Below are 57,671 nucleotides of genomic sequence, written 5' to 3'. Positions count from 1 at the left end.
TTAACAACCACCAAGCTCAATACCGGTAACCTAGAAGATGCCCAGCGTTATCTTTTATACATGAGTGAAAAACTCAAAGTAGCCACCCCCACTGAACATGAATACATTGATGTGTACTATGTTGAGCACCTATTTTGGCAAGGAACTCAGCAAGGAATAGCAAACGGTTGGCCGTTATTACCAGAAAACCTGAAGGCACTATATTTAGATTTCCATGGTAAACCGCCCAACGCGAAGAGTTAATACCTTAGTAGCACGCTGAGTCGTTCCCGAGATTTTCTTCTATTTAACGGTTTTGCAAACGTCGGATGGCGTGGCTTCGCCACTTATCCGACCTACCAACGCGGTAGGTCGGCATAAGCGAAGCGCCATCCGACGTGTAAACCGTTTTATGTTGTGGGTACTGATTTGGGGATTTTTGCGTAATAAAGCTTTGAGCGTTAAGCGGATTTTGGTATCGCTTTTTAGACGTTGGCACATGTGCATCTATTAGCAGCCCATTAATCACAGCCTACAAATCAGGCTAAGGCATAATTCCGGCTGTACGTTGACTTGTATGTGCGTTGTTGGTAATTGGCGTCGGATGGCGTGGCTTCGCCACTTATCCAACCTACCAGTTTACGGTTAACTGAGCATAAAAAACGCGAGGGGAGGTGATCCACTCGCGTTTAGAATTTATTGTTAAATTTCTTTAATAATTAGTTTGTTATCGCATTGTACATATTTACTCTGTACATCTGTCCACTTCCCTTAACATGAGACATGTTTAATTAGAGTTTTCTGTAATACCACAAACAGGAGACAACAATGAAAAAGTCACGTTTTACAGAATCTCAGATCATAGCTGTGCTCAAAGAAACCGATGCGGGTATGAAGGTTGAAGAAGTGTGCCGCAAGCATGGGATCAGCAGTGCTACGTATTACAACTGGAAAGCTAAATATGGCGGTATGGAAGCGTCAGATGTTAAGCGCCTGAAAGAGCTTGAAGAAGAGAATGCCAAGCTTAAAAAAATGTATGCAGATGTCAGCCTAGAAAACCATGCGATTAAGGAGTTATCGCAAAAAAGGGTTGGTGACAGCGCAGAAGCGAAGTTGCGCCAGCATACTGGTTCAAGCGGGTATAAGTATTCTAAAAGCGTGCAAGTTTGTCGGTATTGATCGCGCTACCTACTACCGCCCAGAGCGAGACTGGCGAAAGGCTGACGCAGCTGTCATTGATGCCATCAATGCAGAATTAAAAAAGTCTCCCAGAGCAGGGTTCTGGAAATGCTATGGCCGTCTTCGTTTTAAAGGTTATCCGTTTAACCATAAGCGCGTATATCGGGTGTATTGCCAAATGGGTTTGAACTTAAAGCGCAGAGTGAAACGCGTGTTGCCTAAAAGAGTTGCGCAGCCATTGGAAGTTGTCGCTCAAGCTAATCATCAGTGGGCCTTAGATTTTATGCATGATTCTTTATACTGCGAAAAACGATTTAGAACGCTCAATATTGTTGATGAAGGCACTCGGGAGTGTTTGGCTATTGAAGTAGATACTTCGCTGCCAGCGGAACGGGTTGTTAGAACACTTGAACAACTCAAAGCAGAGCGCGGTTTACCGAAACAAATTCGAGTAGATAACGGGCCTGAATTAATCTCAGCGCATTTAACCGATTGGTGTGAAGCACATAACATCGAATTAGTTTATATCCAGCCAGGGAAGCCACAGCAAAACGGGTTTGTTGAGCGGTTTAATGGCTCATTTAGGCGAGAATTTCTAGATGCTTACTTATTTGAAACACTCAATCAAGTCAAAGAAATGGTGTGGTTCTGGCGGTTGGATTACAACGAAGAACGAACACATGAAAGTCTTGGTGATCTGCCACCCGCAGCTTACCGAGCAAAGTTGGAAAACTCTAGTTTACAGGTGTTTCACTAACGGGGGAGTGGACAATCTGCCGCCCTCAGCTTACCGAGCAAAATTAGAAAACTCTAGTTTACAGGTGTCTCACTAACGGGGGACTGGACACATCCAAATCTGGAAATACTCTGGAAAGCAATGCCTCATCTAGTCTAGAAGACTTTTTCAGAAAAAGTGAAAAAACGCAAAGAAATTTGGGATTTTTTGAGGTCTGGAAAAAGGTTTTCCAGACAAAGAAGTTGTATTTTTCTGGGCTAATGAGCTTTCAGCTCTAATGGTCAGGCTCATTGAAATAATAGGCTAACTTCTGATTTATATAACTGATATCTAAGAAGTTACATGCTGAAAAGTCAATGAATTGGTGAAAAAGAAATTGCATATAATTGTCATTTTGCGGTGATAGGCTTAGAGTCTTTGTAATCAGGTCTACCATCAAATCTTCAGTGAAGGCCTCTGGAGCTTTACTGGAGCATGCGCAACTTAATGCTGTATATATCAGTGTTGAGCCAATATTAATATCAATTATATTTTTGGAAAAGTACTTAAACTTTGCTCCAGCAGAAATGACGAATGCCAAAAACCTTAAGAATATTTCCATATCATCTAAACAAGGCTTCCAAGAACGTATTATTTTGGATATGAGTTGCAGTGCATCAGGGTTATTTGTTAACGCTAACCTCATAAGCGTTTGATACTTGACTGGCACCGTGAGATTTATCGAAAATAGTAAATTTAAATTAAGCTGCTGCTCCTTTAAGGTCAGTTGCTCTGAAAGATTTAAATAATATGCTTGGGCGTTGTGGCATTGTAGGTTTGTGTCTTTTAACAGCATAACGAAGTTATGGTCAAAGGACAGATAATCGTAACCATAGGAAGAGCTGGCACATAGACTGGAAAAGGTAGATCTATCCAAGTACTGTTCAAGTTTTACAATACTTAAAGGAGTGTCTTTGAGTTTTGATTGAATGATCGATGAAATACTAAGTATAAATTCTATTCCTGATATTAATCTCTGATTTAAGAAGTGCGTCTCGTCAGCAATAATAAGATCTCTATTGCTGCCTAAGCTCACTCTCATATGTTCTTTTTGTGAACGCTCTAGCCACGCTTCAAGTAGAAACAGGGTCTCTTCAGTAATGTAGTAACTTTTTTCTTTAAAAAGTTGCGTCTTATGGAGACTTGTAATAGAGATAAATATTGAACTATATAGATCAAGTACTAAATGATTTGAGTCATTGTCTGTTGAGGGGATTAGGTTTTTTACACAGTTGTGATCGAGCATCGTCTGTATAACTCCATCAACAAGCGCCGCTGAGTTTGACCAGAAACCTTTTATTTGTATCGGCAAGTCTGGGTGGGCTTGTAGTATACTCGGTTCTTCGCTGGGTTCTAATTTAGATATGATAGCCTTCATGGATTCAATGAAATCTTCCTCTTTTTCAGATGGCAGCTCTATTAATTGAAAGGCATCTGAACCATCATTTTGAACAGTTCTCAGCTTAGGAGCTATTCTCCATGCTGCACCTAGAAATGGAGGTACGATTTCTTGAATAATGAGATCTTCAATACCATGTTCGACATTATCTCCCACTTTGCTAAGCAGGAGCTTTTGGGCCAATGGAGAGTTTGAATCTATTATATTGCTGTGTTTTCCGTTGTATCCGTCAACTACGAGTTTTATGTGGAGTTTTCCATGAGCTGATTTTAAAACATAACACTCACATATATTATTCACTTTATGAGAAAAGTTATAGTCAATATTAGCAATCGTGCCTTCAAGAGCAAAGTTTGTAATTGGAACACTCATAGCATCAGGTGCATCTACAAACCACCTTAAAATTATAGGCTCTACGTAATTAAACAAACCACACCGCATAAATGAAAATAAAATATACCATGAAGCATCGCATGGGTTTTGAAAGAGCTCTGTTGGAATTTCATTTGTTAAGTCAATAATCTTTTGTTTTTCCCCTGCTCGTTCATAAGCAGATATTAAGCTACGCCATACAGACATATTATCTCTGTACTTTTTTGCCATTAGCTTAATAGTGTCAACTTCTTCAGAAATACTGCCGTCTACTTGATGTATGTTTACTGTGATGGCCCAGCAATTGAATGTCCAGCAGGATTGTGGAATAGACTCTAGAATATCTGTTAACTTTTTGTATTGTTTTATCTGTAACAGGAACTCTAAATAAAATTCATATAATGGCGAAAGCCATGTACCTTTTTCTACATGGAGCTCTATTAGTTGAAGTGCTAGTTCGATAAGTTTAACTTTCTCTAGACCTTGGATAATATGCAGTAAGGTTGGGGGGTGGATCTTTTTATTTTGCTCTTCACTAGCCTTAATTAACCTTTTTGCTAAAAAGGCTATATTTTTTCTATTATTATATTCATCACTTGCTAGTATGTAGAGGTCTAATTTATAAACATCCTTTGTGAAATCATCTTTAAAATCAATATCAAGACCTAAACCTAGTAGCTCTTTTAGCTCATCTTTACTCAGAATATTATGAATGTTAAAATATTGAGCTACGTTGATTTTTAATTCTTTTCGTATTCGTTTTATTAGTGAAGCTTTTAGTTCTGCATCTTTATTAGCATTAAGTGCCTCTGAAAAATCTTTATCGTTAAATACGTTAGGGTCTTTATGCTTAGAGAATAAAAGTTGCGCTTGTACGTCACTGTGAAGCTTATTCAAGACTTTCTCATTAGATAGACATAAATTTATTAAATGTTTATTTTCAAAACCAGTGTTTAATAAACAGGCGCTGATCGCATTTGCAACTGAGTTATCAACGTCTTGAGCTTGGATAAGCTCTATTGATTGCAAAATAACATCATCAACATGCGCCTTATCTTCAATGCTGATAGTCCAATAATGTTTTCTGCTGAAAATGTCATTTAGCCTTATAGCTTTACATAAAAAGAATTGTTTTCTAACGTGAGGTAAATGTATTTGATTTTTTATCAAGTCTAATACTTGATTTGCATGGTTGACAAAGTTAAGTCTAAGGTATCCATACGAGATAGAAATTCGAGAGCTTGTTGTTAAATCAAGTTTATTATTCTCGTAGTAATGGCTAAGTTCATTGTAGTCAGCAAGAAATTTGAAGTAAAAGTTGTTTGTTAGGGTTCCAGGAGTTGAAACGCTTTTGTATCGTTCTCGAGCTGCGTCAGCGAACCCATTACTAATGTCATTTTTTATTAGAGCAGCAACAACAATATCTAAAACAAAACCTGTAGTACAAGATTGCTTATTTTGGATGAGGCATTCAATTATGCGTGAATCGATATGTTCCTGTGCAGAGAGGGCTTTTAAAGCTAACAATGCAGTAGTAGCTTCGTGATCTAATGCATTAGTCAACTCTAGAGTTGAAATTATCAAGTCTGCTTCTTTTTGCTTCCCTTGAAAGATCATAGTAATAGCTTCAGACACGGGCTTTTGGATATTGTGCGGAGCGAGTTCAATTACGTGTTTTGATATTTGATGTAACTCCAAGTTTTCAATTTTGCTTTCTGTGATGTTAACTTTGTTGGCGCCATTACCTAGGTGCAGTTGAGTAGCAGTAAAACTCTGATTATCCACTTGATAAAACCTTAGAACTTTATATTTGCTTCATTGTTGCCTGTTCCAGAGTGATGTTGGTTTAAAGTGACACTTTGGTTAGCTTGTGTTCTAGACATAATGTCTAGCAGTTCAGGCTGTGTGTTGAAGTATTTTTCAATCCTTTTCTCTGACCAATCTTCATCTATCTGCCCATTTTTTATGGAGGCTGCGATCTGGTCTAATTCGGTATCTGAAAGTAACCATTTTTGCAGAGCCCCTTTCAAGGACATATTAGTTATTTCCGCTCCTTTTAAAATCAGGCTATATGTTGCAGATGCTAATAAAGAGGTAGTGAAACCATCCATTCGTATATCCTTTTTTAATTGGCTATTGAATAAAAATTATGATTCATAGTTACAAATATTGACAGGTTTTTCTAGAAAATTACTCATTTCATTATTTCTATGATGCGCTTTATTTAATGGTTTTGCTTATATGATAAGATAGCGCCTTCTTCTAACCACTCTAGCTCAAAGTATATTTCTGCATTAACTTGTACTTTATCCTCATTTTTATCCTCATTTTTATCCTCAAGAGAAATGAACAGAGGCGAGCTGGTGTTAGAGCAGAGGTTTTTGGTGATTGATAGCTTGGTTTTAGTGCAATCGACTAGTACCTGGGTACGATCAAAACAAAGGGCTAGCACATTTCTATAGCTTGAGCTTTTCCAGTACATTAAGCCTGAGCGCTTAAACCCGAGTTTCTGCAAGGTTTTTAAAGGGGCGAAATATAATGCGTGGTCTTGTTCTTGAAGTTCAAATGCGCGCTGTTCAGCGGTATCAATACATTTATTATAAAGTTGGTCGAAGAAGCTTTGCTCTATTTGTCTATTCATACTAGAAACATAAAAATGATCGTCTTTGTCCGTAATGAGTTCAGATCTTGGGACTTTATATTTCAATGCTTTACACCTATTTCTTTCAACGGCATTGACATACCTAACGTCCATAATCTTTTCTAATTCAAACGTTGTAGCCCAGCTATGTTCCAGAAAATCTTGTGTGGATTGCCAATTTGCATCGTTTATTTTTTGCGTTTTAGTTAGCCTCGCTTTTCGAACATTTAAAGCTTCTATAGAGTTTCTGAGGTTTTCGCATACCTCGGTGGTAGCCTTATCCCACAGCCTTACGTTGCTAATGTACTCTTCCTGCTCTAATAGTGATTCGATGATACTGATTTGAATTGGAATATCGTCAAAACTACCAGAGTTATACATAAGACTAGGCTTCTCATCTTGCTCAGCGAAAAAGTACAGTTGAAACAAAAATGCTCTGAAGGCATAAACCTTTATTGCATGTCTACCATAAAACGGCCAATGGCTTTCAATGTGTTGATATTCATGGAAAATAAGGTCAGCTAATTCAGTTGCACTATGGACCAGAAGCGTTTCACCTAAGTGGAGCGCATTGGCCTCTTTTGGTTGCTTCCAATACAGACAATCGTAAAATTCGTTCCACCTTTCATAATACGCTAGTCTGGCCGAAATATTCCAACCCATCCTTTTAACTAATTTCAAATGAATGTGTTCTAAAATTTCATCGAGCCTAATTACCGATAAAGCGCTTTCTAGAGATTGCTTATTGAGTGGTTTTGATGTGAGGCTATTTTTATATTGTTTGAATGCTTCGCCATTTGACAAAGAGTCAATCTTTTCAACTAACTCATTGATGCTTTCTGCACAGAACGTTATGTTATTGAAGTCTTGCCAATAATTTAATAACCACTTATTTCCTTCGTCTGTTGGGTAGTAGGCGTAATACTGTTGCTCTTGTCCATGACTCACGGCGCGAGAGATGTTCTTTACAAATTTAATAGCAGTGTTTGGTTTAGAACTTACAATGATGTCAAATATGTCTATCGCTAATTTATGAAGTTTATATATACCTTCAACACATTTTTTTAGATCTATATTGTCTGGTGAATAAAACATATTACTAAACCATTCGCACTCTAATATTAGGTCAATACCTTCACTGGTTTGGTAATTTTGCCATCGAGCTAGCTCATAAATATCTTGTGCCCAATTTATTTTTGAGCTGTTTTCTGAAAAATGTCCATCTGGTGTAATTAAATCTCGTCTAGGGTGATAAATGATTCTACGTAATACAGCTGAAATTAAACGTTGAGTGTGAAAAGACATTGGTATGTCTTCGTTTTTTCTTGCATGTTTTATTAATCTGGAAAGCGTATGCCAGTAAGTTTTTATAACAAATAAATCTGTTTCAGACAGCTCAATTTTGTGTTTTAGTTCGTAGCCGTAACCGAAGTAGCAAGAGTAAATAGTGGCATCAAATTGGTTTAAGAGTGCTTCAAACTCAAGGTTCCAGCTTCGTTTTTCAATGTTATATATCAGTAATTCTAACCCAGCATTAATGCTGTCTATATCAGCTGAAGCTTGTTTTTGAATCGGCGCTTCTGTTATGAGGCTTTCGAGGTATTTGGTTAACCAAGGGAAACGTCGGTTTAAATGCGCTAACTGAGATTTGAGCAACTTTACAAAAAGATTAGTCTTAGATTTTTGCTTAACGTCTAACTGTAAGTAGCTTTGAATTTGAAGACTCGACTTGACAGTGATTTTTTTAAAAAGTCGCCAATAGAAATAAAACGTAAAGCAAATGAGTACGGTGAAGAGCGCCGGTAAGCTGAATTTTAGAATATCTAGATGCGTGCTGCTGATTGATAAAAAGGAGTACTTGCTAGATGCGAAAGTTAAGTAATATAAGCTTAAAGCCATGTATAGAAAAGATAGACTCAATATGGATTTTGGATTTACATATTTCCCTCTAGTCAATCGAGTGGATAGTAAAGCATTATCGTGTTTATCCGAATATTGGGCTGAAAACTGAATTGAAAGTGGGATACCAATAGCTACAAAGCCTGCAATTATTGTATAGGTATGGCCAATGATAGAATGAAATTCAGATACAAACTGTACTAGGTACGACAAGCTAAAGCCTTACTCAAAATATTCCTTTGACTATTTATGTTATCAAATTCGAAGTTATTGCATCTAGGTTTATTTCTTCATCAATTGTAGCTCACATTCTAAATCATTTATTTTTTTAGAAACTGATGATTCGATAGTGCTAATGCGTTGTGAGTAGCTGCCATTAGCAACATCTGTTCTTTAAGGCTAGTTACTTCATCGCGGTATTTTTCTTTTAACCGTTTTTCATTGGCAAGCTTCTCACGTAGCTTAGTGACATCAGAGTTTTGCTGTGCTTGTTTTTTTGTGATGGCTTTTGACTTGAGTTGCTTTATTTTCTCGATTACGTCTTTGTAGTAGTAAGCAGATCCATTACCGAGATTAGCTTCTGTTGGGCTATTTTACAAATGTTGGATGGCGTGGCTTCGCCACTTATCCAAGCTACCAGTTCACGGTTAACTGAGCATAAAAAACGCGAGGGGTGGTGATCCACTCGCGTTTAGAATTTTCTATTAAATTTCTTTAATAATTAGTTTGTTATCGCATGGTAACAAACTCTTCAGAGCCCGTTGGATGTATGGCGACCACTGAGTCAAAGTCTGCTTTTGTAGCGCCCATTTTCATGGCGACGCCAAAGCCTTGGATCATTTCATCGACCGCAAAGCCGATGCCGTGTAGGCCGACGACGGTTTCTTCTTCACCTGCACATACCAGCTTCATTTTGCATGGCTGACGGTGTTGCGTTACTGCGGTGTACATGGCGGCGAAGGTTGAGGTGTACACTTTTACGTTGTCTTCACCGTATTTTTCAATCGCTTGTGGTTCTGTTAAGCCGATGGTGCCAATAGGTGGGTGGCTAAATACCACGGTCGGGACTAGGTTGTAGTCCATCTTGGCATCGGGTAGTTCTGGGTTGAATAGGCGCTCTGCCAGCATACGCCCAGCTTTGACGGCAACAGGGGTCAGTTCAATACCGCCTTCCATAATATCGCCCAGTGCATAAATGCCTTTGACTGAGGTGTTTTGATATTCATCCACCTTAATAAAGCCGCGTTCGTTGGTTTGTACGTCGGTTGCCTGCAGGTTGATAAGATCGGTGACAGGCTCACGGCCGATAGCCCAAATCACTTGATCAAAGGTGTGTGATTGGCCGTTTTCAAGCTGTAATGTAACTGAGCCATCAGCTTCTTTGGTTAGTGCTTTTGGTGTGGCGTGGGTGTGTAGCGTTGGGCCTTCTTTTTCCATCACTTCGCTGAGGGTTTCAACAATGATAGGGTCAAAGCTACGCAGTGGGGCGTGTTTGCGTACAAATAAATGGGTTTCTGTGCCTAAGCTGTTTAATACCCCAGCCAGTTCAACGGCGATGTAACCTGCGCCAATGACGGCTACGCGGCGAGGTTGTTGGTTAAGCTCAAAGAAACCATTTGAATCTATGCCATGCTCGGCGCCGGGAATATCTGGAATCGAAGGGCGGCCGCCTACGGCAATGCTGATATGATCGGCCGTATAATGTTCACCGTTCACCTCAACGGTATGATTATCAACAAATTTAGCAAAGCCGTTGATCACGGTAACGCCGTTTTTGGCAAGGTAGCCTTCATACCCTTTATGGATGCGGCCGATATATTCTTCGCGGCTTTTTACCAATTGCGCCCAATCAAAGTTTTTTAGCTCAACATCAAAACCATAATCAGGTGCATACAGCTTAATGGCTTCGGCGATTTGTGCACCGTGCCACATAACCTTTTTAGGTACGCAGCCTACGTTCACACAGGTGCCACCCATATGTTTTGCTTCAATGAGTGCCACTTTAGCGCCGCGCATTGCTGCACGGTTAGCTGATGCAATACCACCACTACCGCCACCAATGGCAATATAATCAAAATGTTGAGCCATAGCTTACCCTTAATTCCTAAAAAATTGTTCTACGCTTAGAGTATCAAGACCTCGAAACGCCAGAAAAAATAACAGTCTAACTTGTAATTGCGGCATTTGCCCCAATTTCAACCCAATAACGCTTAAATAACGATAGAGAAAAGATTATGAGCAACCCATTGATTGGGCTAGAAGGCCTGCCACCATTTTCGAAGATAAAACCTCAGCACATAGTTCCCGCTCTAAAAGAGGCCATTGCACACTGTCGTGAAACGATTGATAACGTTCTAAAAAATGAGTCATTTACCTGGCAAAATTTAGTGCAGCCACTGGAAGTGTCGGATGACAGACTGTCTCGCGTGTGGTCGCCGGTGTCACATCTGCACTCGGTGGTAAATAGTGAAGAGTTGCGCCAAGCCTACGATGAGTGTTTGCCATTAATTTCTGAGTATTCAACTTATGTTGGGCAACATCAGGGGTTGTATCAAGCGTACAAATCGCTAAAAGAGTCAGCTGAGTTTGCGCAGTTAACTGTGGCGCAGCAAACCACGATAGACAACCAACTACGTGATTTCGAGTTGTCGGGTATTGGCTTAAGTGAAGATAAGCAAAAGCGATTTGGAGAAATTAGAGCCAGATTGTCTGAGTTATCCGCTAAGTTTGGCAATAACGTTATGGATGCCACTCAGGCTTGGCATAAACATATTACAGACGAGGCGCAGTTAAGCGGCTTACCTGAGTCCGCATTGGCGTTGGCTCAGCACACCGCTGAAGCTAAAGGTCTTGAGGGCTGGGTATTTACACTAGATATTCCTTCTTATTTACCCGTCATGACGTATGCCGATAACCGTGAACTACGAGAAGAGGCTTATCGCGCGTTTGTTACTCGTGCGTCAGACCAAGGACCCAATGCCAATGAGTTTGATAACTCAGAGATCATGGCAGAAGAGTTGGCGCTGCGTCATGAGCTTGCACAACTGTTAGGTTTTGAAAGTTACGCCCATGAATCACTGGCGACCAAAATGGCCGAATCACCAGAGCAAGTGTTTGCCTTTTTAAATGACTTGGCTGACAAATCAAGACCACAGGCGCAGGCAGAGTTGGCTGAACTGGTTGAGTTTGCAAAACAGCAACACGGAATTGAGCAGCTTCAAGCGTGGGATTACGGCTATTACGGTGAAAAGCTTAAACAGGCCAAGTACGCGATTTCAGACGAACTATTACGTCCGTACTTCCCAGCCAACAAGGTACTAAGTGGTTTGTTTACCACCGTAAATCGTTTGTTTGGGATCACGGTTACTGAGGTGAAAGAGTTTGATACCTATCACCCAGATGTACGATTCTTTGCGATTCATGACAAAGACGGTGAGCTTAGAGGCCATTTCTACCTCGATTTATATGCCCGCGAGCACAAACGCGGTGGGGCATGGATGGGGGATTGTATTTGTCGTATGCGCCATGTTGATGGCAAGGTGCAAACTCCAGTGGCCTTTTTAGTGTGTAACTTTAACAAAGCGGTCGGTGATAAACCTGCGCTGTTCACCCACAATGAAGTCACCACCTTATTCCATGAGTTTGGTCACGGAATTCACCATATGTTGACACAGGTTGATGCCACAGCGGTGTCTGGTATCAATGGAGTTGCGTGGGATGCGGTTGAATTACCAAGTCAGTTTTTAGAGAATTGGTGCTTTGAAGAAGAAGCCCTGAACTTTATCTCTGGTCACTATGAAACGGACGAACCGCTACCTAAAGCGCTATTAGACAAGCTATTGGCTGCGAAGAATTATCAATCGGCGATGCAGATGTTGCGTCAAATCGAGTTCAGTTTGTTTGATTTTCATATTCATGCCGATTATAAAGCGGACCAAGAGTTTCAAATTCAGGCGATTTTGAATGCCGTAAGAGAAAAGACTGCGGTTATAAAAGCGCCAGAATTTAACCGTTTTCAACACAGCTTTAGTCACATTTTTGCGGGGGGCTATAGTGCGGGTTATTACTCGTATAAATGGGCTGAAGTACTTTCGGCGGATGCGTTTTCTAAATTTGAAGAAGACGGTATTTTCAATGCTCAGACCGGTCGCTCGTTTATGGAAAACATCTTAGAAAAGGGTGGTTCTGAAGCGCCCATGGTGCTTTTCACGCGCTTTAGAGGTAGAGAGCCGCAAGTAGATGCTTTGTTAAGACACAGTGGTATTAACAGCGCCGCTTAAGCTAACAGCTGAACAGTAACTCACTAAATAAGGCACCTTCGGGTGCCTTTGTTTTTTTGTCGTTCGCAAAATTGCTATCTAGGTCTATGCTTTTTAAAGAATAGAGCTAATTAGGGTAGCAAAATGAGCAAACTAGTATTAGCGATTGACGATGATAAGTTAGCGCATTGCATCATTGAAGACGCGCTCGCTTCATCTTGTCAGTTACTACATGCTAAAAATGGTGAAGAAGGAATTCGCCTAGCGCAAAAATACCAACCGGATATTATCTTGTTAGATGTTGAAATGCCCGGTATGAATGGCTTTGAAACCTGTGAAAAGCTTAAGCAATGTGAACAAACCGCAGACACCCCAGTGATGTTTTTATCGTCCAAGGGAGATATATCTGAGCGTATGCGTGGTTACAATTCCGGTGCCGCAGACTACATCGTCAAGCCCTTTGCATCCCCTGAGTTATTGGCTAGGATCCAAGTGCTTGATACCTATCGCCAACAATCACAACAACTTAAACAAGATATACAGCGTGCACAAGTCACCGCTGAAATAGCCATGACGGACTCCGGTGATATGGGGCGGATCATGCGGTATGTTGGACAGTCATATCATGCCCATGACTTAACCTCGCTCAGTGAGTATTTTTTTGAGTTTTTTATACCGCTCAAACTCGATGTGGCGGTGGTATTTTGGTATCACGGCAGTGAAGTTTTCTTTTCTCACAATGGAACGATGCAGCCCATTGAGCAAGAATTGTTAGAAAAGCATCGAGACAGTGACCGTTTTGTTGATTTTGGCTGTCGTACCATTATTAATTACCCCAAAGTGTCATTGTTGGTAAAAAACATGCCCATTGAAGATGCTGCAATGTATGGCCGTTATAAAGATCTATTGCCGCATATCCTAGAGGCAACCAATGCCAAAATAAAAGATATGGAGATAAGCGAAGACGCGTTGAACAAGGTAGAGCGAATCGGGCTGATGTTTGAGGAGTTGAGTGAGCAACTATATGGCATGGATGAGCTTCACAGCCTAAAAGTTGCCGAATTTTTTGAGCTGGCAAAGAAAATAAAAGCGCAACTGCCAAGCGAACAGGCTGACACGCTAGAGAAAATGCACGAGCATTTTGCGTTTTTGGATGATGAACTGACAGTGATCAAATCTAAGCTCAATGAAGTGGGTCAAGTGCGCTATCAGTTGATCGAAAGCCTTAATAAAATTGCCAAACCTTGGGGCGAAGAAGACGTGGCATCTCAGGTAGACATTGAGCTGTTCTAGGTTAATCGACTTTTATCTTTAACTACGCAATTTAGCGGTGTCGTGGTAATTAGGCTTTAGGTATACTTAGTACTTCTGAACACAGGAGTTTGTAGTGCTTATTCATACCCCATTCGTTGAAAACCGCCCTTATTTAACTGACCTAGAACAGCGCTTTGCGTTAGAACAATGGGCAGAGCGGGCTAACAGCTTAGGCCAAGGCAATTTTAAACTGCTGTATGATGAACAAGGTTTGCAATTGCTCAAAGCGGATGAGCCTAAACTTGGGGCTGTGTTAGTTGATTTTGTGACAGGCGCAGCGGCGCATCGTCGCAAGTTCGGTGGCGGTAAAGGGCAGGCGATTGCTAAAGCCGTAGGTTTAAACAAAGGTGCCACACCACATGTACTCGATGCAACCGCTGGTTTGGGGCGCGATGCGTTCGTATTGGCTGCCTTAGGTTGTAAAGTAACCCTGCATGAACGTCACCCTGTGGTGGCTGCGCTGTTGTATGATGGTTTGCAGCGCGCTTATCAAGACATAGAAATAGGCAGTTGGATGCAGCAAAATATGCAAATGGAATTTGGCTCAAGTCATGATTTACTTGCAAGCACGCAGTTACAACCCGATGTTGTTTATCTTGACCCGATGTTTCCGCACCGTGAAAAGTCTGCATTGGTGAAAAAAGAGATGAGAGTTTTTCAAGATCTCGTCGGTGCCGACGATGATGCCGACAATTTATTAGAATTTGCCTACCAATTAGCGACTAAAAGAGTGGTTGTTAAACGCCCTGATTATGCACCTTTCTTAAATGATAAAACCCCTAGTATGCAAATAAAAACTAAGAAAAACAGATTTGATGTTTATGTAAAAGCAGCAATGAAATAGCCGTATAGATGTCTGTTGTTGATAAAATATACGCTAAAAGTATGGTTTTTATATTGGTTGTTTAATTTTTGGGTAATTTACATCAAATTGTCATAAAAGGGTAATACTGTACACGCGCTTAAATATTGAAGGGTTGTGGTTATGCGTGTTTCGTCGTTTACTCGGTTATTGGCAATTTTGTTGGCATCAGCCAGTGTGTTTTTAGCTGCCGTATTAGTGTGGGCTTCTCAAGTGCTCAGTTCACTCGATAGCCAAAACATGGCATATACCCAACTCAAAAATACCATTTTGATAGATTTAGAAGGAAGCATTGAAGATTATCTGGGCTCAGGTGATGGCCAATATCTAAATCACGCTTCTGAGTTAATAGAGAGGATCAAACAACAGCAACTCGGCGCACTGCCTGATACCCTCAATGAGCGGATGGAAAATCAATTAGCGCAGCTTGATAAAGACATTAACGGTAAGTATCGCGCGTTAGGTAAGTTATCAGGTAATGAAATGGCGCTGCTTGATAATGCCTTACGACAAATGGCAGGCTCAGCATCATCACTTATCAATTACACCCTCAAAGCTTCAGAGCATCCGTTGGCTCCTCAGTATCACGCCTTGGCATCAGATTACTATTCACAGGTGAGCAACCTGAGTATTTATACCTATCAATTGGTGATGAGTTTTGATTTAGCCACCGAGAAGAATCTGCAACAGAGTGTATATCGACTGCAACAATTATCCGATGAGATCGCTCGATTAGACAATCTAGGGGTGATGTCTGAGGTTGATGAAGACGAGCTATTTTTAGGTGCAGAGCCGGAGGATTTAGCAGAAGAAATCAAAGCAGAGCTAAACAGTTGGCCAAATCGCTTTGAAAGAGATTTGCGAGCGACTCTCACACAAGCCAAAAAGCGCCAATCGGGTATACGTGGTCTGCGTGATGATATGAAAAAAGTTTCTAATGTGATGCTTGGCGCAGAGCAGCAGCTTAAACAGCAGCAAGATATTTTATCGCAGCGTGTGTTGCTCATTTTCGGTATTGCCATTGGCTTGCTGGTGGTGTTGGCGTTGGGAGTCTATTTGGTACAACGGAATCAAGTATTACAACCACTGCGTTATCTTCGTGATGGCTTCGCTGATTTAATCGAAAGTAATGAATTAAAGACCATTAAAAGTAAGAGTAAGAATACTGAGCTGGGGGAAATTGCGACCTACTTCAACCAGTTGATAGAACGTCAACGTGGTGAGGCGCAAGAGCGCGAAGAGATGCTCAGTGTGATTAATGAGTTTATGCAGCAAATGAGTGAGCATTTAGCAAAAATAAGCGCTCAGTCAGATACCACTTACACGCGAGTTGAACAAACGCAGAGCATGCTAGATCAAGTCAAAACATTGGGTAGCGAAGCCAGCGACATCAACTCTCAGGTATCAGACAATGCCAACCAAACCTTCAATGCAATGAGGCAAAGTGTTAATTTTGCAGATGCAATGCTCAATGCCAGTTCTAAAAACCAGCAGCGAGTAGAAGAAGGGTTGGCGAGTTTGAACGAGTTACTCAACGGTGTAGCAGATGTTGGTAAAGTGATTGAGATTATTCGTAATATTGCCGATCAAACCAACCTACTGGCGCTGAATGCCGCGATTGAATCGGCACGTGCAGGTGAACATGGTCGAGGTTTTGCGGTGGTGGCCGATGAGGTACGTAAACTGGCTCAGCAAACTCAAGACTCCCTAACTGATATCAATTCACAACTGGATATACTAGGCGATAACTCAAGCAGAGTGTCAACGCAGATCTCGGCACTGGCCGAAGACGCTGAGTTACAAACCCATCACGCACAAGAGTTGAAGAAAAATTCAGAAGGCGTAGCGCAAAGTGCACAAACAGCTAATCAGGTGGCCACACACGCCATGGAAATTGCTCAGCAGCAAAGTGGCTTATTGGATAATTTCAGTGATGAAATGGATCAAATGAAGGCCCAAGTGAACAGTTCAAGTCAGCAGGTGTGTGACATTCAAGCGCGTTTACAAGAACAAATGCAGCAGATCAGACAAAGTTTGGGGCTTGCTGCACACTAACTAATTAAACTAAATCAAAGCCACAGATACCGACATGATAAGTGGCAAAAACACGAAGCAAAATAAGGATGTACTTTGCTTTGTGTATCGCTTAGCGCTAGATTAACGATTAATGGATATACATTAAGGAATCAGTCGTGAAACTAGCGCTCAGTTGTGACGCCCACTATTACTCGCAATTTATGTCTCGCCAGCAGTCTCAAGCCATATTTGATTGGATTGCATCGAGCTTCGATCTAAGCGATCCAGAAAAAGTCACCTTGCCTCACGGTGAAGAAGTCAGTATCTGGCCATGGAAAATGATATTTATTGAGCCACAGCTTGCCGACACTGACGCGTTTCCTCAGTGCCATGGTCGACGTGTTCCCTGGCCACCTCTATTGGCACAATTACAGCAGCAAATTGCCCAGTGTACGGGTGTTGAGTTTAGTGTTGGGGTGTGTCTGTACTACCCCGATGGAGAAGAGTACATGGGGTTTCATACCGACTTACCCGCCTTTGGTCCAACTGATGTAATAGCCTCTATAAGCTTGGGAGCTGAACGCGAGTTTTTAATTCGCGAGCAAAATAACCCTGATATACAACATAACTTGACACTCGAAGATGGCTCGTTGTTGGTTATGGGCAAAGGCTTTCAAGAGCAGTATGAACATGCAGTCGCTAAAGGAACAAAACAGACTGGGCCGAGATTTAATATCTCTTTTAGAAAGTTTAAGTGGGCAGAATCAATAACAAACACCTAGAATTGATAACTTGCTGTAAGCGGGTGTAATGAAATTATTGGCTTGATTGTTTTTTAAACGCTTACAAAGGTGCAGAATATAAAATCAAGTGTAGAAAATACCAAAAGGGATTGGCATGTACTCACATCAGCAGCAGGCGAAGAGTCGACAGGTTCATACTGCTCAACAGCGCTCTAAATCAAGCAAAGCAGTGCTTGAAGACAATCGTGTGCATCCCTCTACAGCGACGCAGCTCCAAGCGCATTCGGCGCAAACATCACATAATGACGCAGAAGTAACTAACCATAATACGGGCCTACCTCATCAGCTTAAATCGGGTATTGAGCAGTTATCAGGTTATGCTATGGACGATGTAAAAGTACATTTCAACTCGCCTAAGCCTGCTCAGTTAAATGCTCATGCGTATGCTCAGGGCAGCGATATTCATGTGGCATCAGGACAAGAAAGGCATCTACCGCATGAGGCGTGGCACGTTGTACAACAAAAACAAGGGCGTGTTAGCGCGACCATACAAGCCAAGGTGAATATTAATGATGATATTGGATTGGAGCGTGAAGCTGATGTGATGGGAGCGAAAGCTGCGTCTGTGGGTCACTCGCTCACTCAGCACATGCCCATACAGGCAAAAGCAAGTGCTAACCATTGGCGTGCAGATGTGGCTCAGTTGGCACTGCTTACCGTAAATCCGCAAAATGGGCCTGGCAAACTGGAAGCTGAAAAATTTAATGGACCAGACTTGTATATGTGGAACCCAACCCAACGTGCTGGCGAGGAACCTTCAGATCTAGTGGGGCCGACTAACTTATTTTCTGGCTGGGGTGGCGCTGAACTCAATGCGGCCAATTTTCACCGAGCTCATGGCTACGGTAAACAGTTTGGCGGTGCGGGTGGCCCCGATAACGTTGCTTGGTGGTCAGATGTAAATGAAGACGAATGGACACCTGAAGAGGATAAGATCAGAGGCGATAACAATGCGGGCCATGCCGCAAATTGGCAACCGGGAGAAGGTGAGAAGGGGGATTATCTTGTTACCCGTACTTTATTGCCTAATCAGGCCATCAGAGACAAGTTCAAGGACCGATTGGTGGCCGCCTGCCAATGGGGACTAAGTGCGGATCGCAATCCTTTCAAATTGTTGTTGCCTACTCTTGCCAGTGATGAGCAAAGAGCAGAAGCTGAAACTGCTAGGCAGGCTGCGTTGGCGCAGGTCGACAACGCAATAAAACGACTGCTGGATAACATCAACATTGATGCCGCTGCAAGTTTGATAATCAAAGACATGAATATTTCGTACACCATTACAAATGCTGGCGTAAACCCAGGAGCGGCGCGTAAGAATATCAATAAAAAAGTAGACAGCTCGCTGACGCTTGGTGACTTTGGTTTAGTCAATGATAACCAGAAAATATGGAATGCTTTGGCGGCCTATTCGGGGGTATTTGCCAGAGCTAAACAAGATCTTACCAATCTGCTAGGTAAAAGTTTAGCCGCTCCCCAATTAACGCCTGTGATATTGGATGGCCTGAAACAGGAGGCTATCAACGAACTCAAAAAAGGCAAAGATCCCAGCTATGCACCACCAGATAAAGATATTGCTCCTCTACGAGGACAAAAAATAGCGAACTGGCGAAAAGCACACCCTGCGATTAAGTTAGGCCCAGTAAAAGATGGATGGGCAAAAGTATAAATTCCATTTTTTGTTAAGCGCATCAGTAAGCAGAGGCATCATATGAATGAATCAGTCACCATGGTCAAGCCTAAGAAATTGACTACACAACGCGCGGTGAGTCAAGCCAAGCAAGCAGCGGTACTTGAAGACAATCGCTGCTCCTTTATTCCTGCGCAATTGCAAGCGCAGGGGAGGGGTAACCCCATTCAGCTCGGTAAAAAGGAAAGAGGGAAAAAAATGTCACTGAGTGAATTGAATGCGTTATTCTCTTCTGAACCCTCAGGGGCTTCGGCTTCTGGAGCCTCAGGAAATTCAGCGCCAGCACCATCGTTTGCGCAAGTGGCTTTGGCCCCAAAACCGAAAGCACCCGCTGCGAGTGCTGCTCCCCAGCAAGCTAAGGTCGAAAAAAATGATGCTACAGCGACCAACCCGCTGGTAGTAGCCCTAATTGGCTCAATGCATGGATATGCTGTAGAAGGTATTCAGTACAATCGGTCGGGGCCGGATACAGTCTATTATGATGTTAGTATTCTTGGCCCCAAAGAGAGCGTAGAAGGCGCGCTTAATCTTCAACAAAACCGCTATATACTGTCTTTACATTGCCACCCGCGACCCGATACTCAAAACTGGCTTCACCTTAAAGTTAAAGATGGCGGGAGTGCCGGAAATGTTATTGCGCCGGATAACGCTATACTGAGTGGCTATCGCCACGAGCTTAATGCCGGGATAGCAAATTGGGAACAAGAAACAAACAAAAAGGCGACCAAGAGTTTTTAGTGCGTCATATGAATGGGAGAGCGCGAGGGGAGCGCATAGGTGAGCGCGCTACCCTGTTGATGTAATAGAACGTTAGAAGTTATCTACGCTAAGCTTTCGACGTTGCTGCTGTTCACTGATATGCCAAACTTCCACCGCGCGAGTGGTTCCACCTGTGCTTTTACAAATTATTTCATTAACCAATACGCTGCTTCGAGCATCGTATTTGGCCGCTCCTTGAGCACTCAATACGTCACTATAAAAACCCATGTTATGGCGTTGATTGAGTAAGTTAGGGGTTTGTCCAACGAGCGTGTTGGCATGGCAAAATCCATCTGGTTCACCATTGTCGATATTCAGCAATGCCTGATAGTTAACATCTTGAAAGTATCCAGGTCCAAAGCCGCTGGAGTCAGTCCAATTTGCAACTTTAAGCTGACTGTTAAAGCTTACCTGTGGCGCTGGGGCTAGCTTATGTCGTAATGTTTGGCTTTTTCCTTGCTCGTCAGTACATTGTGCTTCAACATATTTGACGCGAGTTTCATAACCCTTGGCAATGGTGCCCGATAAGGTTTTATTGTTAACGCTCAAGGTAGTAATAAGTTCATCATTGAGTTGGTCATAGACCGCTGCAAATTGGCAGGGGGTAGGATTGGTCATATGTGGGGTATATATTCTTAAATTGTAAGCCGAACTTGAATGCGTGACCATGGCGTCAATGGGGGCGTTTTGGTAATACGTAACGCGGCCTGCGCCGCCATCAGTATCATAGATAACTTGGTCTGCATGTGCCCCCACACTTATCAAACCTACTGTGAGTAATAGAGCTGTTTTATTCATTACTTTTTCCTTGTTAAAGAATAGTTTGAGCTTGATGCTCGACAGCCACCTTAGAGTCTAAAAGGTGTTTTTTAAAGTGAATTTTTCTATATCAGGGTCAGAGGGAATGTGAACATATGAGCAAAAAATAAAAAAATCGGCCACAACTTACATCGTGGCCGATTGGGTGTTTACAACAGTATTAACTACTGTAGTTATGACTTGCTGGGGGGAACTCTCAGCTTATGGCTTGTACTGTGCGTCCAGTGTTAGGCCAGAGAATGTGCTGTAAGCGTAAAGGCTGATGTTCCAAGTACCTTCTGCAGGGCTTGAGAAAGTACAGATTTCAGAGTTACCATTGTTCCAAGAACGACAGTCATAGCTTGATGCGCTAGGCTGACCACCTTGTTTAACATATAAATCTGCATCACCAGAACCGCCGCTTGTAGTAATTGTGAAGCTGTTCATGCCCGCAGGTACATTGATTGTGTAGTGTTTCCACTGACCACGAGTACCAGATAGGTTGCTTTCAGTTGCACCGCCGCCTACAGGGCCTGTACCGCTGCCAGTGATATCAGCTTGTAAATTAACTTGTGAGTAAGAAGAGTAGCCGTTAAGCATTACCCAGTACTTACCTTGAGTTGGGTTGTCGATAGTACAAGTTTCACTGTTACCACCTTTATAAGGACGACATTCCCAGCTGCTTAGAGTTGGTTTAGAACCCGCTTTAACATATAGGTCAGCATCACCCGTACCACCGCTCATTGCTACAGTTAGCTTGCTTGCGCCAGCCGGTACGTCAACATAGTAGAATGCTTGGCTGTCTTTAGCACCGCTAAGACCTGTTTTAGCAACGCCGTCTTCTAACTGATCGTCGCCAGTAGGTGGGTCAATGATATCGCCTTTTGCTTTAGCAACTGCAGCTGCTGCGTCAACAATACCTGTACCACAGCTTGTACATGTTGCAGGGAAGCTACGAGTAGTTGTCTTCAAGATACTTTCAACTTCATCTGGCGTTGCACTTGGCTTAGCTTGCTTAATAAGCGCTGCTACACCCGCTACGTGTGGTGCCGCCATTGAAGTACCTTGCGAGTAGTGGTAGCTGTCTGACTGAGGACCATTGCTGCCTGAGTTGTGTGTAGATAGTACACCTTCAGAGTCATTAGCAAAACTTTGTGCGCCACCAGGAGCCGCTACGTCGATAGATGTACCGTAGTTAGAGTAGTAAGCACGACCACCGTTACGGCCAACAGATGCAACGTTTACTACGCCGCTACAGTTACCTGGGTTGAAGTTGTTAGCGTTGTCGTTGTCGTTACCAGCTGCGATAACGATTACAGTGCCGTTTGCTCGCGCTTGGTTAATCGCGTTTTGTGTTGTAGAGCTACACGCACCGCTGCCACCTAAACTCATGTTGATTACGTCAGCTGGGTTAGCGTTTGCAGGAATACCTGATACAGAACCACCAGAAGCCCAAATGATGCCGTCAGCGATATCAGAAGTTAAACCACCACACTTACCAAGTACACGTACCGGAACAACTTTCGCGTCGTAAGCAACACCTGCAACACCTTCACCGTTGTTGGTTACTGCAGCAACTGTACCTGCAACGTGTGTACCGTGCCAGCTTGAGTTACGCGCACCGTGTGTGTATCCACACTCGTTTGCAGTTACTGCATCGCCTGGGTCACGTGCATCGTTATCACGTGCGCCGCCGTCGTTAGCAACATCTAGGTCTGAGATCATGTCATAGCCAGGGAGAATGTTGGCATTTAGATCAACGTGTGGACGGTAACCTGTATCAAGTACCGCAACTGTTACGCCTGCACCTGTTGCACTGTCCCAAGCTGTTGGTAGGTTCAAGCCACCGTTTGCTTCAAAGTAGTGCCACTGATCGCTGTAACGAGGGTCATTAGGCGTTGCGAATGGTTGTAACATTTGGTCGATTTCAATGTATTCAACGTTACCTGATGCAGCAACTTCTTGCATGAATGAGTTCGCTTCAGCTGCAGATAGCTTCTTATCAACACGCATTACGTGATGGTTGCTAAGTGCCATAGGGCGAACATATTGCGCTTTAACGCTTGATTTTTTGCTCTGAAAACCTTGCACGAAGCTTTCAGCTTGCTTTCTCATAGCAGCAGGTGACACATCGGCACCTGCAGTCATCATCATTTGGTCGTTGTTCTTGTATTTGATGATGAACTGAGTACCAAAGTTACCTTGATGTTGTAGCTTTGCAGAAGTTTGCGCAAAGTTAACGTTCTGAACTGTGAATTCTGGATTAGCAAAAGCAGTATTTGCTGTGAACAGTGTGGTCATTGCAAGTGACAATGCACCTAATTTGAACTGAGTTGTTGTCATAAGATCCCCTGACATGTTGTATTTTTTCATGTTGTAATTATGTTTAAGTCGGTGCACATAAGTGCAACCTAGACGTTACAGAACGTAAAGTTACGGTTAACTTTTTAAAAGAACTGTTTTGTTATTTACATTGATAAATTTGTTATAAGTGGATGGCTATATGACATTTGGGTTACATTAACTACTTGTTTTAAAAGCTTTTGCTCTACATTGTTACAAGGGAATGAAATGTGGTTTTGTTATGTAAATGAATGTAAATGTAGCTGTGTTTTTACTCAATTGGTAAAAAAATGTTCAATCACCTGTTATTTATTAACTATTTTATGTGTTCGTTTTTTGCGCATATTAATGCCAAATTATTTGGTTTTACGGTACTTATTCTGATCTAGCTGGGAATGCAGGTATAATGCTGTCATATGATGGTTGGTTGAGAGAAACATGTCACAGTTTGATGTTGTAATTATTGGAGCGGGAGCTGCTGGGTTGATGTGCGCAGCGCAAGCAGGCTACCGTGGGCGCTCGGTTGCAGTGCTTGATATGGGCAAAAAACCAGGTCGGAAAATTCTTATAAGTGGCGGTGGCCGCTGCAATTTTACCAATGAAGGCGCATCACCCAGCAATTACTTGTGTGGTAATCCGCACTTTGTAAAATCGTGTTTGAGCCGTTACACCCAACATGACTTTATTGAACTGGTAGACCGACACGGTTTGGCCTATCACCACAAAACCCTAGGCCAGCTATTTTGCGACAATAGTGCTCAAGATATTGTTGATATACTTACAACGGAGTGTGATTGGGCGGGTGTACAAATATTTTTACGCAGTGAAGTGCTCAGTGTACAAGCTAAAGAACAGGGTGGTTATATTGTCACCACGGGTGAGCAAACCTTTGAATGTAAATCTTTAGTGATAGCTTCTGGCGGACTCACCATGCCTAAATTAGGCGCAACCCCCATTGGCTATAAAATCGCCGAACAATTTGGCTTAAAAGTTTTACCTACTGTGGCCGCATTAGTGCCTTTTACTTTGCATGAGCACGACAAGGTCAGATTTGATGGTTTATCAGGGGTGAGCATTCCTTGTGAAGTGAGCAGTCAATGCGGCACCACATTTAAAGAAAACATTCTGTTTACACATAGAGGGCTCTCTGGACCTGCGATATTGCAAATATCATCATTCTGGAGAGCAGGGCAAGCCGTAACGATTAACCTGTTACCAGAGCTAAACCTGAACGAGACCATTCACCAGTGGCGCAGTGAAAGTGGCAGTAAATCACTAAAAAACGCCTTAGGCGCAATTCTGCCTAAACGCTTTGTTGAGGTGTTAATCGCAGAGCAAGCGATTCCAGACAAAGCCCTCAACCAGCTTACCCACAGTGAAATTGATGCCATCGCCGAATATTTACACCGTTGGCAAATTAAACCTAACGGCACTGAAGGCTACCGCACCGCCGAAGTGACCCTAGGAGGCGTAGACACCGACGAGCTGAGCTCAAAAACCTTCGAAGCCAAAAAGCAAAAAGGCTTGTACTTTATTGGTGAAGTCACCGATGTGACCGGTTGGCTCGGGGGGTATAATTTCCAGTACGCGTGGAGCTGCGGATTTGCCGCGGGGCAGGCGGTTTAGTGATTTCTGATAATTAAAACGAAGACAATCGTCTTAATAAACTTTCACAAAAAAGAGTTAACTTATTGATAGTTAATAATTGTTAGTTAACTCTTAAGTGTTGTCTTTGTTTTATACTAAATCCATAGTTCTTATAAAACTCTGCCTGAAGAGTTTTAGCTGTTTTGTTGTCGTCCCCCAAAATATCTGAACAGAGCCAGCTAAAACGCCCTTATATTGAAGATACAATAAGTGTATTGGCTTTAGCGTATTTAATGGGTCTGTTGCCGATATGAAACTTCAATAGGACCTAATATATTTGAGCATTAGATTTTTTACATTTTATTTTTACTACCCAATATACAGCCGTGCAGATAACCAGTGCGACAGGTGTTAGTAGAAACTCAGCGCGTTGAAGCACCTCAGGTAAATGCCTTGATTGACCAAGAAAAAAAGCGGCTGTTGACATAAAAAGAGGAAAGTACATACGCCAAAGGTGTCTTGTGAGTCTATTGTTTGCGCCAAGCCCTCCTCGCTTAATGTATCTAAAGTCGGCAATCGTGCTCAAAGCCATTACACTTCCAAATACTAAGAAAGCCGCGATACCAAAACCTGCTAACTGGCCGTCAGGTGCTTGTGTTGTTTGATATGCATACCAGGCAAAACCTAGCGTCAAAAGAAACGCAAAAGCCATCAAAATCTTGTCAAAAAAGTTCACTCGATTAGCAGGCTGCCACATTATATTAAGTGCAGATAGTACGAAATAACACAGAACTAACCCATTCAATATCGATATTGGAACATTCCGAATAACAGCGATATAGGTACCTGTCAAACCAAGGATTATCATAGAAGTCACATACACTCGTCCCAAGTACTTATGAACAGTCCTTCCCTTTTTACAAAGAATAATGGCGTAGCCAGCAAGCAGAGCAAGTGCACCGGATACAATATGAAACATAAGCGCTGATAAAATCATGATAAATGCTCCTAATGCTTAAATGTCAGACTCAGGTTGTTCAGTCGTTAAGGGGTTAGCTTGCTTAAACCCTAAAACTAATAAATAAGCCGGTACTGTCAACTGACTTATTAGCAGTGGTAATTGCAGGATGTTTGGTATAGATGTTTGAAAAAACGTGTGTCCAACAGCGATAAGCTGCAATAAAGTGGCAACGAAAGCAAAATATGACAGCCACTTGTGCATTAACTCTGCTCGTATCAATAGAAAGTAAAAAAGAGCTAAGCTGCAACTTGACACAAATATAGAAAGATAATGCGCTTCATTTCTACCTGATGCTAATGTTTCTCTTAATAATTGTGAGGTTGCTTCAGTTGTACTTTGAGAAGCTAGGAATGATACATATTTTGCAAGTTGGGCGTACTCGTAGGCGCATAGCGTTAATCCCGCACCAGCAAATACTATTAAAAATACAAATGTTCTCCAATATTCTTTAGTTTTTTCTTGGGGTAACAATAAGCCAAATGCAATGTTGATAGCGCTAATGATAAGCGCGACGATAGTTGCGCACCCCAAGATAAATGTAATTTCTTCAACTGAGGTCGAGCCATCGTAGCGCAGTATAGGTTTCAAAAAGTAGAAATTAAGTAATAACCCCAAAGCCATTTGTACTAGCATTAACCCAGCTAGCGCCTTAGCGCTTATGTGATTGTTTTGATATTGCGTAGTGGTCATCATTTCACTCCGAAAGTTTAATTTAAGATGATTCTACAACTATATTCATGGGGGCTGGGTAACATAGTGTAACAATTGGAGATACACGTTTGTCTTAACAAATTAATAAGTAAATAATGCATTTAATGAGTAAGAGAGTTGTTTATTATGGCTAAAATATTAATGATTGATGATGATGAAATGTTGACCGAAAGTTTGTCGGCTTTTTTTCAGCAACATCAGTTTGAGTTTTCGTACACGAATGACCCAACACTAGCTATAGAACTTATTGAATCAGATGCACCACAACTGCTACTGCTGGATATAACGATGCCAAAAATTGACGGATTTACCTTGTGTAAACAGATCCGAGAGTCCTATTCATTACCAATAATCATGCTTACCGCAAGAGGTCGATTAGAAGACAAAGTTCATGGTTTTGAAATTGGCGTTGATGACTATTTGCCCAAACCATTTGAACCACTAGAACTGCTTGTACGGGTGCAAGCTTTACTGCGAAGAAGTCTAACCTCGCAACCATCTAAACCTGAGAGTCATCAACTGATGCGCTTTTCTGGTTTGGAAATTTATCCATCACAGCAGAGGGTTATCCTCGACAACGAGGAAATTAAATTATCTGGAATGGAGTTTCATTTACTTCACACTTTGGCTAGTAATCCAGGCAAGGTATATAACCGAGAGCAAATCACAGGGGCATTAAAAGGCGTAGAAGTCGATTTATTTGGGCGTGCAGTCGATATTTTATTGAGCCGGCTAAGGCAAAAGCTTAACGATTCAGCTTCATCGCCAAGGTTTATTAAAACCATCAGAGGGATTGGTTACACTTTTATAGCGGCCCAAGATGAAATTGCCTAACCTAAATCTATATACACGATTCTTTTTGCTTTTCACTATCACTACTCTTTTATTGGTGATACTTGTGTTTCTGGGTAGCTTCTCTATGTCAGAAGAAGACGCTAAAAAAGTAGTCTTTGACCGACATGAAGCACTGCATGACATGATGGTGAAGCTGGTAGATGGCCCTATTGATCTTGATAAACTTAAAGCAGAAGCCAAAAAAAATCGTGTAGCTATTCAGATAAATCGAGGGGCACAAGTGTGGCGTACTGGAGACTCTTTACCTGAGCCTGACGGGCTTGAAAAGAATGCAACGCCACTAGGTCAACTGTATTTTTCAAAAGTAGGGACTAAATATTATGTCTTTACAACATCAAAAGGCACCACAATTGCGGTCACGTCGCAAATCGCAAATTTAATAATTTATCCTAGTTGGCTGGTCTATTGGCCTTGGGCAGCATTATTCATAGTCTTGTTTGTCAGCTATAAAATTCTCAATAGGCAATTAAAGCCGATAAGTCTGGCGATTGATAGCGTAACGCAAATAAGTCACGGAAATTTAGCATACCGAATTGTTGATCACCCAAAGAATGATTTAGGTAAGTTAACTTTGGGTATTAACGAAATGGCAGAAAGTTTGGAACAACTATTTGCTTCCAAAAATGAACTTTTGTTGTCGGTTAGCCATGAGTTGAGGTCACCAATGGCAAGGATGAAAGTACTGCTTGCCTTGCTTGCTAATAATGAGACGGTGGCAAAATTAAACACTGAAATAAACAAAATGGATGAAATTGTCGAGCAACTTTTAGAAAGTGAGCGTTTAAAAGATGCACATCAATTACTCAACCTAGAAACATATTTTTTTCCTAACGTATTAAGAGATATTTTAAACAGCTTTGAGAGTAACGACAGAATTCAATTAGAGGGCTCTGTTGCTGAGATAGCCATCGATATTGACTTAGGGCGCTTTAAGTTTTTAATACGTAACTTGATAGAAAACGCGTTAAAGCACTCAGGTAGTGAAAGTCCAGTGCTAGTAAGTACGCGAACTGAAAATAGTGAGCTTTTCATTAGCGTAAGAGATTTTGGTACAGGCATTGAGCAAAGCTTTATATCTGAAATTTTCGAACCTTTTTCGCAAGCTGCTGACTCTAGTCACAGAAGTAATAACGGTGTAGGTTTAGGCTTGTTTCTATGCAAAAGAATAGCAATAGCCCATGGCGGTGCGCTTACTGTGGAAAGTGAACTAGGGAGAGGTAGTGAGTTTACATTTAGGTTACCTATTGTTGTTTAACTTAAATTTAGATGTGTGATCTTCTTTGAGTCATTCGACAAATTTATACATGAAGTTGCTTATGCAACGTTAACCTGAATCGACTTTGTCACCCTGAACTTGTTTCAGGATCTATGTCATCCTGCACTCGCATCAGGGTCTAAGGAACTCAGGCTCTTAAAACCCAAAGATCCTGACCTTCGTCAGGATGACGGCGGTGGTAGGCGCGGCTTTGTATGTGCTGACATCCGTCACCCTGAACCGACTTTGTCACCCAGCACCAACATCCGTCACCCTGAACCGATATCTGTCACCCTGAACCGATATCTGTCACCCTGAACTTGTTTCAGGATCTATGTCACCCTGAACCGACTTTGTCGTCCTGAACTTGTTTCAGGATCTATGTCACTCAGCACCAACATCCGTCACCCTGAACTTGTTTCAGGGTCTAAGTCATCTTGGGTCTAATGAGCTCAGGCTCTTAAAACCGAAAGATCCTGACCTTCGTCAGGATGACGGCGGTGGTAGGCGCGGCTTTGTATGTGCTGACATCCGTCACTCAATACTGACATTTGTCCCCCTGAACCGATATCTGTCACCCTGAACTTGTTTCAGGGTCTATGTCATCTTGGGTCTAATGAGCTCAGGCTCTTAAAACCGAAAGATCCTGACCTTCGTCAGGATGACGGCGGTGGTAGGCGCGGCTTTGTATGTGCTGACATCCGTCACTCAATACTGACATTTGTCACCCTGAACCGATATCTGTCACCCTGAACCAACATGTGTCGTCCTGAACTTGTTTCAGGATCTATGTCACTCAGCACCAACATCCGTCACCCTGAACCGACTTTGTCGTCCTGAACTTGTTTCAGGATCTATGTTACCCAGCACCAATATCTGTCCCCCTGAACTTGTTTCAGGGTCTAATGAGCTCAGGCTCTTAAAACCGAAAGATCCTGACCTTCGTCAGGATGACGGCGGTGGTAGGCGCGGCTTTGTATGTGCTGACATCCGTCACCCTGAACTTGTTTCAGGGTCTATGTCACCCTGAACCGACATTCGTCACCCTTAACTTGTTTCAGGATCTATGTCACCCTGAACCAACATGTGTCGTCCTGAACTTGTTTCAGGATCTATGTCACCCAGCACCAACATCCGTCACCCTGAACTTGTTTCAGGGTCTAAGTCATCTTGGGTCTAATGAGCTCAGGCTCTTAAAACCAAAAGATCTGACCTTCGTCAGGATGACGGCGGTGCTAGACACTGCTCCATATTTGTTCTGGTTGTTTAGAATTAGTACAAGGCTAAGAAACTTAAGAGTTGTAGTGCGTAATAACGCTTATTGTTTACTCTATAGAGGTACTTATGACGTGAATATCGCTGCTGTGTTAATCTTTGATTTTAAGTATATAAGTTACCCAATCCCAGGGCTTTGATTAGTTAATGAATTTTATTTCTTCTCCCATCACCCTTGAAGCGGTGAGTATGTTGCAAGTGGTGTTTGCCTTTATGACCGCTTTTGGTGCTGTATTGGTGTTTCATGTGGCAAAGTTTAGGCTGTTAGCGCTATTTTTAGGGTTTCAAAGTGTGTTGTGTGTGCTGAATATTGCCGAGAATAATGCTCTGCTGGGGGAGGTGTTGATTACCCCAGCATTTACACTGCTGTTTGGGCCTTTGCTGTATTTGTTGGTGAGCTCATTGACGGGGTGCGAGCCAAAGGTAACGGTTAAAACAGCCGCGCACTTTTTACCTGCATTAATGGCATTGCCGTTTACCTCGCAGGTGCAAGCGGTGGTGTTGGTGGGTTCCGTAAGTCAATTGCTTTATATCTCGCTGTGCTTTATCAAGCTGAGTCAATATCATACCTTGCTTAAATCGGTGAGTTCGCAGGCAGATGGCTATTCGTTAAAGTGGTTATCAATGGCACTTGGGGTATTTTGTACTTTGTTGGTGCTGGATTTAGTACGTATGAACACGCAAACCATCACGCCGCTTTTAATCAAAAAGGGGTTGTATTTTGCCAGTGAGCTGGTGTTTTTTAGCCTGTCTTGTTATTTGATTTTTAAAGTGGTGCGCAGCCCCGAGGTATTTGGTGATATTAAGCGTTACCAAAACTTGCTGAATGCGCCCCAAAACACGGTGCAAGATGATGCTGTGGCACAGACAATTTTTGCTGAAATTGAGCGAGTCGTTTGGCATGAAAAGCTTTATCAACAACCCAAACTGACCATTGTTGAATTGGCCGACCATACCGGTTTAAAGGTGCGAGATATTTCCTGGGCGGTAAATACCGTCGCTCAACGTAACTTTAGTGATTACATTAATAGCCTGCGTGCAAGGGCAGTAAAAGCGGCTATTGAAACCGCGCCGCACTCCACTATGCCACTAATAAATATCGCATTAGATCAGGGGTTTAATTCAAAATCGACGTTTTATAATAGTTTTAAAAAGGAGTTTGAACTTACGCCAATGCAGTTTAAAAAGCAGTTAATTAGTCGCGGATCAGGATCTTAAACCTGATTTTTGACGGGCTTTGTTATGCTGGCGGTAAGTAAATCGCGATAGCGGTATTAATCGCAAAGGAGACGTTGAATGTTGTATATGAGTGGGCGAGTGTTGTTAAGTACTTTGCTGTTAGCAGTTATGAGCTTAAATGCGGGGGCTGTGCAAAACAAAGCCACCGAGATGGTAAACCAAGCCGACAATGTGTATCTTGCCAGCCAAGTTAAAAACCCCATCGACTATCTAAGCGATAAACAACAAGCTGTGCAGTTGGCCAAGCAAGGTCAGTGGCAACAAGCCAAACCTTTATTAGAAAAATTAACCAAGCAATATCAAAACGATGGTGCCACATGGTATTTGTTGGGGCTGGCGTATTTTAATCACAAGCAATGGCTAGAAGCGGTCAGTGCGTTTGAGCAAGCGCTTTCGCTAGGCTACCGTTTAACAGGCATTCCCAATGGCGCCAGTACACCAAACGATTTGATGGTTAAAATTGCACAGGCGTACGGGTTTGCTGGTCAACAAAGTAAAACTATTGAGTGGTTGAACAAAGCCCTAGCGGCGCGCTGGGATGATAAACCTAAACTGGCTGGCCGTAGTTTGTTTAGCCGTGACACCATGGCCGCATTTAAGGGCATGGAAAATAGCGATGAATTTAAGCGTGTTGCAGGTGTGATTGATACACAAGATATAAGCCGAGATGCAGGCTGGCGAAGTGACTTAGCCTATCTATATGCTGAAATTCAGCGCTTACACGTTAATCCGTTTCATTCTATCAGCCAAGCTGACTTTAAAGCGAGAGTAGATGCGCTACATAAGCGCATTCCAAAATTGAGCGACCAGCAAATTGTGTTTGGCTTTATGCAGCTCATTGGTCTTTTAAATAATGGTCACAATATTTTAATTCCAGCATGGGGCGAGCATGGTAACTTTGCCCAGTTACCCGTGCAGTTTTATTTATTTAACGACGGCTTGTACATCGTTGCTGCAAGCGATGAATATCAGCACTTAATTGGCAGTAAAGTTGAGCGCATTGGTGATGTGAGCGTGGCTAAAGCCATTGAGTTGGTGGGCAGCATTAACGCGCGAGACAATCAAATGCAGCAAAGTTGGTTAGCGCCCTATTATTTGAGCTTGGTTCCCGTGTTGCAAGGGTTAGGCATTGTATCGGCTAAGCAAGCGGTGACGCTGACTTTACGCAAGCAAGATGAACAGTTTACGGTAACCCCAAAGGCACGTGCCATGCGTTTTGGCGGATTTCCCAAGTTACCTAAGCTACCTAAGTTGCGCGCAAGTGAGTTGCCTACGTATTTAAAACATAACGACAGGCCTTATTGGCATGAGCTCTTCGCTGAGCAAAGCCTTTTATATGTGCAAGTGAACGATGTGAGAAACCGTAAGGATGTGTCGCTAGCTGAATTTAGCGCGCAGCTCAGAGATATAATTATAAGCAAAGATATCAAACATCTCGTTTTAGACTTGCGCCATAACAGTGGTGGTAATGGCTCCATTACACCGCCTTTGATTGCGCTAACCGCGTTTTTTGAACTGTATAAACCACAAGGACACTTGTTTGTGATGGTAGGGCGTAATACTTTCTCGGCAGGGCATGATATTTTGGTTAAAGTGCAGGCTATTACAAACCCGATTATTGTGGGTGAGCCGTCGGGTACTCGTCCCAATACCATTGGTGAGTCAGGGTGGTTTAACTTACCGTACAGCAGGCAACATGGTTTATTATCGTCGCAATTTCATCAAACTAGCGTGCCGGAAGATCATCGTATTTGGGTGGCACCCGATTTACCCATAGAGCTCAGTGCTAAAGACTATTTTGCGGGAAAAGACTCAGCGCTTGAAGCCATATTCTCTTTAAGCAAATAGTTTAATTATGGTCTTTTTAGCTTTACAAAGCGCGTAATGCATACGCGCTTTGTAAAGCTTATTTCTGTAAAACAACCACTTCCTGATCAATGGTAATAAATTGCTCAAGCAGCAGTTGCGTATCTTTTAAGTCTGTTATTTTCCAAGCGGTGGGTTTGAGTGTTTTTAAGGTTTGAATAAATGCACCGTTTAGGTCGTACTGTTTGAGTGCAAAGGTGTCTTTGTCCACACTGTAGATGGCCCCATTTTTAACTAACAAGGCTTTGCCATTGAGGTGAGGCAGCGGTGTGGCGGGCTGCTCATTCGGTGTGATTGCACGACTAAATACTTGGTTGTTTTTGGTGGTGTAAATCAGCCGATTGTGACTGACCCATGCATTTTCAACGTCATCGAGGTGGTACGCAATGAGTTTATTCTCTTTTATATCAAATTGATACAGGCTATTTGCGCGCGCGTTTTTAATAAGTACAAGTAGCGTGTCGCTGTCTAACCAGTTTAATACCGAAAAAAGTGGTTTGTAGGTACTCACAAGCCTACTGTTACCTGTTAAATCAGTGATTAGCAGTTTGCCATTTTTCACCCAAGCTACATGATGACTATCCGCTGACCAAGCATAGCCATGTATGGTTTCTTCATTTTCATTGTTGGTTAGTTGCACTGCGTCGCTATTTGGATGCCAAAGCCATATCTCGTCTTGCCCTGTGCGGTTACTAATAAAAGAGATGCTTCGCCCATTGGGAGGAAAGCGCGCTAAGCGTTCCTGTGTGTTTGAGCGCGCAGTACTTGGGTAAGGCGTCGTGACCGTGTGTAAATCTAGAGCCCGTTGTTGCATGATATCTTGGTTCAAATCAACCTGCGCAATATCTATGTCTTTATGGCCTTGCACTGCGAGTAAGTCTTGTTGGCTTGGGTGTTCGGTTACAGAAATCAAACGGCTGCTTGGCGTTATGAGCTCACTCATTTGGCCGTCCAGCGCAACTTTGTAAAGCTTACGGTTACTCACTGCAAGTAAGTACTCACCTGTGGTTGCAAAGTTACCAATAATAGGGGATATAAAAATCGGCTTTTCGGGAAGTTGAAGTGTTGCTTGCTGTAGCATTTTACCGTTTTTATCAAGCAAGATAAGTTGAGTATTGGCATGTTGATCGTGTGCAAATACAACAAACTGTTGGCGCTTGGGGTGGTAGTCAAAATGATAAATCGACAAAGCATCGCTGCTAAACAACGGTTGGCTTGATTTATTCAAATCGTTGTAAAGCATTATGGCAGGGTTTTTGGTGCTGAACTGTAAAAATGCATACTGATGATTAGCCAATGCTTTTGGCGTTTTTATCTCATGAGTTTGGCATTGGTAGCGGGTGTTGAGTGTTTGTGGCCCACTCAGTGCCTGAGCAAAGTCTAAGGTCGCCAATGTCCAACAGCTTGTCGGTAATGATTGATTGCTTGGTACTTTATCGCAGGTATTGTACGTGGCAAACACTATCTCTCTACCGTCTGGGGTAAAGGTTGGAGCGCCAAATTGACCTGCCTGAGCAGTAAGTTGAGTCTCTTTGCCATTATGCAATGCTTTAGCCCAGATATGACTTTTACAACTGCCTGCGTAGCGGTTAAATACAATGTACTGGCCATTGGGGCTATAAATAGCATGTGATTCGTGTGCATCCGTGTTAGTGAGTTCTGTGAGCTGCGTATATTTTGTTATAGGTGTTGTGGGCCAAAACAGTATGGTGAACATCAGTAGCATAGTTATGCAGACTGCAACGAAAGTCCAAGGTGTTGAGTCAAGCATTCGTCGGTGTTTTTTTGAATTTGCTAGAGAGTGGGTGTCGGGCGCATTATACCAAGTTACCTCACACAGTAGTCGGTAGCCGATTTTGGGGTGCGTGGCAATAATATTGGGTGATTTTGCGTCATCGCCTAATTCTTTGCGAAGTATTGCAATACAGCGTTGTAGAGCATTGGGTACCACCTCAGCGCCTTGCCAAACTTGTTCCATTAAAGTTTGGTGCGTCACTACTTCATTTTGGTGCTGGGCGAGCACATACAATACGCTGAGTACCTTAGGTTCTATTTTAGTTTGTTGCTCACCCTGTTCAATGACTGAACGTGATAGGTCAATTTTGTAATCGCAAATAGAAAAAACGGGCAGCTGTGTCATGGTGGTCACTCAATACTATCTGGCCACAGTGTATGGGCTATTGAATTTGCTGTCTAGGCTCGAATCGCTTATCCAAATAGTGATAAAAATTTAAATAAGCTTATAAAACAAATGGTTAATTATCATCAGCTATTAATCAGTTTTTTATAAGCACGCCTTTGTGGTGGTGTGGTCATGCTTTTTGTTCACTGCTGGTGATTTATAAAAACAAAGGCAATTCTATGAAGGTAACAAGTAACATTAAGGTGTGGTGTTGGGGCACGGCCATTTTGCTATCCACCGTATGCACTACATTGCGAGCGGGTGATAAAGCCGCGCAGGTGATTGACCATGCCGTAAATGCTTACGGTGGCGCAAAACTTATTCAGCTTAAAAGCATTACATTACACGACGAACAGCTGCACTTTTCACAGTGGCAAAGCGGTCATGCGCTTCAAGGTGAGATGGTCAGTTATTTGAGCGAGCAACGACTAGAATTGGCCATTGATTTTGCCAGCCAGCGCAAAGTGTTTAAGCGTGCAACGACGCGATTAGTCGGTGGCCATGGCTCGGACAGTCCCACCGTGATGCACAGGCTTTATGTTGATGGCAAAGGCTACGGGGTTGATCACGCTTTAGAGCAATACAATCCTACTAAGCGAATGAATTTTGAGAATGTCGACCTTGGGCAAAGTCAGTGGCTAGATACGCTGATAGTCAAAAACTTATTTGATCATAAAGCGCCAAGCAAATGGACGGATGTCGCATATATTCAGGGGCAAGCTCACGATGTGCTGACTGTTCACTCTGGCACAAAGCAAGAGTACACAGTATATATTAATCAAAGTACGGGTTATTTAACGCGGCTATTAAAAGCTCAGCGCGGCCAGCTTGTGAGTGTGGATTTTTTAAATCATAAGCAAAGCGATGGAGTAACGTGGGCGCAGCGGATTTTTGCTGGCACTGAACACGGGCCATTGTTTCACAGCAATGCACGGCGAGTAACTTTTAATTCTGTGCACAATGCCCAATTTGATTTACCAGCAAACTACACACTACGCCCAAGTGACACGCCTATGGATGTGTCAAAGCAGACCTTAAGAGAGCTCGCTTCTGGCGTTTATTATGTAGGCAAAGGGTGGTCATACACCTTATTTATTGATGTTGGTGACTATTTTATCAGTGCAGGTGCATGGCAGATGGATGAGCATAGTCAAGATTGGCAAAACAACGTGGCACTGCTAAGAGCAACAACGAAAAGTAATAAACCTATCAAGCAGCATATCGTCACTCATCACCACACAGATCATTTAATGGGCCTACAAGATGTACTCACACACGGGGCAAGCTTGGTTGTTCACCCCAATGATATAGCAGCAGTACAAACCCATTTAAAAGCCCAGCTTAGCGAAGAGCAGCTAATCAAAGTTAGCAATCAAGGCAAACTGGCGGGTGGCAAAGTACAGTTGTTTGATGTGCCAAATAGCCACGCTAATCATAACTTAGTGGTTTATTTGCCACAGCAGAAAATATTGTTTAGTGAAGATATATTTGGCAGTAGCTTACAAGTTGGCTTTGACTCCCCAAGTCGCTGGCCTGATGTGGATACCTATCATCGCCTTGCGGTATTGATGGATAAAGTCGATGCGCTTGGCATTGAAGTTGAGCAGTTTGTGTCTTCACATCATGCAAGAGTGCTCTTCGCAACTGAGATAAAACAAGCAAGGTTAATCCCCTTGACTGACAAGCAAACCCTTATGGAACGTGTGTTTTCAAGTAAAAAGCGATAGACGCGCAGTACGACACATTACCAGCTTTATTTACAAGCTTTATTTACAAGCTTGGTGGTGCGCGAAGCTTGGTAAGTATCATAGTAAGGTTGGGTGGCGTTGCTGTGCGTCTTATCCAACCTATTCACTCAAAAAATAATTAAAGGCTGGGATTATGGTCATCGTTTTCTGGCCCATCTCCGTTGTCTTCCTTACGCTTTCGTTGTTCTTGTTTGGCTTTTTCAACATTTTTGAACACCGTTGGTGGGATGGGAAAGATGGTGATAAGCGGAATAAAGGCCAGCAATATAAAGGCACCTTTGGGCATTTTCTTTCCCCATTTGACCAAGGCGAACATTCCTCGAATTACCAGTACACTGGTTATGAAAATGGCAAAGTAGGTGATTAAATCGCTGTAGAAGTCGGTTAGGCCAAACATTTTCATGTATCTTTACTCATCTGCTAAAACAATAAGATGAGGTTAACTAGCTGATTTTCAATAGCGACTCAGGTCAGCGATAACAGCTCTGTTACATTGCTTCGACCATCTTTTTAATTTTTATGGCCTTTTCAAAATGGTCCAGCTGGTGGATTTGGATCCACCAAGTGGCGGCTTCCATTAGCAATTCAGGGTCGTCATTTTTGTTGGCAAAAAAGGCGTAAAAAGATAATCCAACGTTGTCGCCCTTGGCGGCAATTTTTTTATTACATGTCTCGATGATTTTGGCTCGTAGACTGGCTCGCATTGTGTTTACTCCTTGTTTTTAAAATAAAATATATGAGTCATTGAAAGTCGCGCATTGTTGATGGTTGTTGTGATATATACTCAGCGGCGAAAGAGACAAGCTAACAAAAATAGGCTGCTTGTTAGCTTGTCTTTGGTTAACGCAATATGTGAATTTACTGCGCTTTGGCTGATTTTTTCTGGGTGCGCACGGTAATATGCGTCACCTCTCCCGCCATATGCTGGCAGGCTAAACGGTATCCTTCATCCAGCTTAGACTTTGATAATCGCGCCTGCTCAGCTTCTGTTATTTTCAACGGCTGTTCGCTGTGTATTCTGCACATTCCGCAGGTTCCACCGCCACCACAGTTGGATGGCAACAAGACATTATGTTGTGCAAGCGCGTCAAACAGGGGTTGTTGTGCTTTCAGGGTAAGCGTGTTGCTTTGTTGAGAGGATTGCTCGGTCACCGTCACTTGTTGGCTGCTTGGCTTTAGCATTATGCGTAACTGGCCGGATTTAAAACGTTCAACCAACCATGTGATCCCCGTCATTGACAGCAGCAATGATGCGATGGCAAACACAATGATCAGCCAATGGTTAAAGCCGCCGGTATTAAAGTAATCCATAAAGTGCAGCATAAGCATTAGGTCTTTTAGACGACGATCGTCATTAACATGAGCCAACACGGCGCCTGAATTAGCATCAATGTACACATTGGTATTGTTGGCATCATCGAACTTTACCTGCCAAACAGGGTTTTCTTCTCGGGGTAATTCGTCAATTGGTGGTGTTAGCAGATTTGCCGAGATGATGTTCACCGCGCCATCGTACGACTTAACGGCAATGGTGCGTACCAAGGTTTCGCTAAGTGGGCGTACGGCGCCGCTTTTGGCATCCACTAAGGTGACGCTTTTGTGTTGATAAGCGTGCGGCCCAGACTCAAATGTAAGCTGATAGTAGGGGTGTCCTAGGATCCAAAGTAGTTTGATTTGTTTAGCGCCATCAAACGCCAATTGGTCAAAAGGAATGAGCTGTGTAGGGCTTGTTGAGGCGTTGTGATTGACAGGACGAAGGTGAACAGCCCCGGAAGCTTTTTGGTGGTCCATTAGATTAAAATACAGACCAGTGCCGAGCCAAATTAACAACTGTATGCCAACCAACAGCGAAAGCCATTTATGCAGTGATGTATTTAACTTAAACATTATTTAGCCCCCGCTTGTTTGTTGTTGCATATCCTTTGATAGGTCAGCACCGCTCCCATGCTTGCAGCGACACAACCAAGCAGCGCAATCAGCAACAAAAACCAGTTTGCGACATTTTCACCATCGTCATAATCCATAATGTGAAAGCGCCACATCCAGTCAAACATACGCCAAGCTAGGTGGCGGGTGGTGACTATCTCAGCGGTATATTGATTGATGTAAAACGTGGGGGATGAAAAGCCGGCAAAGGTAATTTGCCACACGGGGAGATGGCGGGGGGAGAGTTCCGGCGGCGTGTTTTCCACATCGCTAATGAGTTTTGCGGATGCAACCGCTGCGGTACCGCTAAAGTGATACTGTGCTAAGTTTAGGGCTTGTGCCTCATTGAGCGGGGCTAACCTTTTGCCCGAGTCTGCATCTATAAGCACTTTACCTCGTGCATGGTCCATAAAACGATAAACTTGTTTATCGAGCATGTGTCCTAGAGTGATGTTCTGGGCATGAGGATACTCACTGAGCAAATTGCTCAGTGAGTAGTTTACTTTGTCAAGCGCCAGCGTTTGGTTCGTTTGCTGTGGTGATGCGTCACGAAGGTGTTCGACACGACGGTGTTCGACACGAAGGTGTTCTCCGTGAATAAAGTGAATATCCATACTCACCATATACAAACCTGTTAGCGACCAAATCAAAAACTGTATGCCGACAAAGGCCATCAGCCATTTATGGTATTTCCTAATCTTTTTTATCATTATTATTTAGGCCTTGATTGAGTAAAACTACCTCTCGGTACTTTACCAAGCTATAAAGGGCAGGCAATACAATTAAGGTGAGTAACACGGCACTACTCATTCCACCGACCATAGGTGCGGCAATCCGGCTCATAACCTCAGACCCTGTACCTGTACCGTACAAGATAGGCAGTAAACCGATGATAATGGTAGCAACGGTCATCATCACTGGGCGCACACGCAATCCAGCACCATGTAGCAAGGCTTCACGGTACATTTCTATGCTGATTGACTTGCCTGTTTGTTGGGCATTCTCTTTTAGCTCATTGAGCGCTTGGTTCAAGTAAACTAGCATGATCACGCCAATTTCTACTGCGACTCCAGCCAAAGCTATAAAGCCAACGCCAACCGCCACAGAGAAGTTAAATCCTTCTAGGTACATCAGCCACAAGCCACCAATCATGGCCATAGGTAAAGTGACGATGATAATAGCCACTTCACGAAATGCTCTGAAATTGAGGTAGAGCAGTATCACGATGATGGCCAGCGTTAACGGTAACACGTAGCTGAGTTTGGCTTTTGCACGTTCCATGTATTCGTATTGGCCCGCCCAGGTGATTGAATAACCCACCGGTAGGTCAAGGTTGTCTGCCAAGTATTGTTTGGCGTTTGCCACGTAGGTGCCAACATCTACGCCATCAATGTCGATAAACGTCCAACCATTAATACGGGCGTTTTCACTTTTAATGCCCGGCGGCCCGTTTTCGATATAAACGTGTGCCACATCACCCAGTGCAATGCGCTCCCCTGATGGTGTGACCACAGGTAAACGGGCCAACTGCTCTGGTGAATCGCGATAATCTTGCGGGTAACGCAGGTTTACTGGATAGCGCTCTTGGCCTTCTACGGTTTGGGTTACATTCATGCCGCCGATGGCGGTGGCGACAACCTGCTGCACATCGGCAATATTCAACCCAAAACGGCTGGCTTTTTGGCGAGAAATATCAACCTTGATGTAGCGACCTCCGGCGACTCGTTCTGAGTAAACCGATGCGGTACCTTCAACATTTGGCAGTAGACGTTCAATTTGTTGACCAATTTGTTGGATCTCATTGAGGTCAGCGCCTGCGACCTTAATTCCAACAGGCGTTTTTATACCGGTTGCCAACATATCGATACGAGTTTTAATCGGCATCACCCACGCATTGGTGAGTCCTGGAAACTTCACAAGATTATCAAACTCGGCTTTGAGGCTATCGGTTGTTACCCCTTCACGCCATTGTGATTTAGGTTTTAACTGAATAAAGGTTTCAATCATGGTTAAAGGCGCAGGGTCGGTCGCGGTTTCAGCTCGGCCTACTTTACCAAATACATTTTCTACCTCAGGAACGGTGCGAATGAGCTTGTCGGTTTGTTGCAATAACTCTCGTGCTTTACCAATAGAAATACCCGGATAGGTGGTCGGCATATACATTAAGTCCCCTTCATCGAGCGGAGGAATAAATTCACTACCTATCTTGTCGATGGGGTAAAACCCAATAGCTGTGATGGCGATGGCCAAAACGATGGTGAGTTTTGGAAACTTCATCACCTGCGTAAGTACGGGCATGTATAGCGCGATAAGCATGCGATTAATCGGGTTCTTTTTCTCTGAGATCACCTTGCCACGAATAAAGTAGCCCATTAATACCGGCACTAAAGTAATGGCAAGTCCTGCAGAGGCGGCCATGGCATAAGTTTTGGTGTAAGCCAGAGGCGCAAACATGCGGCCTTCTTGCGCTTCTAAAATAAATACCGGTAAGAAAGATACGGTAATAATCAGTAAGCTGAAGAACAGCGCAGGGCCCACCTCTGATGCCGACTTCGCAACGATTTGCCAGCGGTTTTCATCGGTCAGCGGCGTTTTTTCCATATGCTTATGCATGTTTTCAATCATGACGATGGCGCCATCAGTCATTGCTCCAATGGCAATGGCAATACCACCAAGGGACATGATATTGGCGTTGATCCCCTGCATGTACATGATGATAAACGAGACCAAAATACCTAAAGGCAAAGTGATCACCGCGACGATTGAAGAGCGTAAATGGAATAGAAACACTACACAAACCAGCGCAACAACGGCCAGCTCTTCAAGTAGTTTACCCCAAAGGTTATCTACCGCGTTTTCAATCAATCGAGAGCGGTCGTACACCGTGACCACCTCAACGCCCTCTGGGAGTGAGTTTTTGAGCGAAGCGAGTTTTTCTTTCACGCCATTGATGGTCTTTTGTGCGTTTTCACCAAAGCGCATGACCACAACGCCACCGACCACTTCACCTTCACCGTTTAATTCGGCAATACCACGGCGCATTTGTGGGCCTAAATTAACCGTTGCTACATCTCCCACTCGAAGTGGTGTGCCTTGTTCATTGATGCCAAGAGGTATTTTTTCTATATCGCTGACCGATTGAATGTAGCCTGTGGCCGTAACCATGTATTCGGCTTCAGCCATTTCCACCACCGACGCACCCGTTTCCTGATTACCTCTTTTTAGCGCCGTTTGGATATGGTTAAGTGGAATGTTGTAGGCACGTAATTTGTCAGGGTCGACCTGCACTTGATATTGCTTGACCATACCACCGACGGCTGCCACTTCTGACACCCCTGGGACGGTTTGTAGCTCATATTTTAAGAACCAGTCTTGAATACTTCTTAGTTGGCTTAAGTCATGTTTACCCGTTTTATCTGCCAAGGCATAGATATACACCCAGCCCACACCGGTGGCATCTGGGCCAAGTTGTGGCTTAGCACTGTCGGGGAGACTGGCCGACACCTGACTCAAATATTCTAATACGCGGCTTCTTGCCCAGTACAAATCAGTGTCATCATCAAAAATGATGTACACGTAGGAGTCACCAAAAAATGAATAGCCTCGCACGGTTTGCGCACCGGGTACGGAGAGCATCGCAGTGGTCAATGGAAAGGTCACCTGATCTTGCACCACTTGCGGTGCTTGGCCTGGGTAACTGGTTTTGATGATCACCTGTACGTCCGATAAATCCGGAATAGCATCAACGGGGGTGTTTTTAAGGGAATATATTCCAGCAAAAGCGATGATTAGCGTTGTCAGCAACACAAAAAAACGATTGCCGATAGACCATCGAATGATAGCTTCAATCATAGTGGTGCTCCTTATTCGTTGCCCGTATGTGCACTGTGCTCATCATCATTCATGACGGCCTTTGGTTTAATGTCTACCACCACAAAATCATCTCTAATTTCAAAGGTAAAGGTGACTTCATCAGCCACTTTTATGTTATCAAGACTTACTTCAGCAGCGACCACAAAGTCCATTGTAGCGGCGGGGCGGTTCCATTTTTCAATCGCATCGCGGCTAATATTCACAATGCGGTTATCCGCATCTATGGCATTGACTAGACCATTGACGGTAGCGCTGCTCACTTGCGGCTCTGAGGAACCTTGCGACATAATGTGAATGCCAGTGAGTTCATAACTGCCATCGTCTGTTTTGCTCACTTCAAAATGAAGTGTTTGTCCAGCACTGAGGGCATTGATGTCTACCTTCTTTGCGACCGTAAAGTCCATGGTCATGGTTGGCCAGTCCCACGCTTCAACTGGATCGTGAGTGATATTTACCATGCGGTGGTCGGCCATAACCTCATTCACCACACCTTGAACCCAAACTGAGTTAGGTACTTTTTCATGGGTCATACGCTTAAAGTCAGAATTTTTGCTGGACTCTGAATCTATTAAGAATTGCGCAGAGGTAACGATTTTGTCTTCTTCGTTTAGGCCTTGTAAAATTTCAATTTTGTCTTTACCGACTCGTCCTATCGTAACTGCAATAGATTTAAACTGTCCGTCACCAAGGGCTAAGACCACACGGTCTTGCTTACCAGTTCGGATCACAGCTTCTTTAGGCACTAAAATAACGGGTTCATCAAGGTTGGTATGAATGGCGACTTGGGCAAACATGTTGGGTTTAAGTTCATAGTTGGGGTTATCGAACTTGAGCCTGACTCGCAGCGTACGGGTTTTGCTGTTTAGAGCAGGGTAAACGTAGTCTACCGTCCCATTCCATTGCTTGCCCGGGAGGTAATCAAGGGTCATAGAAACGGGTTGCCCTTGTGAAATCAAAGAAGTATCACGTTCAAACACTTCGGCTTCTACCCACACTTGATTGAGCTGAGCAATACTCATCAGGGTTGTACCTGGCTTCACATAAAATCCTTCACGAATTTTTAAACCATCAATGACGCCGGACTGAGGTGAGTAAAAGGTGATAGTTTGCTGTACTTGCTGGTTTTTTTCTAACTCATTGATAAATTGCTCAGACAGCTGGAGTGCCTTTAAGCGATCTTTCGCGGCACTTATCAAAGAACCATTATTACGCTTTAGGGCGAGCAATAGTTCTTCTTGCGCATTAACCAGTTGAGGAGAGTACAGTGTGTACAACGGTTGGCCTTTTTCAACGGGGTTCCCTGCCGCTTTTACATAGAGTTTTTCTATCCAGCCATCAACACGAGGATGGATATGAATTAATTTGTCTTCATCATACTGCACGTAACCCACCGTCGAAATTTGGGTATGCATGGCTGCGTATTCAACAGGAGCAGTTCTGACACCTAAATTATTCACCACATGAGGAGCAATCTTAACGCTACCTGGGCCTGCATCATTTGCTCCGCTATCTTCCTCATAGACTGGAATAAGGTCCATGCCCATCGGAGATTTACCTGGCTTATCGCGACGATAGTTAGCATCCATTGGGGCCACCCAATACAACGGCTTTTTCTCTTGAGAGTCAGAGGCTTGTGTTTGCTCGCTATGATTTTCTGGGAATAAGCTCATCGCTACTGTGCCAAGCGCAATACCTACAAATAATGCGATGATGGTTTTTTGATTTGAAGACATTAGTTTGCTCCCAAAGAATGAGACTGCGCAGTTGCAGGTTGAGTGGATTGTGTAAGGAGGTAATTAATACGAGAAACGGATTTCAGCGCATCTACATCAATTTTTAACGCCACAATACGTGCGTTAAGTTCGGCGATACGCGCTCGAACCACTTCGGCAAAATCGCCATCATCATTGGTATAAGCTGTCAATGCGGCCTCAGCTTGATAGTGCGTCTGCTTTAACAGTTGCGTGGCATACAAAGCTTGTCTGTCTGAGAGTCGATTGAGTTGTTTGAGTTCTTTCTCAACGGCACTAATCATTTGTTTGATCATCAATAGTTTGTCGGTTTTAACCGCCTCAGACTGTGCGATGGCGGCGGCAACTTGTTTATCTTGCTTATTTTCAGTGAATAGTGGTAAGTCAAAGGTGACACCGACCGAGAATAGATCAGCACGACTCATGCCTGAGGGCATATCATCTCGATAGCCGTAGCTTGCGTTAACTCCCCACTGTGGCTGGTACTGTTGTTTGTTTAAAGCAATGGTTTGCTTTGACACCTGTTGCTTAACATCAATCGCGCGATTGACTGGATGGTTTATTAATAGTTTAGCCAGCTCATTGCGAGAGTAATTCGCAGGTTTTAGTAACTGAGCATAAGCCAATTCAAGGCGGGGTAATTCGCCCGATACTGTTAAAATACTGCTTTGATTATCAAAGTTATACGCCAGTTCAGGGTTGCTGGTGTCGTAAATATGCAGCCATTCGTTAAGTTGTGCTAGCGCCGTTTCGAGCTTTTGTTGTTCTACCGTTAGCCTATCTTCAAGTTGAATAAGCTCCAGTTGAGCGCGTACAACATCCTGCTGTCTCGTTTTACCTACTACGCTGGAATAACTGGCTTTAGCAACCTCCGCGATTTGCTCAAACAAAACCCGATCTTGTTTGATTAACGCAATGGTTCTTTGCGCGAGATAAGCGTCTAGCCAAAGCTGCGTGACATTACTTTGCAGTTTGGCTTTTCTATCTTGTCTTTGTAGTGGGAATTGCGTTGCAGAGAGCTTTAGCTGTTTACTTTTGATTGCCAAGCTGTCACCACGGGCGAACATTTGTGATACACCGACCTTAAATTGGGTCATGCCTTCTTGCGCAAAATCCCAGCCGTCAGTTGGTAAGTTCATCATTCCTATCGACACCTTTGGATCGGGTAAAGTGTTCGCAGCAATACTTGATTGCTCAACGGCATGTTGCTTTAGCTGATTACCATGTAACCAAGGGTCATTTTTTTGGGCAAGCTGTATGGCTTGTTCGAGTGAAATCGTATGTCGTTGTTTGCCATCCGATGTTGCGTAACCCGATGTTTCAGCCGCAACGTTGATTGGCAGCGCAAAAGCTATCAAAACAAAATTGAAAAAATAGTTGTGCTTCATAGTGTGTCCCCAGAATTAACTGGACTGATTTATGCGCAAGATTCACGCAGTAATTAATAGTTTTATTAGTAAATATATGCTGTGCGTGCGGATTTTGGGCGCACTTACCCCATATTAGGCAAAAATCGGTGGACGATAGAGAGAACTAGAGATGGCAAGAGGTGCCTGAGGAAGTGAGCGATTGATTGCTTCTGAGTAATACAGCACCGGTGTTGTTAGCAAGTATGAACTTAGGTAATGAATCGAAGTACAGACACTAGCAGGGCAGGTGCACTCGGTATCACAGCAATCCGCTGCGCTGGACATGTTGCTGTTGTCCATGCTAGCCATTTTCGAGCTATGATCCATGCTCATCATTACTTGATGGTTGTCTAATGACATATCACAAGGCATAGCAGCATACGCCAACACTTGCCCTGTAAAGGCAATCAGCATTGAGAGCGTAACTAATATGGTTGAAAGTGATTTGAGCATAATAAAACCAGTGAATGAATCACCATAAATGCTACGACAATTTTATTGCCAAGTAAATACAGAGGTTTTGTGAATGCCAAAATACCGATGCCATACGACGGTAGTTTATTTGTGATTTTCGTGAAATAAAAATGCCACTGAGTGTGAATAAAATTCATTTACTTGTTTTTGCAGTTGCTTTTATTGCTTAGCCAAGGCGCACTGGGCGCTAGCGATAGATTAGATTGTTTTGTTGCTGTATTTCGAGTAATGGCAATGGGAGTAATTCCTATTTTTGCCACAAAATTGTCATAAAACCTTGCTAATTTGCTGGGCTATTATTTAGTCAAATTTTTGTTGGTTAAGGCGTGAATGAAGCAGCAGAGCTAGAAAAACAAGTATTAGAAAACATATTAAAACACGGCACTGTTAATACTTTATTTCAGCCCATTTATGATATTAGCAAGCAAGATATACTGGGTTTTGAGGCATTAAGCCGAGGTGTAGATTGCTTGGAAATGCCCGAACAATTGTTTGCAGCAGCTGGCATTCACAACAAACTGTCAGAACTAGAATTATTATGCCGAGAAAAAGCAATAGAACGTTTTGTTTCACTGCAACTACCCGGCAAGCTGTTTTTGAATGTTAGCCCTAACACGTTACTTGACCCAAGCCACCCACGCGGCGAGACTCGCCATTTAGTGGAAAAGCACGGTTTGGCTGCTAACAAAGTGGTGATTGAGGTTACAGAGCAAGACAAGGTTGATGATGGCTTTTTATTACTAAAAACCATTGAGCACTATCGTCAGCTTGGCTTCAACATCGCTATTGATGACTTGGGAGCAGGTTATTCGGGCCTTAAGCAGTGGTCAGAACTTTGCCCTGAGTATGTCAAAGTTGATAGGTATTTTATTGACTACTGCGATCAAAGTATTGTTAAAAGAGAATTCTTAAAATCCATCATAGAGCTTGCAAAAGCAACGGGAACATCGGTGATCGCTGAAGGGATTGAGCGAGTTGAGGAGCTATCATTACTAGAGAAATTAGGCATAGTGAATGCTCAAGGATATTTGCTTGCTTACCCTCAGAGTGAACCTAAGATTGAACTTGAGGCCAGTCAGTGGTCGGCCCTAAACTTGACGCCGAAAATGAATACGACAGAGCAATCAATCGCGATTGGCTGGTTAGCCATAACGCAAAGTGCTATTCACCAATGCACGCAATGTAAGGAAGCCCATCGAAGCTTTGAGTCGGATAAAAAGTTGATGAGCTTAGCGGTAGTGAATGATAATCGAGAGCCAATAGGGTTATTGCACAGAGACCAACTGACTGAGGTGTTTGCCGCGCCGTATGGACATGCATTATATGCTAAAAAATCGGTGGTGGAGTTGATGGATAAGCAGCCGCTGATAGTTGATGAAAATGCCCAACTGGACCAAGTAAGTCAGCAAATAACTGAACAAGAGTTCGATATTCGTCGCCATATCATTATTACTCGAGAAGGTTGTTACTTAGGACTTGCACCGTTAAGAGATATTCTTAAGCACATAACGGAAGAGAAAATTCGCCATGCTCAGCACGCAAACCCCCTCACTATGCTGCCTGGTAATGTGGCGATAAATGAAGCGATTGAAACGCGTTTGCGAAAGCAATCCGACTTTTCATTGGCATATATAGATTTGAATCACTTTAAGCAGTTTAACGATTTATATGGTTACGCCAGTGGTGATAGCGTGATCAAACTGCTGGCCGATGTGACGGTAAAAGCCTGCGAACAAAGCCCATGTTTTGTTGGACATATAGGCGGAGACGATTTTATGGTTGTGTTTGATGCTAATGATGCAGAGCAACTTTGTCACCAGATCATCAATGACTTTGAGCAACAGTCAAAGGCATTCTTCACGCCTGAGCATGTTAAATCAGGCGGTTATTGGGCCACAAATAGAGAAGGACAGAAGCAGTTCGTACCTTTACTGACACTGTCCATTGGTTTAGTTAGGCCCGATTTAGATAATTGTAAAAACAGTCATCAGGTGGCCGCACTTGCTACGGACGCAAAAAAAGAAGCTAAGCGATACCGAAACAGTTACTTGTTTGTGTGTAATCGACGCCGCCCCAGTGTGTCAGTGGTGAAGAAGATAGAAAAAGATCAAGCCGAATGTTCGGCATAAATTGAGTTGCTCAAATTGTGTATAAAAGCTTGAGTAAAAGCTCGGCTCGGTGTAGCGTTAACAAAAACAAGTTTGGAACACAGATATGCGTCAACTCGTATTGCTGTGCCTATTGTGTAGTTGGGCTGGTTCGGTAGTTGCGGCACAAACCATTTATGTCGCCAAAGAGCAACGTACTTTGTACGATAGAGACTTGTACTTGTACGAATTGCTGGAGATGTCACTCAAAGCCGCAGGCTTTGAAGCTCACATAGAGCATGTAAAAGTACATCCTCATCAACAGCGTACACTGCTGGCTTTAAGCCAAGGGGAGGTTGACCTACACTGGAGTATGACCAGCCCTGAGCGAGAGCAATTGGCAACCGCTATCCCTGTCCCTCTGTTTAAAGGCTTTATAGGTAAGCGTGCGTTACTGATCAATAAGATGCAATTGTCGCAATTTGATGATGTTGACTCACTTCAAGCGTTATCCAAACTGACCGCTGTGCAAGGCCATGACTGGCCAGACACTAAGATCCTAGGTCACAATAATTTGAATGTTAGGCCGATGGCTAACTACCAGGCGATGTTTGCTATGGTTTCGCGGGGTCGACTAGATTACTTTCCACGTTCATTTATTGAGGTTGGTGCTGAGTTGGCCACACAAATGAGTGACAATCTTATGATTTTACCGAGTCTTTATTTGCAATATCCCAGTGCGTTTTATTTTTTCGTCAATAAAGACAAACCAAAACTTGCCAAAGCACTGGCGCAGGGGCTGGCAAAGTTACAAGCAACAGGTGAATTTGATGCGTTATTTGAGCGCTACTTTGCAAAGATGCTCGCTCAGCTTCCATTTGATAAAGATACCAAGGTGCTGATGTTACAGAACCCGTACTTTCAAGGCGTGGACGCGGACTCAAAAAAAGAGTCAAAATGGGCTTTAAATCACGGCAAGTAGTGATAAAGCAAAAGCTATCAGACATCAAAAAAGGAGCCTAGGCTCCTTTTTTGTTAGAGCACAGGTATTAACGTAGCAGTGACTCTGTTAATACAGGGCGAATTTCTTTCACGATAAGTTGGCAAAGTTTTGGTGCGCCACAGATCACATTGCCACTTTGGTTGTAGCTTGCGCCACCTGCAAAGTCCATAACCATACCGCCAGCTTCTTTTACAAGAAGTTCGCCTGCCGCTGTGTCCCAAGGTTTAAGGCCGATTTCAAAGAAACCGTCCATGCGACCAGCCGCAACATACGCCATATCCAGTGCAGCAGAACCCGCACGACGGATATCCGCTGTGTGTACAAATAGCGCTTTAAAAGCTTCAGTGTAAGCGTCAATATGATGTTTTTGCTTAAATGGGAAACCAGTTGCAAGCACAGAGCCCGCGATTTCATTACTCTTAGTAACACGGATACGCTTTGAGTTTAACTGTGCACCTTGACCACGAGACGCGGTGAATAGCTCACTGCGAATAGGATCGTAAATCACGGCCTGTTCAACGCGGCCTTTAACTTTTAATGCAATAGAAACGGCAAAATGAGGAATGCCTTTGATGAAGTTGGTTGTGCCATCAAGCGGATCGATAACCCACTGGTAATCTGCATCTTTGCCTTCAATAACACCTAACTCTTCACCCACAATTGAGTGGTCTGGGTAGGCTTTAAGGATAGTATCACGGATGATCGCTTCTGCGTCTTTGTCTACGTTTGTAACAAAGTCATTAGTGCCTTTTTGTTGAGCTTCGACTTTTGATAAATCTTCACATGCACGTAAGATCACTTTACCTGCATTACGCGCAGCGCGTACCGCAATGTTTAACATTGGATGCATAGCATTACCTTTGGGTTGTAAAAGAACATATTCATATAGAGCCGGCGTATTCTAGCGATTTTTGTCGCAAAGTAAATAACCTGTCGCAAATAAAGTTGCTGCTTTTTTGTACGGCACTGTTCTGAAAAAGGAATTAGTTAACCTGATTTAGGGGAACGTAATATTTTGCAGATTCGAGTTCTGCTTAGTTCGTGCGCTTTTTACTATGGTGAGCGCTTGATGCTGTGGTAAACTTTGCCATTATTTTTTTAAGATTGGTTTATCAATGGCATTAGAAGACATCCGTATTGTGTTAGTAAACACATCTCATTCAGGCAACATTGGCTCTGTAGCACGTGCAATGAAGACAATGGGGCTATCTAAACTCTATTTAGTTGACCCTGCCTGTGAGGTAGATAGCCATGCCAGTGCACTGGCAGCGGGTGCCACGGATGTATTAGGTAATGCGACGATTGTTAGTGAATTATCACAGGCTATTGAAGATTGCGCTTTAACCATTGGTACCAGTGCTCGTTCTCGCACATTATCATGGCCCATGGTAGAGCCACGCGAGTGTGCACAGAAGTTGGTAAGTGGTGCTGACACAGGCCCAGTTGCTTTGGTGTTTGGCCGTGAAAATAGCGGGCTCACCAATGAAGAATTACAACTGTGTAACTACCATGTGTGTATTCCCGCAAACCCAGAATATAGTTCATTGAACTTAGCAATGGCGGTACAGACACTAACTTATGAAACCCGCATGGCGTTTTTAGAGCGTCAGGAAAAACAACCAGAAGAAGATGAGGCTGTTTATCCAAGCGCACAGCAAATGGCGCTGTTTTACGAGCATCTAGAGAGCACATTGAATGAAACTGGTTTCATTATTAAGCAGCATCCAGGCATGGTGATGACCAAGCTTAAACGTTTGTTTAATCGTGCTAGACCAGAAGATCAGGAGCTGAATATTCTGCGTGGCATTTTAACTTCCATCAATAAATCTACTCGCCAAAAAACGGACTAAGCGCAGCTGTAATGATGAACGTGCTAAGCCGTGACATTAATTCGCACTAGCACGTTCTGCCAAACAACAATAATACTTGACTAAAATACTCAGGTAATTACAATGAACCTAGTAGTTGACTAATTTACTCAAGTATTTGTCAACTTTTAGTCGCAATACTGATGAGTAATACTTGACTATCTTAGTCAGGTAATTAAAATTTGCGGCTTGGTAAACTAGCTAGGGGGCTTACATGAAACTGACATCAAAGGGCAGATATGCAGTAACAGCAATGTTAGACGTTGCGTTGCATGGCGAAATTGGCCCAGTCCCGTTGGCTGATATTTCAGAACGTCAGGAAATATCTTTATCTTACCTTGAACAATTATTTGCCCGATTGCGTAAACATGGCTTAGTAAGTTCTGTTCGTGGTCCGGGTGGCGGCTATCTACTTGGTCGCGATGTGCAAAGCATTTCTGTTGGTGACGTGATCAGTGCTGTTGATGAGTCTGTTGACGCGACGCGTTGTCATGGAGAAGGGGGCGGCTGCCAAAGCGGTATGCGGTGTTTGACTCATACCCTGTGGTCGGACTTAAGCCTGCGCATCGAAGAGTTTTTAAACAATATTTCCCTTGCCGAGTTAGTCGCAAATTCAGAGGTGCGAGCGGTTGCATCGCGTCAAGATAAAAGCGTCAACAGTGCGATGAAGCAATTAGACAATATTCAAGTGAGCTGTCAACTGTAGGTTGACGTCAAGCGGAGAAACAAATGAAATTACCGATTTATCTAGATTATGCAGCAACCACTCCGGTTGATCAGCGCGTTGCAGACGAAATGATGCAGTGTCTGACGATGGATGGCAACTTTGGTAACCCAGCTTCACGCTCACACCGTTTTGGTTGGCAGGCTGAAGAGTTGGTTGATCAGGCGCGTAATGATATCGCTGATTTAATTAACGCGGACCCTCGTGAAATTGTTTTTACTTCAGGTGCGACAGAGTCAAACAACCTAGCTATCAAAGGTGCTGCGCATTTCTATAAAAAGAAAGGCAAACACATTATTACGGTGAAAACCGAGCACAAAGCGGTATTGGATACATGTCGTGAACTTGAGCGTCAGGGCTTTGAAGTGACCTATATGGACGTTGAAAACAACGGCTTGTTAGATTTGAAAAAACTAGAAGCGGCAATGCGCGATGACACTATTTTAGTGAGTGTGATGCACGTTAACAATGAGTTGGGTGTGATTCAGGATATCGCGACCATCGGTGAGATGTGTCGTGAACGTAAGATCATGTTCCATGTTGATGGTGCACAAAGTGCGGGTAAAGTGAAAATTGACCTGCAAGAGCTTAAAGTTGATTTCATGTCGTTCTCAGGCCACAAAGTCTATGGCCCTAAAGGCGTTGGTGCCTTGTACGTTCGTCGTAAGCCTCGCGCGCGCTTAGAAGCTCAAATGCACGGTGGTGGTCATGAGCGTGGGATGCGTTCGGGGACTTTGGCAACGCATCAGCTTGTTGGTATGGGCACGGCGTTTCGTATCGCAAAAGAAGATTTTGAGAAAGATCACGCGCACATCAGTGCACTTCGCAAACGCCTAGTTGACGGCGTAATGACAATGGACGAAGTGTATTTCAACGGTGCGATTGAACAGTCAGTTCCAGGGATTGTGAATATCAGCTTCAACTTTGTTGAAGGTGAATCATTACTAATGGCGGTAAAAGACATCGCGGTGTCTTCGGGGTCAGCTTGTACGTCAGCAAGTTTGGAACCGTCTTATGTGTTGCGCGCTCTAGGGCGTAACGATGAACTGGCACACAGCTCGATTCGTTTTAGCATTGGTCGTTTCACAACGGAAGAAGATATCGACTACACCGTCAATTTGATTAAAGAATCAATCGGTCGATTACGTGAAATGTCGCCGCTTTGGGAAATGCATCAAGAAGGCATTGACCTAGATAGCGTTGAATGGGCACATCATTAAGCAAGTTTTTGCTTGTAGCCAGGCGCTATGAGCACATAGTGAGGAAAGAGTTATGGCGTACAGTGAAAAAGTAATAGATCACGTGGAAAATCCACGTAACGTAGGGTCGCTTGATAAGAACGATCCGAGTGTTGCAACTGGTATGGTGGGTGCACCAGCTTGTGGTGACGTAATGAAGCTGCAAATTAAGGTTTCAGATCAAGGTATTATCGAAGACGCTAAGTTTAAAACTTACGGCTGTGGTAGTGCAATTGCGTCATCGTCTTTGGTGACTGAGTGGGTAAAGGGTAAAACCCTAGATGAAGCTGCGACTATCAAAAACACTGATATTAGTGCTGAGTTGGAGTTACCTCCGGTTAAAATCCACTGCTCAATTTTAGCAGAAGACGCAATTCAAGCAGCAATTGCAGATTATAAAAGTAAACAAGCGAAGTAAGAGTAAATAATATGGCAGTGACATTGACAGACGCGGCGGCAAACCGAGTTCAGGCCTTTTTGAGTAATCGTGGCAAAGGCATTGGTTTGCGTGTTGGCATTAAAACCACGGGCTGTTCAGGTCTTGCATATGTACTTGAGTTTGTTGATGAACTTGACGAAGGCGATGAAGTTTTTGAAGACAAAGATGTAAAAATCATTGTTGATGCTAAAAGCCTAGTTTATATCGATGGCACTGAGCTTGATTACACCAAAGAAGGTCTTAATGAAGGGTTTAAATTTAATAACCCCAATCAGAAAGACGAATGTGGCTGTGGCGAGAGCTTTACGGTTTAAGGGTCGCCTAGCCTGCTCTCAAAGCCCTGCCTTGGTAGGGCTTTGTCGTATATTTGCAATGCGCGTTTTGCGCACACTTAGGGTATATAAAAGACATGCGCTATTTTGAGCTATTTGATATTCCAGTCGATTATAATGTTGATCTTAAGAAGATAAATCAGCATTACCTTGAGTTACAGCGAGTTGTTCATCCAGACCGATTTGCGGGCAAAGGTGAACGTGAAAAGCTGCTTGCTGTGCAAAAAACTGCTGAGATCAATGACGCGCTGGCGATATTGAAACACCCAGTAAAACGTGCTGAATATATGCTTAGTGAACGTGGCGTTGACATTCGCGCCGAGCAACAAACACTGCAAGACCCTATGTTTCTTATGCAGCAAATGGAACTGCGAGAAGCACTTGAAGAGCTGCCTGACAGCAATGATGTTGAAGCTGCTATTGAGCAGTTTGAGCAGCAAATTAAAACGCTTGATGTACAATTTAGCCAGCAGTTGGCAATGCAACTAAGTAGTGACAATGAGCAAGACTTAGAGCAAGCCGCCGATAACATCCGTAAACTCAAGTTTGTATATAAGCTACGTGACGAACTGGCGCGTATCGAAGACAGTTTATTTGATTAATTCTCCAAAGAGGCCCGGTTGAACGGGCTAAAAAGTGAAAGAGCATTATGGCATTATTGCAAATCGCTGAGCCGGGGCAGAGCGCGGCACCACACGAACATAAATTGGCCGTAGGTATCGACTTAGGCACAACTAACTCACTCGTTGCTACTGTGCAAAGTGGTGAGGCAAAAACATTGGCCGACTTTGACGGTTCTGTGATGCTACCTTCGGTAGTTCGTTATTTCACAGAGGGCACAGAGGTTGGTGCTCAAGCACAACAAACTTCTGCACAAGACCCAACTAACACTCTCATTTCAGTAAAACGCTTTTTAGGTAAAACTCAACAAGAAATTGAGCAGAGCTATGGTCAGTTGCCTTATGAATTTGTGCAAACCGACAGTGGCTTGGCAATTAGCACCGTGGCTGGGCCAGTTAGTCCAGTGCAGGCATCTGCTGAGATTCTAAAAACACTACGTGAGCGCGCTGAGCACAGCTTTGCTGGTGAACAATTGCAAGGCGCGGTGATCACCGTGCCTGCCTATTTTGACGATGCGCAGCGACAAAGTACCAAAGATGCCGCAGAGCTTGCGGGTTTAAAGGTTTTACGTTTGTTAAACGAACCAACAGCGGCGGCGGTTGCCTATGGCCTAGACTCAGGCCAAGAAGGCGTGATCGCGGTGTATGATTTAGGCGGTGGGACGTTTGATATTTCAATTTTACGCCTGAATCAAGGCGTATTTGAGGTACTTGCTACTGGCGGTGACTCAAGCCTCGGCGGTGATGATTTTGATTCAGTATTGGTTAACTTGTTTAAGTCTCAAACAGGGATTAATAATCTAAATGCTAATGAACTACGTTTGTTCATTAATAAAGCCAAAGCATGTAAAGAAGCGCTGAGCAGCTACGAAACTGTTAACGTAAAACTAGAGCTACGTGAGCAAAGCTATACGGTGACAGTCACTCGAGCAGAGTTTGCTGAGCTTGTGATGCCGCTGGTGAAAAAAACCTTACGTGCGTGCCGCAGAGCAGTGAAAGATGCTGACGTAAGCCATGAAGAAATTCTACAAGTGGTGATGGTTGGTGGTTCAACCCGTATGCCAGTTATTCGCGAGCAAGTGGAAGAATTTTTTGCCAAACAGCCTTTAACCTCAATCGACCCAGATAGAGTTGTAGCGATTGGGGCTGCGATTCAAGCTGACATATTGGTGGGCAACAAGCCTGATTCTGATATGTTGCTATTGGATGTATTACCGCTATCTCTAGGTTTAGAAACCATGGGTGGCTTGGTTGAAAAAATTATTCCGCGCAATACCACCATTCCAGTTGCCAGAGCACAAGAATTTACCACGTTTAAAGATGGTCAAACCGCGATGTCTTTACATGTGTTACAGGGTGAACGAGAGCTGGTTGATGACTGCCGCTCGCTGGCAAAGTTTAGCCTTAAAGGTATTCCACCAATGGCTGCAGGTGCGGCGCATATCCGTGTTACCTTTAAAGTTGATGCGGATGGCCTACTAAGTGTGTCTGCGATGGAGAAATCAACGGGCGTGCAAGCAGAAATTCAAGTTAAACCATCATTTGGTCTATCGGACGACCAAGTGGCACAAATGCTCAAAGATTCAATGAGCAACGCAAAAGATGATATGCAGGCGCGAATGCTCAAAGAGCAACAGGTCGAAGCATTACGTGTATTGGAAGCACTAGAAGCATCGCTTGCCAAAGATAGTGCACTGTTAAATGAGCAAGAGTTGACTCATTTACGTGAACAAATGGCGCTACTTGCAACTGCACGAGAACAGGCACAATCGCCGGACGAAATAAAAAATGCCATCGAGAAAGTAGATGCTGCCAGCAGCGAATTTGCTTCACGTCGTATGGATGTATCAATTAAGAAAGCACTGCAAGGGCAGTCTGTAGACGAGGTGTAATATGCCACAAATCATCTTTTTACCCCACGAAGAGCTTTGCCCTGAAGGTGCTGCAATTGAAGCACCCAAAGGACAAACGGTATTAGACGCAGCACTTAAAAATGGTATCAGTATTCCTCATGCCTGTGAAAAGTCATGCGCCTGTACCACTTGCCACATTATTGTGCGTGAAGGCTTTGATTCATTGGATGAAAGTGACGAACTCGAAGACGATATGCTAGACAAAGCATGGGGCTTAGAAGCTGAATCTCGTCTTGGATGCCAAGCTGTGATCGCTGATGAAGACTTGGTAGTTGAAATTCCAAAATATAATCTCAATATAGTTAACGAAGAGCACTAATTGCCTCGCGCTATTTAGGGTAGGAAGCCACAGCAAATGCTGTGGCTTTTTTATGTATTTTCAGTTTCCGGCAAGGTTCATTCATGACAAAGTTGAGAATACTGCACTCATCTATTTGAGCTTCATTTTCTTTACGCCCTTATGTTGAAGCCGCGTGGCCTTTTTTAATAAGCTCTGAAATTTAGCGCAATCAAATTGATTGTGTTCAGGGCAATGAGCCGTATGTTGTAAGGTATGACTGATAACACTTAGCAGCTTTCAATTTCCTCCAGTTTTTCAAGCAACCATGAGCGGTCAATCTCGGTTGTTATACCTGATTCAAGCAACACGCGTATTTCATCCAGTGAAAAACCAGCAAACTGTCCCAATGAAATTTTACCGATAGCTTTTCTAAAACATTGGCATTGAATATACGAGTTAGGCCTTTACGCCCCAGCGGTTTGTTTGATTGGGTGCTAATGTTTAGGTTAACAAGTTGCGACTTTCAAGAAGAAAAGCATTCAGGGCGTCTAATTCAGTTTAAAGATCACACTCAAAACATGTTGAGCGGAAAAAGTCAGGTGGGCTTCTTAAATAGTCTTTATCACTTTGAACTGCAGAGAATAACTGGAATTGTAAGAGATTTGGCAGTTGAAATTCCAAAGAGCTATTTGAATATCGCCAACGAGTATCGCTCAAAAGCAGCATACGTCAGAAAAGCTGAACAAATCTGCTAAGAAAGCGGTAACTAAAAGGCTAGCGCTTTTCTTTTGTGCAATAGTACTTATGTGTATGTATGGTTTCTATTTTGGAAAATAAAAGTAAATTATTGACGGTTTGAATCATTTCGGTGATTATATGAACAAATAAAGTAAGGATAACTAGGAATTAT

At 43.2% G+C, this 57,671-nt stretch carries 44 protein-coding genes (1 of these 44 running past the window's edge); 26 read left to right on the top strand and 18 right to left on the bottom strand.

Translation table 11 applies throughout. From position 1 onward, the window contains the following. Positions 1–243, top strand: partial view of a DUF7674 family protein gene (locus BIW53_RS10690; RefSeq protein WP_070991868.1) — the 3' portion only. Its footprint begins 123 nt before the window's first position; 243 of the gene's 366 nt are visible here — the last part of the coding sequence; its start codon lies beyond the left edge, outside the window; its stop codon occupies positions 241–243. Between the two features lie 564 nt (positions 244–807). Continuing rightward, positions 808–1,915 (top strand): IS3 family transposase gene (locus BIW53_RS10685; protein WP_139158829.1). Its coding sequence is split into 2 segments (ribosomal slippage): positions 808–1,058 and positions 1,057–1,915, totalling 1,110 coding nucleotides; the frame shifts between segments, so codons are not numbered across the junction. Between the two features lie 253 nt (positions 1,916–2,168). Here the strand turns inward: BIW53_RS10685 and BIW53_RS10680 are convergent. The 4 genes from BIW53_RS10680 to gorA all read right to left on the bottom strand — a co-directional run bounded on the left by BIW53_RS10680 (position 2,169) and on the right by gorA (position 10,332). Beyond that, complete coding sequence (locus BIW53_RS10680) at positions 2,169–5,489, bottom strand: hypothetical protein (RefSeq protein ID WP_070991866.1); 3,321 nt, start codon at positions 5,487–5,489, stop codon at positions 2,169–2,171. A gap of 11 nt (positions 5,490–5,500) precedes the next feature. After that, positions 5,501–5,815 (bottom strand): GapS6a family protein, encoded by a 315-nt coding sequence (gene gapS6a / locus BIW53_RS10675; protein ID WP_070991865.1) that lies wholly within the window; start codon positions 5,813–5,815, stop codon positions 5,501–5,503. A gap of 113 nt (positions 5,816–5,928) precedes the next feature. Beyond that, a complete protein-coding gene (locus BIW53_RS10670; protein WP_139158828.1) occupies positions 5,929–8,457 on the bottom strand; it encodes a hypothetical protein in 2,529 nt (842 codons plus the stop codon). Positions 8,458–8,973: 516 nt separating this feature from the next. Next, complete coding sequence (gene gorA, locus BIW53_RS10665; RefSeq protein ID WP_070991863.1) at positions 8,974–10,332, bottom strand: glutathione-disulfide reductase; 1,359 nt, start codon at positions 10,330–10,332, stop codon at positions 8,974–8,976. A gap of 146 nt (positions 10,333–10,478) precedes the next feature. Here gorA and prlC point away from each other — a divergent pair, with 146 nt between their 5' ends. From prlC to BIW53_RS10630, 7 genes are all read left to right on the top strand, one after another. Then, entirely contained in the window at positions 10,479–12,524 is a 2,046-nt protein-coding gene (gene prlC / locus BIW53_RS10660) for an oligopeptidase A (protein WP_070991862.1), read from the top strand. 123 nt (positions 12,525–12,647) lie between these two features. Further along, positions 12,648–13,796 carry a response regulator gene (locus tag BIW53_RS10655; protein WP_070991861.1) on the top strand — a complete coding sequence of 383 codons (1,149 nt, stop codon included), beginning with the start codon at positions 12,648–12,650 and terminating at the stop codon, positions 13,794–13,796. Positions 13,797–13,890: 94 nt separating this feature from the next. Beyond that, the gene (locus BIW53_RS10650) at positions 13,891–14,661 is read left to right on the top strand and encodes a class I SAM-dependent methyltransferase (protein WP_070991860.1); all 771 of its coding nucleotides are present in this window, start codon (positions 13,891–13,893) and stop codon (positions 14,659–14,661) included. Positions 14,662–14,802: 141 nt separating this feature from the next. Then, positions 14,803–16,734 carry a methyl-accepting chemotaxis protein gene (locus BIW53_RS10645; RefSeq protein WP_070991859.1) on the top strand — a complete coding sequence of 644 codons (1,932 nt, stop codon included), beginning with the start codon at positions 14,803–14,805 and terminating at the stop codon, positions 16,732–16,734. 137 nt (positions 16,735–16,871) lie between these two features. After that, complete coding sequence (locus tag BIW53_RS10640; protein WP_070991858.1) at positions 16,872–17,477, top strand: alpha-ketoglutarate-dependent dioxygenase AlkB; 606 nt, start codon at positions 16,872–16,874, stop codon at positions 17,475–17,477. Positions 17,478–17,592: 115 nt separating this feature from the next. Beyond that, entirely contained in the window at positions 17,593–19,164 is a 1,572-nt protein-coding gene (locus tag BIW53_RS20520) for an eCIS core domain-containing protein (protein WP_084228126.1), read from the top strand. A gap of 42 nt (positions 19,165–19,206) precedes the next feature. Next, positions 19,207–19,923 (top strand): hypothetical protein, encoded by a 717-nt coding sequence (locus BIW53_RS10630; RefSeq protein ID WP_070991857.1) that lies wholly within the window; start codon positions 19,207–19,209, stop codon positions 19,921–19,923. A 72-nt stretch (positions 19,924–19,995) separates the two neighbouring features. On the opposite strand, the gene BIW53_RS10625 is transcribed toward BIW53_RS10630, so the two are convergent. After that, positions 19,996–20,742, bottom strand: coding sequence for a hypothetical protein (locus BIW53_RS10625; RefSeq protein WP_070991856.1), 747 nt, complete (start codon positions 20,740–20,742; stop codon positions 19,996–19,998). Between the two features lie 222 nt (positions 20,743–20,964). Further along, positions 20,965–23,085 carry a S8 family peptidase gene (locus BIW53_RS10620; protein WP_070991855.1) on the bottom strand — a complete coding sequence of 707 codons (2,121 nt, stop codon included), beginning with the start codon at positions 23,083–23,085 and terminating at the stop codon, positions 20,965–20,967. Between the two features lie 438 nt (positions 23,086–23,523). Between BIW53_RS10620 and BIW53_RS10615 the strand changes: the two genes are divergently transcribed. After that, entirely contained in the window at positions 23,524–24,711 is a 1,188-nt protein-coding gene (locus BIW53_RS10615) for a BaiN/RdsA family NAD(P)/FAD-dependent oxidoreductase (protein ID WP_070991854.1), read from the top strand. A gap of 289 nt (positions 24,712–25,000) precedes the next feature. Here BIW53_RS10615 and BIW53_RS10610 read toward each other — a convergent pair whose 3' ends face one another. Next, positions 25,001–25,669: a DUF2306 domain-containing protein gene (locus tag BIW53_RS10610; RefSeq protein ID WP_070991853.1), complete on the bottom strand. Its 669-nt coding sequence runs from the start codon at positions 25,667–25,669 to the stop codon at positions 25,001–25,003. A gap of 18 nt (positions 25,670–25,687) precedes the next feature. Continuing rightward, entirely contained in the window at positions 25,688–26,386 is a 699-nt protein-coding gene (locus BIW53_RS10605; protein WP_139158827.1) for a DUF4386 family protein, read from the bottom strand. A 144-nt stretch (positions 26,387–26,530) separates the two neighbouring features. On the opposite strand from BIW53_RS10605, the gene BIW53_RS10600 reads away from it, so the two are divergent. The 4 genes from BIW53_RS10600 to BIW53_RS10585 all read left to right on the top strand — a co-directional run bounded on the left by BIW53_RS10600 (position 26,531) and on the right by BIW53_RS10585 (position 32,876). Beyond that, positions 26,531–27,238: a response regulator transcription factor gene (locus BIW53_RS10600; protein WP_070991851.1), complete on the top strand. Its 708-nt coding sequence runs from the start codon at positions 26,531–26,533 to the stop codon at positions 27,236–27,238. 85 nt (positions 27,239–27,323) lie between these two features. Continuing rightward, the gene (locus tag BIW53_RS10595; RefSeq protein WP_175442120.1) at positions 27,324–28,514 is read left to right on the top strand and encodes a HAMP domain-containing sensor histidine kinase; all 1,191 of its coding nucleotides are present in this window, start codon (positions 27,324–27,326) and stop codon (positions 28,512–28,514) included. Between the two features lie 1,422 nt (positions 28,515–29,936). After that, the gene (locus BIW53_RS10590) at positions 29,937–31,007 is read left to right on the top strand and encodes a helix-turn-helix domain-containing protein (protein WP_070991849.1); all 1,071 of its coding nucleotides are present in this window, start codon (positions 29,937–29,939) and stop codon (positions 31,005–31,007) included. Between the two features lie 78 nt (positions 31,008–31,085). Further along, on the top strand, positions 31,086–32,876 hold the full coding sequence (locus BIW53_RS10585) for a tetratricopeptide repeat protein (protein ID WP_070991848.1): 1,791 nt from the start codon (positions 31,086–31,088) through the stop codon (positions 32,874–32,876). 58 nt (positions 32,877–32,934) lie between these two features. Here BIW53_RS10585 and BIW53_RS10580 read toward each other — a convergent pair whose 3' ends face one another. Further along, positions 32,935–35,034: a winged helix-turn-helix domain-containing protein gene (locus tag BIW53_RS10580; RefSeq protein WP_070991847.1), complete on the bottom strand. Its 2,100-nt coding sequence runs from the start codon at positions 35,032–35,034 to the stop codon at positions 32,935–32,937. A 221-nt stretch (positions 35,035–35,255) separates the two neighbouring features. Between BIW53_RS10580 and BIW53_RS10575 the strand changes: the two genes are divergently transcribed. Further along, positions 35,256–36,803 carry an MBL fold metallo-hydrolase gene (locus tag BIW53_RS10575; RefSeq protein WP_070991846.1) on the top strand — a complete coding sequence of 516 codons (1,548 nt, stop codon included), beginning with the start codon at positions 35,256–35,258 and terminating at the stop codon, positions 36,801–36,803. Between the two features lie 139 nt (positions 36,804–36,942). Here BIW53_RS10575 and BIW53_RS10570 read toward each other — a convergent pair whose 3' ends face one another. From BIW53_RS10570 to BIW53_RS10535, 8 genes are all read right to left on the bottom strand, one after another. After that, complete coding sequence (locus BIW53_RS10570; RefSeq protein WP_175442119.1) at positions 36,943–37,227, bottom strand: hypothetical protein; 285 nt, start codon at positions 37,225–37,227, stop codon at positions 36,943–36,945. A gap of 85 nt (positions 37,228–37,312) precedes the next feature. Next, the gene (locus BIW53_RS10565) at positions 37,313–37,528 is read right to left on the bottom strand and encodes a DUF6500 family protein (protein ID WP_070991845.1); all 216 of its coding nucleotides are present in this window, start codon (positions 37,526–37,528) and stop codon (positions 37,313–37,315) included. A gap of 154 nt (positions 37,529–37,682) precedes the next feature. Beyond that, the gene (locus BIW53_RS10560) at positions 37,683–38,711 is read right to left on the bottom strand and encodes a PepSY domain-containing protein (protein WP_070991844.1); all 1,029 of its coding nucleotides are present in this window, start codon (positions 38,709–38,711) and stop codon (positions 37,683–37,685) included. Then, positions 38,711–39,460, bottom strand: coding sequence for a PepSY domain-containing protein (locus tag BIW53_RS10555; protein WP_070991843.1), 750 nt, complete (start codon positions 39,458–39,460; stop codon positions 38,711–38,713). The genes BIW53_RS10560 and BIW53_RS10555 overlap by 1 nt, the downstream gene beginning before the upstream one ends. Further along, positions 39,444–42,602 carry an efflux RND transporter permease subunit gene (locus BIW53_RS10550; RefSeq protein WP_070991842.1) on the bottom strand — a complete coding sequence of 1,053 codons (3,159 nt, stop codon included), beginning with the start codon at positions 42,600–42,602 and terminating at the stop codon, positions 39,444–39,446. The genes BIW53_RS10555 and BIW53_RS10550 overlap by 17 nt, the downstream gene beginning before the upstream one ends. Before the next feature lie 11 nt (positions 42,603–42,613). Next, positions 42,614–44,356 carry an efflux RND transporter periplasmic adaptor subunit gene (locus BIW53_RS10545; protein WP_070991841.1) on the bottom strand — a complete coding sequence of 581 codons (1,743 nt, stop codon included), beginning with the start codon at positions 44,354–44,356 and terminating at the stop codon, positions 42,614–42,616. Further along, positions 44,356–45,762: a TolC family protein gene (locus BIW53_RS10540; protein WP_084228125.1), complete on the bottom strand. Its 1,407-nt coding sequence runs from the start codon at positions 45,760–45,762 to the stop codon at positions 44,356–44,358. The genes BIW53_RS10545 and BIW53_RS10540 overlap by 1 nt, the downstream gene beginning before the upstream one ends. A 114-nt stretch (positions 45,763–45,876) precedes the next feature. Continuing rightward, positions 45,877–46,236, bottom strand: coding sequence for a hypothetical protein (locus BIW53_RS10535; protein ID WP_070991840.1), 360 nt, complete (start codon positions 46,234–46,236; stop codon positions 45,877–45,879). Positions 46,237–46,583: 347 nt separating this feature from the next. Here BIW53_RS10535 and BIW53_RS10530 point away from each other — a divergent pair, with 347 nt between their 5' ends. Both BIW53_RS10530 and BIW53_RS10525 read left to right on the top strand, forming a co-directional pair. Next, a complete protein-coding gene (locus BIW53_RS10530) occupies positions 46,584–48,386 on the top strand; it encodes a GGDEF domain-containing protein (RefSeq protein ID WP_070991839.1) in 1,803 nt (600 codons plus the stop codon). A gap of 85 nt (positions 48,387–48,471) precedes the next feature. Continuing rightward, positions 48,472–49,326 (top strand): substrate-binding periplasmic protein, encoded by an 855-nt coding sequence (locus BIW53_RS10525; RefSeq protein WP_070991838.1) that lies wholly within the window; start codon positions 48,472–48,474, stop codon positions 49,324–49,326. Positions 49,327–49,393: 67 nt separating this feature from the next. Here BIW53_RS10525 and suhB read toward each other — a convergent pair whose 3' ends face one another. Then, a complete protein-coding gene (gene suhB, locus BIW53_RS10520) occupies positions 49,394–50,197 on the bottom strand; it encodes an inositol-1-monophosphatase (protein WP_070991837.1) in 804 nt (267 codons plus the stop codon). A 265-nt stretch (positions 50,198–50,462) separates the two neighbouring features. Here suhB and trmJ point away from each other — a divergent pair, with 265 nt between their 5' ends. The 9 genes from trmJ (at position 50,463) to BIW53_RS10475 (ending at position 57,516) form a co-directional block, all read left to right on the top strand. Continuing rightward, positions 50,463–51,197: a tRNA (cytosine(32)/uridine(32)-2'-O)-methyltransferase TrmJ gene (trmJ, locus tag BIW53_RS10515; protein WP_070991836.1), complete on the top strand. Its 735-nt coding sequence runs from the start codon at positions 50,463–50,465 to the stop codon at positions 51,195–51,197. Between the two features lie 232 nt (positions 51,198–51,429). Next, positions 51,430–51,921: a Fe-S cluster assembly transcriptional regulator IscR gene (gene iscR / locus BIW53_RS10510; RefSeq protein ID WP_070991835.1), complete on the top strand. Its 492-nt coding sequence runs from the start codon at positions 51,430–51,432 to the stop codon at positions 51,919–51,921. A gap of 23 nt (positions 51,922–51,944) precedes the next feature. Then, positions 51,945–53,159 carry an IscS subfamily cysteine desulfurase gene (locus BIW53_RS10505; RefSeq protein WP_070991834.1) on the top strand — a complete coding sequence of 405 codons (1,215 nt, stop codon included), beginning with the start codon at positions 51,945–51,947 and terminating at the stop codon, positions 53,157–53,159. Positions 53,160–53,211: 52 nt separating this feature from the next. After that, the gene (gene iscU, locus BIW53_RS10500; RefSeq protein WP_070991833.1) at positions 53,212–53,595 is read left to right on the top strand and encodes a Fe-S cluster assembly scaffold IscU; all 384 of its coding nucleotides are present in this window, start codon (positions 53,212–53,214) and stop codon (positions 53,593–53,595) included. A gap of 11 nt (positions 53,596–53,606) precedes the next feature. Then, complete coding sequence (gene iscA / locus BIW53_RS10495; protein ID WP_070991832.1) at positions 53,607–53,930, top strand: iron-sulfur cluster assembly protein IscA; 324 nt, start codon at positions 53,607–53,609, stop codon at positions 53,928–53,930. Between the two features lie 95 nt (positions 53,931–54,025). After that, entirely contained in the window at positions 54,026–54,550 is a 525-nt protein-coding gene (hscB, locus tag BIW53_RS10490; RefSeq protein ID WP_070991831.1) for a co-chaperone HscB, read from the top strand. 47 nt (positions 54,551–54,597) lie between these two features. Next, on the top strand, positions 54,598–56,460 hold the full coding sequence (gene hscA, locus BIW53_RS10485; protein ID WP_070991830.1) for a Fe-S protein assembly chaperone HscA: 1,863 nt from the start codon (positions 54,598–54,600) through the stop codon (positions 56,458–56,460). A 1-nt stretch (position 56,461) separates the two neighbouring features. Next, complete coding sequence (gene fdx, locus BIW53_RS10480) at positions 56,462–56,800, top strand: ISC system 2Fe-2S type ferredoxin (RefSeq protein ID WP_070991829.1); 339 nt, start codon at positions 56,462–56,464, stop codon at positions 56,798–56,800. Between the two features lie 458 nt (positions 56,801–57,258). Then, positions 57,259–57,516, top strand: coding sequence for a hypothetical protein (locus BIW53_RS10475; protein WP_070991828.1), 258 nt, complete (start codon positions 57,259–57,261; stop codon positions 57,514–57,516). The last annotated feature ends 155 nt before the right edge of the window (positions 57,517–57,671 follow it).

Origin of the sequence: Pseudoalteromonas byunsanensis (assembly GCF_001854475.1) — a bacterium.
In the GTDB taxonomy this organism is placed as follows: Bacteria; Pseudomonadota; Gammaproteobacteria; order Enterobacterales; family Alteromonadaceae; genus Pseudoalteromonas; species Pseudoalteromonas byunsanensis.
This window is presented reverse-complemented; position numbering and strand designations above follow the sequence as displayed.

Excerpts from the sequence above, each read along its gene's own strand:
- gapS6a (WP_070991865.1), bottom strand. The coding sequence starts at position 5,815 with ATGGATGGTTTCACTACCTCTTTATTAGCATCTGCAACATATAGCCTG.
- gorA (WP_070991863.1), bottom strand. The coding sequence starts at position 10,332 with ATGGCTCAACATTTTGATTATATTGCCATTGGTGGCGGTAGTGGTGGT.
- prlC (WP_070991862.1), top strand. The coding sequence starts at position 10,479 with ATGAGCAACCCATTGATTGGGCTAGAAGGCCTGCCACCATTTTCGAAG.
- BIW53_RS10655 (WP_070991861.1), top strand. The coding sequence starts at position 12,648 with ATGAGCAAACTAGTATTAGCGATTGACGATGATAAGTTAGCGCATTGC.
- BIW53_RS10645 (WP_070991859.1), top strand. The coding sequence starts at position 14,803 with ATGCGTGTTTCGTCGTTTACTCGGTTATTGGCAATTTTGTTGGCATCA.
- BIW53_RS20520 (WP_084228126.1), top strand. The coding sequence starts at position 17,593 with ATGTACTCACATCAGCAGCAGGCGAAGAGTCGACAGGTTCATACTGCT.
- BIW53_RS10630 (WP_070991857.1), top strand. The coding sequence starts at position 19,207 with ATGAATGAATCAGTCACCATGGTCAAGCCTAAGAAATTGACTACACAA.
- BIW53_RS10625 (WP_070991856.1), bottom strand. The coding sequence starts at position 20,742 with ATGAATAAAACAGCTCTATTACTCACAGTAGGTTTGATAAGTGTGGGG.
- BIW53_RS10620 (WP_070991855.1), bottom strand. The coding sequence starts at position 23,085 with ATGACAACAACTCAGTTCAAATTAGGTGCATTGTCACTTGCAATGACC.
- BIW53_RS10615 (WP_070991854.1), top strand. The coding sequence starts at position 23,524 with ATGTCACAGTTTGATGTTGTAATTATTGGAGCGGGAGCTGCTGGGTTG.
- BIW53_RS10610 (WP_070991853.1), bottom strand. The coding sequence starts at position 25,669 with ATGATTTTATCAGCGCTTATGTTTCATATTGTATCCGGTGCACTTGCT.
- BIW53_RS10605 (WP_139158827.1), bottom strand. The coding sequence starts at position 26,386 with ATGATGACCACTACGCAATATCAAAACAATCACATAAGCGCTAAGGCG.
- BIW53_RS10600 (WP_070991851.1), top strand. The coding sequence starts at position 26,531 with ATGGCTAAAATATTAATGATTGATGATGATGAAATGTTGACCGAAAGT.
- BIW53_RS10595 (WP_175442120.1), top strand. The coding sequence starts at position 27,324 with ATGTCAGAAGAAGACGCTAAAAAAGTAGTCTTTGACCGACATGAAGCA.
- BIW53_RS10590 (WP_070991849.1), top strand. The coding sequence starts at position 29,937 with ATGAATTTTATTTCTTCTCCCATCACCCTTGAAGCGGTGAGTATGTTG.
- BIW53_RS10585 (WP_070991848.1), top strand. The coding sequence starts at position 31,086 with ATGTTGTATATGAGTGGGCGAGTGTTGTTAAGTACTTTGCTGTTAGCA.
- BIW53_RS10580 (WP_070991847.1), bottom strand. The coding sequence starts at position 35,034 with ATGACACAGCTGCCCGTTTTTTCTATTTGCGATTACAAAATTGACCTA.
- BIW53_RS10575 (WP_070991846.1), top strand. The coding sequence starts at position 35,256 with ATGAAGGTAACAAGTAACATTAAGGTGTGGTGTTGGGGCACGGCCATT.
- BIW53_RS10570 (WP_175442119.1), bottom strand. The coding sequence starts at position 37,227 with ATGAAAATGTTTGGCCTAACCGACTTCTACAGCGATTTAATCACCTAC.
- BIW53_RS10565 (WP_070991845.1), bottom strand. The coding sequence starts at position 37,528 with ATGCGAGCCAGTCTACGAGCCAAAATCATCGAGACATGTAATAAAAAA.
- BIW53_RS10560 (WP_070991844.1), bottom strand. The coding sequence starts at position 38,711 with ATGTTTAAGTTAAATACATCACTGCATAAATGGCTTTCGCTGTTGGTT.
- BIW53_RS10555 (WP_070991843.1), bottom strand. The coding sequence starts at position 39,460 with ATGATAAAAAAGATTAGGAAATACCATAAATGGCTGATGGCCTTTGTC.
- BIW53_RS10550 (WP_070991842.1), bottom strand. The coding sequence starts at position 42,602 with ATGATTGAAGCTATCATTCGATGGTCTATCGGCAATCGTTTTTTTGTG.
- BIW53_RS10545 (WP_070991841.1), bottom strand. The coding sequence starts at position 44,356 with ATGTCTTCAAATCAAAAAACCATCATCGCATTATTTGTAGGTATTGCG.
- BIW53_RS10540 (WP_084228125.1), bottom strand. The coding sequence starts at position 45,762 with ATGAAGCACAACTATTTTTTCAATTTTGTTTTGATAGCTTTTGCGCTG.
- BIW53_RS10535 (WP_070991840.1), bottom strand. The coding sequence starts at position 46,236 with ATGCTCAAATCACTTTCAACCATATTAGTTACGCTCTCAATGCTGATT.
- BIW53_RS10525 (WP_070991838.1), top strand. The coding sequence starts at position 48,472 with ATGCGTCAACTCGTATTGCTGTGCCTATTGTGTAGTTGGGCTGGTTCG.
- suhB (WP_070991837.1), bottom strand. The coding sequence starts at position 50,197 with ATGCATCCAATGTTAAACATTGCGGTACGCGCTGCGCGTAATGCAGGT.
- trmJ (WP_070991836.1), top strand. The coding sequence starts at position 50,463 with ATGGCATTAGAAGACATCCGTATTGTGTTAGTAAACACATCTCATTCA.
- iscR (WP_070991835.1), top strand. The coding sequence starts at position 51,430 with ATGAAACTGACATCAAAGGGCAGATATGCAGTAACAGCAATGTTAGAC.
- BIW53_RS10505 (WP_070991834.1), top strand. The coding sequence starts at position 51,945 with ATGAAATTACCGATTTATCTAGATTATGCAGCAACCACTCCGGTTGAT.
- iscU (WP_070991833.1), top strand. The coding sequence starts at position 53,212 with ATGGCGTACAGTGAAAAAGTAATAGATCACGTGGAAAATCCACGTAAC.
- iscA (WP_070991832.1), top strand. The coding sequence starts at position 53,607 with ATGGCAGTGACATTGACAGACGCGGCGGCAAACCGAGTTCAGGCCTTT.
- hscB (WP_070991831.1), top strand. The coding sequence starts at position 54,026 with ATGCGCTATTTTGAGCTATTTGATATTCCAGTCGATTATAATGTTGAT.
- hscA (WP_070991830.1), top strand. The coding sequence starts at position 54,598 with ATGGCATTATTGCAAATCGCTGAGCCGGGGCAGAGCGCGGCACCACAC.
- fdx (WP_070991829.1), top strand. The coding sequence starts at position 56,462 with ATGCCACAAATCATCTTTTTACCCCACGAAGAGCTTTGCCCTGAAGGT.
- BIW53_RS10475 (WP_070991828.1), top strand. The coding sequence starts at position 57,259 with ATGTTTAGGTTAACAAGTTGCGACTTTCAAGAAGAAAAGCATTCAGGG.